We start from the raw sequence: 56,916 nt of genomic DNA on the forward strand, positions 1-56,916 counted from the left end.
GACTCGGGGCCGAAGACCTCGATGACCCGGCCGCGCGGCAGGCCGCCGACGCCGAGCGCCACATCAAGCGCGATGGAGCCGGTCGGGATGACGGCGGTCTGCACGACCGGCCGCTCCCCGAGCCGCATAACCGAGCCCTTGCCGAACTGTTTGTCGATCTGCGCCAGCGCCAGATCGAGGGCCTTATCTCGGTCAGGTCCTGCCACCATGTCCGCCACCCCTGTACTCGATTTGCCAGGCGTCTTCGCCGCTGTGCCTCTGTTCATCACCACGCGCTACAAGGTAGGCGGTGGGTATGACAAAAATCTTCCGCCCTGCTCTGACCTGTGGATGACGATGGCCGCTGTGGACAATAGCCGAACAGGTGTTCTAGATCGAAGCGACACGCCAGAACAAGCGTACGAAAAATTGGTCAGCGCAGGCGGGCGGGCACCCGATCGGGGTACGCGGTAACCACGGCGCGCCAGATAGTAGCGGTATCAATACCGTCCGCAATTGCTTGATTGATTGTCCGATCGCCGAGCTCCCCGAAGGAGTGATCGGCCGCGATGCTCTGCGCATAGGTGGCACCGAATGCCTTGTCGAGCCGTGCCCGAAAGTCCGTCAAACGCACCCCGGAAGCCTACTCAGCGCACGTTGGCCGCGACGACCTTGAGATCGTCGACCAGGCCGCGATAGGCGGTGTCGCGGTCGTCGGCGCGCAGGACCGCGGACGGATGGATGGTGGCCAGGGCCTGGATCTCGGCGACCGGGAAGTCTTCCGGGTGCTGGGCCGAGGCCGGCCAGGGCATCAGGCGGCCGCGCTGCTGGGTGACCCGGAACGACGGACCGATCAGCGCCTTGCCCGCGGTGGCCCCGAGCACGACCACCATCTGCGGCTTGAGCAGAGCGAACTCGGCGACCACCCACGGCCGGCAGGCGGCGATGTGGGCCGGACCGGGCGTCTGGTGGATGCGGCGCTCGCCGCGTAGCTCGAACCGGAAGTGCTTGACCGCGTTGGTGATGTAAAGCTCGGTAGGGTCGAGGCCGGCGTCGTCGACCGCCTCGCGCAGGAGCCGGCCGGCCGGGCCGATGAACGGCAGGCCGTGCTGGTCCTCGACGTCGCCGGGCTGCTCGCCGACGAAGACGATCTTCGCGTGCGGGGCACCCCGGCCGAAGACGGTCTGGGTCGCGTCCGCGTGCAGCTCGCAGCCCTCGCAGCCGGCGGCGGCCGACTTGAGGTCATCGATGCTCGTGGCCTGTGGCGGCACCCACTCCTGAGCGCCAACCGGCGCGTCGGTCCTTGGCATGCCACGGTTCTACCCGAACCCCTGCGGTCAACGCACGGCGGCACTCATCGGGAGGGTGACGGGAGGCCCACCGTCGAGGCCGCGGTCGCCACCGCCGCGGCCAACGGCGGGATGTCCGCGTCGTCGAGCGGGCTGATGGTGATGCGGATGCCCGGTGGACTGGCGATCCGGAACAGCGAGCCGGGCGCTACCGCGTACCCCGCGTCGCGCAGCAGGCCGATCGTGCGGGTCTCGTCCGGCACCCGTACCCACGTGTTGATGCCGGTCGCGCCCTCGGCCTCGAGCCCGCGCGCCGAGAGCTCGTCGCAGAGAGCGCGGCGCCGCCGGGCGTAGCCGGCGGCCGCGCCGGAGACCGTGGCCGTCACGTCGTCGTCGAGCCAGAGCCGCAGCAGCAGTCGCTGCAGGATGGTGGAGACCCAGCCGGCGCCGAGCCGCATGCGGCCCACCACCCGGGCGATCGTGGTCTCGTCGCCCGCCACCACGGCGATGCGCAGGTCGGGACCGAACGGTTTGGACGCCGACCGGACGAACGCCCACGCCTCGGTCACCGGGCCCAGGCACTGCAGCGGCGCACCGGCCAGTTCGGCGGCGTGATCGTCCTCGATGAGCAGGACACCCCGGTGCCGGGTGAGCACCTCGCGCAGCTCGGCCGCGCGGGCCGCGGAGACGGCGGCACCGGTCGGATTCTGCGCGCGCACCGTGATGACCGCCGCCCGCGCGCCGGCTCGCAGCGCGGCGGCGAGCGACTCCGGGTCGGGGCCGTCCTGGTCGATCGTGACCGGAATCGGACGCAGGTCGAGCGCCGCCAGCAGGTCGATGAGGTTGGCCCAGCCCGGGTCCTCCATCGCGACCGCGTCGCCGGGGCGCAGGTGGGCGTTGAGCAGGCGCTCGATCGCGTCGAGGGTGCCCGGGGTCGCGGTGATCGCGGCGCCCTCCATCGGCACGCCGTCGGCGGCCAGGCGGGGGCGGGCGACGTCGATCAGCTCGGGCATGGCGACCGACGAGGCATATCCCTGCGGCGGGCCACTCCGGTCGGCGATCTCGCGCAGGGCCGGGCCAAGGCTGGGCAGCCAGCGTAGGTCGGGCTCGCCGGAGGAGAGGTCGAGCACCCCGTCGGGGATCGGCAGGCGCAGGCCGGCCCGCCCACCGGCGATCGGCGGCCGGGACCGGACCCGGGTGCCGCGCCGGCCGTCGGACTCGACGACCCCACGATGCCGCAGCTCCTGATAGGCCTTCGCGACGGTGGCCGGGCTGACGTGCAGCTCGCCGGCGAGGACCCGGATGGCCGGCAGCGCGGCGCCCCAGATGAAGTCGCCCCGGAGAACGCCCGACTCGATGCTGGCCGAAATCGCAGCGGCGCTGTCGCCGCTCACCTGATACTGTGCTGACACAAGACGCACTATGTACTAGTACAGGTTTGAAGGCAAGCGCCGAGGAGGCCCCGATGTCCGACCGCTACCCCTCGACGGAGCGCACCACCGCCACCCGCTACCGCGACCGGATGAGCTACGAGGCCGCGCAGGCACACGCCATCCTCGACGAGGCGTATGACTGTTCCGTCGCGTTCGTGGTCGACGGCGAGCCTCGCGTGCTGCCCACCCTGCAGGTCCGCGTCGGCGACACGCTCTATCTGCACGGCTCCAGCGGCAGCCGGCTGGGCCTGTCAGGCCGCGCCGACGGGGTCCGGGTCTGCGTGAGCGTCACGCTCCTCGACGCGATTGTGTATGCGAGATCCCAGTTCAATCACAGCGCCAACTACCGCTCGGTGGTCGTGCACGGCACCGCCCGTCCGGTCACCGACCCGGCCGAGAAACTGGCCGCCATGGTCGCGCTGGCCGACAAGGTGGGCGCGGGCCGCGCCGCCGACAGCCGGCCCCCGACCGGGCGGGAGCTGGCGCAGACAAGCGTGCTCGCGCTGCCCCTCGAGGAGGTCTCGGCTCGCGCCCGCAACGGCGGTGTCCACGACGACCCCGACGACGAGCAGTTGCCGCACTGGGCCGGCGTTCTCCCGGTGACCAGGGCCTATGGTCCGCCGCAGACGGATGCCGGGGTGTCGGCCGCGCCGCCCGCCTATCTGCCCGGCGGCGGCTCCCCCTGGGTAAAGCCGGTGCTGCTCGAGGGCAAACACGTGCGGCTCGAGCCGGTGGCCCCGGGGCACGCCGCCGGGCTGCTCGACGCGCTCGCCGACGAGGAGGTCTGGCGGCACCTGCCGACGCCGCAGCCGCGCACGGTGGCCGAGATGGCCCAGCACGTCGCCGACCTGCACCACCGGCAGTGGACCGGTTTCCAGATGCCGTGGGCGCAGGTCGAGCCGGCCACCGGCACGGTGATCGGGGTGACCAGCTATCACGACATCGACCCGGTCAACCGCTCGCTCGGCATCGGCCACACCATGGTCGGCAAGCGATGGTGGCGCACCGGGGTGAACACCGAGGCCAAGCTCCTGCTGCTCGAGCACGCTTTCGACGTGCTCGGGGCGGAGAAGGTCTTCTGGTACACCGACATCCACAACGAACGCTCGCAGAACGCGATCGCCCGGCTCGGCGCCACCCGGGACGGCCTGATCCGCCACCAGCGGCTGCGGGTCGACGGCACCTGGCGCGACACCGTGGTGTTCGCGATGACGGCCGACGAGTGGCCGGCGGCCGCGCGGCGGCTGCGGGACCGGCTTGCCGCGGGTGGTTCCGCCGCCCGCGCGAGCGCTTAGGGTCGACGTCGTGCTGGGCATAACCGACTTCTGGACGTACGTGCTGGGCTCTGCGGCGATCATCCTGCTGCCGGGACCAAACTCGATCTTTGTGCTGTCGGTCGGCGCGCGCCGCGGGGTGCGCGCCGGCTACCGGGCCGCGGCCGGCGTGTTCCTCGGCGACACGGTCCTGATGACGCTGTCGGCGGCCGGGGTGGCCTCGCTGCTGCGCACCTACCCGCCGCTATTCCTGGTCATCAAGTACGCGGGCGCGGCCTACCTGTTGTGGGTGGGCCTCGGCATCATCCGCGGCGCCCTGCGCCGCCTGGTCCGGCGCACCGCCCCGGCGCCGGGAAGTATTGCGGCGAGCACGGCGGAGGCGGGCACCGCTGCGGCGGGCACCGCCGCTGAGCCGAGCGATCTGCGTCATCCGTTCCGGCGGGCGGCGGTGATCAGCCTGCTCAATCCGAAGGCGATTCTGTTCTTCGTGTCGTTCTTCATTCAGTTCGTCGAGCCGGGCTACGCGCACCCGGCGCTGTCGTTCCTGGTGCTCGGCGCGGTGGTCCAGCTCTTCAGCTCGCTGTACCTGACGGCGCTGATCTTCGGCGGGAAGTTCCTGGCCGGCCAGTTCCGGCGCCGCCGCAAACTCGCGGCCGGCGCCGCCACCGGCGTCGGCGCCCTGTTCGTCGGCTTCGGCATAAAGCTGGCCACGGCCAGCATCAGCTAAGCCCGCAGACGGCCGGGCCGGGCCGGGCGCGTGACGTGCGGCCCGGCCCGGTGGGGCTGCGGTGGCTACTCGTCGCCGCCCTCGTCGCCGCCGTCGTCCTCGAAGGCCTCTTCGAAGACCTCGCCCAGGACCATGCCGCCTACGACGCCGCCGGCTACGCCCGCGGCCATCGCGCCCATGCCCGGGCCTCGGCGGTAGTGGCCGTGGTGGCCGCCGTGCGACGGGTAGCCGTGGCCGCCCGAGTGACCGCCGTGCCCGCCGCCGAAGCCGTGGCCGCCGCCGAAGCCGGCTGCGCCGCGTAGGCCCTGGTAGCGGCCGGTGGCCTCGGTCACCCAGCGTTCGACCACGGCGTTCCAGTCGGTGGTGTCGGCCTCGGCGTGCGAGACGCGGAAGCGGCCGTAGGCATCGTGGCCCTGGGCCAGGAAACCGCCCCGCTTGTCGAACTCGAGGATGACCTCCACGCCGTTCGGGTCGGCGATGAAGGTCACCTCCACCTCGTTGATGCCGCCGGCGAACTGCGGCGGCGGATAGAACTCGATCTCCTGGTAGAACGGCAGCTGCTGGTGCACGCCGTAGATGCCGCCGTGCTCCAGGTCCGCCTTGGCGAAGCGGAAGCCCTGGCGGGCGAAGGCGTCCAGGATCCGTTCCTGGGCGGGCAGCGGGTGCACGGCCACCTCGTCGAGGTCGCCCTTGTCGACCGCCTTGGCCACGGCCAGCTCGGTGCGCAGGCCCATGGTCATGCCGTGCAGGCGGTTGCCGTAGACGTGGGTGATCGGGGTCTCCCACGGCACCGGGAACGAGAACGGCAGGTCCCGCTGCTCGCCGGCCCGCAGCTGGAACGTGCCGGACACCGGCAGGCGGTGGAACTCGACGAAACCGTCACCGTGCTCGTGTTCGACCCGGGTCACCAGGCCCAGGACGATCTGCTCGATGGTCACGTCGTGGTCGCCGCCGACTACCCGGACCTGGCCGTCCAGAGCCAGGCCGGGGCGGGTGTTCGGGTTGGCCAGGACGGTGTCGACGGATGGGCCGCCGACGCCGAAGGCGCGCATCATCTTCTTGAAAACCACCGGGTCATTCCTCCTTGAACAGACGGGGTGGCGGAACAGGGGTAGATCAACGAGCGGGGACCGGGTCGGTCTCGTCGTCGAAGGGGCCGAGCACCTGCTCCAGCAGGTCTTCCAGGGCGACGAAGCCGGCCACGACCCCGCCGCTGCGAACCACGGCCAGCTGAGCCCGGCCGGCCTGCATCGCGGCCACCGCGTCGACCACCCGGTCCTCGGCGTCGAGGATGAACGGCTGATCGATCAGGTCGGCGGCGGTCACGTCGAGGCCCGCGGTGGTCGCCCGGACCGCCTCGCGGACGTGCACGAAACCGGCCACCGAGCCGTCGGGGGCGGTCACCGCCAGCCGGGACCGGCCGCTGCCCATCGACGCCAACTCGACGTCAGCGGCCGACGCGGAGCTGGGCACGGTGACCAGGCTGCCGGCCGGGAGGGCGACCTCCCGTACGGTCATCGATCCGAGCCCCAGCACGCTGCTGAGCAGGTCGCTCTGTTCGGCCTCGATGAGGCCTTCGGCCCGCGACCGGTCCAGCAGGATCTGCATCTCGGCCGGCCCGTGCGACACCGGGATCTGGTCCTGCGGTCGCACCCCGAAGGCCCCCAGCACCAGGTTGGCCAGTGCGTTCAGCACCCGCAGGAGCGGGCCGACCAGCCGGGCGAACGCCCGGAACGGCACCGCCAGCAGGATCGCCGAGCGCTCCGGGTCGGTGATCGCCCAGGACTTCGGCATCATCTCGCCGATGACCAGGTGCAGGAAGGTGACCACGCTGAGCGCGATGACGAAGGCGATCGCGTGGCTCGCGATCGAGGGCAGGCCCACCCCGTGCAGCAGCGGGGTCAGCCAGTGCGCCAGTGCCGGTTCGGCGAGCGCACCGAGCCCCAGCGAGCAGAGGGTGATGCCGAGCTGGGCGCCGGCCAGCATGAGCGGCAGCGAACGGCTGCCGGCCAGGGCGGCCGCCGCGGACCGGCCGCCGGTGCGGGCGGCCTGCTCGAGACGGTGTCGTTTGCTGGCGACCAGGGCGAACTCGGCGGCCACGAAGAACGCGTTACCGATCAGCAGCAGTACGGCGAACGCGGCGGTCATCGGGACAACCGCACCGTCTGCGGGACGTGCCGGTTCACGCTTTCCACCCGTACCGAAAGGTCGTCGAGCGTCAGCGAGTCGCCTGCCTTGGCCACCCGGCCGAGACGGGCCATGACCAGGCCGGACACCGTGTCGTAGTCGTCGCCGACCGGTAGGTCGACGCCGGTGGCGTCGCTGATCTCGTCGAGCCGCCAGCGGGCCGGCACGAGCCAGGAACCGTCGTCCTGGCGGACCGGGGCGGGCTCGGGCAGGTCGTCCTCGTCCCGGATCGAGCCGACCAACTCCTCGGCGATGTCCTCCAGGGTGACGATGCCGGCGAAGCCGCCGAACTCGTCGACCACGCAGGCCATCTGGCGGCGGCCGGAGCGCAGGCGTTCCAGCACCGCGGGCAGCCGCAGCGAGGACGGCACCATCAGCGGTTCGCTGAGCAGGTCGGTCACCAGCACCGTGGATCGTTGCGCGGGCGGGACCGAGACGACGTCGGAGATCGAGATGATGCCGAGGATCTCGTCGGAGTTGACGCCCCGGACCGGGAAGCGGGAGTGCCCGGAGTCCAGCAACGCGACCACGTCGGCGGCCGAGGAGTCGGGCGTGACACACCGGACGTCGACCCGCGCGACCATGGCGGAGGCCGCGGTGAGGCCCCGGAAGTCCAGGCCCCGGTCCAGCAGCGCGGACATCTGGGCGGACAGGCCGCCGGCCCGGCGGGACGCCGCGATGATCTCGGAAAGGTCCTCGGAGGTGGCGCCCTCGGGCAACTCCTCGAGGGGTTCGATGCCGATGCGGCGCAGCAGACGCGCGGCGGCGTTGTCGAAGAGCCGGATCACCGGACCGAAAATGGTCAGGTACATCAACGTCGACCGGCTCAGGCTCTTGGCCACCGCCTCGGGCCGGGCGATGGCCAGGTTCTTCGGGGCGAGCTCGCCGAACACCATCTGCACGACCGTCGCCAGGACCAGGGCGAGCGTCACCGAGATCGGCATGCTCACCGTGGTCGGCACGCCGGCCACGCCGAGCAGCGATGCCAACCCTTCGCCGAGGAACGGTTCGGCGACGTAGCCGACGAGGAGTGCGGTGACGGTGATGCCCAGCTGGGCGCCGGACAGCACGAACGAGAGCCGCTCGGTGACTTGAAGGGCGCGCGCCGCGGCGCGGTCACCCTCGGCGGCCTGCGCGCGCAGGCGGCCGCGGTCGGCGGCGACGTATCCGAACTCCTGGGCCACGAAATAGCCGGTCACGGCGGTGACGAGGAGGACCAGCAGAAGACCGACGAGGATCAACATGGCTGGTGGGAAGGAGGGACAGAGAGCCGGGCCGAGCCCGGCCGAGTACTGCCGATCATGGGGAAGACGCTAACAATCCCGGCTGAGTGGTTGCTGTGAGTCAACTGGGTCGGTCGGCGTAGAACAGACTCACCACCATGTTGATCTTGGCAAGATCGGCGGTCCAGTCGATCTCCTGGGTGGCCCAGCTGAGCGCGTATCCCTTGCCGTTGCTGGCAAACCACCGGGTCCGCGCGTGCAGCTTCACGCCGCCGTCGTCGAAGCGGTACTCCCAATCGGCCGCCTTGGCCAGCAGCGGTTTTGCTTCGATGGATATCTCGGAGTAACCGGGCAGCGCGCCCGCCCGGACCAATCGGGACGCCTCGTTCTGGCACGCCGTCACCGGATCGGCCGACGCGTTGCGCCCGGTGTCGATGCTCAGGACCCGCCGCCCGCCCGGTTCCCGAAAGCAGTACAAACTGCCAAATTTCTGAAACGTCCAGTCATCCGGCACCGGCAGGTGGAAGCCGGTTCCGTCCGCGAAGTACGACCAACCGGGCAACAGGTCCCACCCGCTGACCCCCCGAGTCGCGTTCTGCTGCGGCATCACCACCGCCGAGGCGGACGGCCCGGACGAGCAGAGGGCCGGCGAGAACCCGGCGATGACGAACGCGGGTGAGGACGACGGGGAAACCGCGGGAACCGAGGTCTGAATCAGGTAGCTGGCCACGATCCCACCCCCACCGAGCAGCGCGACCAGCGCCAAGCCGGCCGCCATCGCCGTGCGGGGATGCGTCTCGCCGGCCGGTCGGGGCGGCTTGGGCGAGGGTGGCGACTCGGCCGGGGCCTGCTGCGTCGGCACCACCGGCGGCGCCGCACCCCGCGCCCGGCGTGGCGCGGGAACCCCGGCGACCACCATCCGCAGCCGCCGCTCCACCTCGCTGGCGGTGAGCCGGTCGGACGGCTCGTGCCGCAGCAGGCCGAGCAGCACCGGCCCGAGCAGGCCGGCCCGCTCCGGTGGGTCGGGTGGGTCGGTGGCCAGCGCCATCAGCGTCGCCATCGCCGTCTCACGCTGGTAGGGCGACCGCCCCTCGACGGCCGCGTAGAGCGTCGCCCCGAGCGACCACATGTCCGATTCCACCGTGGAGGCGCCGTCCCGGGCCCGTTCGGGTGACACGTATTGCGGGGAGCCGACGACCAGGCCGGGGCCGGTTACCGAGCCGTCGTCGACGAACGTGGCGAGACCGAAATCGGTCAGCACGACCCGCCCGTCGGTGCCGATCAGCACGTTGTGCGGCTTCACGTCCCGGTGCAGCACGCCGGCCCGGTGCGCGGCGCTCAACGCGTCCAGCACGGCCAGCCCGATCCGGGCCGCGGCCATCGGCGAATACGGCCCGTCCTCGTGGATCACCTGGTGCAGCGAGCGCGACGGGACGTACTCCATGATGATCCAGGGCAGGTCCTCGTCGTGCACGACGTCGAAGACCCGGACCACGTGCGGGTGGTTGAGGCGCCCGGCGCTGCGCGCCTCGCGCAGCGTGCGATCGCGGAGCCGGGCCTTCTCCTGTTCGGTCATCCAGTCCGGCGGAACGAATTCCTTGATCGCGACGTCCCGATCCAGCATTTCGTCGCGGGCCAGCCACACGCGCCCCATGCCGCCAGATCCGACCGGTTCGAGCAGGCGATACCGACCGGCGATGACCAAGTGTCCCGCCATTCAGGCCCCCACCCGTCGTCTCGGCTTCAGAATAAGCAGGCTGCCCCGTCCGGCGGAACGACGATCACCCGGCCACCGCGTAGACCACGAGGTTGTCCTGGTAGGACCGGAGCCGGTGGTCGAACACCCCACCGCAGGTGATCAATCGGAGTTGCCGGTCGGGGGTCGGGCCGTACACCTGGTCGGTGGGGAAGCTCTTCTTCGGGTACCACGCGGTGCGGGTTACGACGAACTTCAGCACGACGCCGCCACGCACCACCTCGATCTTGTCACCGGCGGTGAGTTCTCGCAGCCGGTAGAAAATCGCCGGTCCCGCCTTCGAGTCGACGTGCCCGGCGATCACCGCCGGTCCGACATCGCCGGGAGCCGTTCCCTCCGAGTACCACCCCGCGCGGTCGAAGCGCTTCGGCGCCACCAGCACGCCCTTCGCGACGTGCAGCGTTTCCAGCGCCGAATCCAGCCCGATGGCCGACACTCGGACGCGGGTGGGCGCCCCGCTCGCCACGACGGCGGCCTGGCCGAACGGATCGCCCGGTGGCCGGCCCGCGTTGCCCGCGCCCTGGATCGCCGCCGGCAGGGTGGCCTGCGCCGATGGGGCCCATCGGCCGATGTCAGGGTCGGTGGCGACGGTGTGCCCGGCGAGGGCCAGGTAGGTGGTGCCAACCACGAACGCGGCCAGGGCGGCGGTTCCGGCCGGCAACGCGGCCCGGCGTCCGAGACGCCGCAGGCTTTTCTTTTTCCGTACGGTGTTCGGCGCTTTCGCGCCGGGCTGCCCAGTCCCACCAAGCGGTTTACCCGTCGGGTCCCCAGGAACAGGCGGGCGAATGGCCGGCGCCACCAGGGTCGGCGCCGGTGCCGGCCGTTCGAACAGCACCCCCGGCCGGGGAATGGCCGGCCAGACCGCGCGGCGGCGGGGCACCGAGAGGGCGCCCGCGACCGCCGACACCCCGCGAGCCGGGTGCTCGGGGTAGTCGTCGATTCCACGCGGGATCACGGTCGGGTCGTCGTTGCGTTCGTCGGCCGGCACGGCGTACACCTTCAGGCTGCCCGGAGCCGGCGCCGCAGCACCACGACCAACCCACCGCTGAAGATCGCGGCGAGCCCCGCGAGCAGCAGGGCCATCGGCACCCGGGAGCCGGCCTGGCTGCCGCCGTCGCCGGTGGCGACGCCGCCGAGCGGGACCGTGCCCTGCCGTTCCGCGTCGACGTGCAACTCCGGTTTAAGCCCGCCGCCCTGGTCGTCGAGGACGACAAGCGAATAGACGCTGCCGGCCCCGAGCGTGCAGGGCAGCACGCTGGTCTTTCCGCCGCCGGTAGGAATCACCTGCACGCTCCACTTACCGGGTTTGACCTCGCGATAGTCGGTGGTGGAGGCGAACTGGACGCCATCGGCGATCTTGGTGCCGTTCTGGCCGGCGACGTCGAGCACCGGCGCCTTGACCGACGCCTGGATGATCCGGACCTTGGACTTGCCCGGATCGGGCAGCTTCAGGTCGTCCTGGAGCACGCGCAGCCCCAGGTCGGCGAAGCGGCCGACGCCGGCCACCGTGTAGGCGGCGCCGTTCTCGACGTCGACGTCGGTGGTGAGGACCGGCTTGGTGCTGGCCGCCGCGCCCGCCTTGCGCATCGCGACCTGGTAGTTGCCGGTGGGCAGCCGCAGGTAGGCGGACATCGCGCCGTAGGCGACGCCCTTGAAGGTCTGCGGCTTGATCGCGTTGGTGACCGAACGGAGATAGACGTCCACGGCCGGCGTGTCCGGGGACAGGTGGGCCAGGCGGACGTAGCCGTCGCCGGCCGCGCGGGCCGGTGAGGCGAAGAGAGTGACGGTGGCAACCACGGCGAGAGCCGCGGCGGCGCCTCCGAGGCGCCGTACGTGTGGCATGGGGATGAACACGGGCCTCCTGTCGTATTCGTCGCGTGACGCGTTGTGTATATGCCCTCATCGCATCACCGCACCATGGTCTGACAGGTAGTCGTCGTCGGCCACCTGACCGATAGACGCGTGTCATTGCCGCCAAGTTTTGTCATACCCCGGGGGCAAGATGGTTGGCGTGAAGGACGTCATGGCGCAGTTCGGCGTGGCCACCCGGGAGTGGTTCACCGCCGCCTTCGCCGCGCCCACCGCCGCCCAGGCCGGCGCCTGGCAGGCCATCGGCGCGGGGCGAAACGCGCTGGTGGTGGCGCCGACCGGCTCCGGCAAGACGCTCGCCGCGTTCCTCTGGTCGATCGACCGGCTGGCCCACGAGCCGGTCCCGGAAGACCCGAAACGACGCTGCCGGGTGCTCTACGTGAGCCCGCTGAAGGCCCTCGCGGTCGACGTCGAGCGCAACCTGCGGGCCCCGCTCACCGGCATCCGGCAGGCGTCCGGCCGGCTCGGCATCCCGCCGCCCGACATCACCGTCGGCATGCGCACCGGCGACACCCCGGCCGACGAGCGCCGCCTGTTCGCCCGCACCCCGCCCGACATCCTGATCACCACGCCCGAGTCGCTCTATCTCCTGCTCACCTCGGCCGCGCGCGAGTCGCTGCGCGGGGTCGAGACGGTGATCCTCGACGAGGTGCACGCGGTCGCGGCCACCAAGCGCGGCGCCCACCTGGCCCTCTCGCTCGAACGGCTCGACGCGCTGCTGGGCCGGCCCGCCCAGCGGGTCGGCCTGTCCGCGACGGTCCGCCCGATCGACGAGACCGCCCGGTTCCTCGGCGGCGCGCACGACGTGGCGATCGTCCAGCCACCCAGCGCCAAGACCATCGAGGTCTCGGTGGTCGTCCCGGTGGAAGACATGACCCGCCTCGACGAGGTGCCCGACGTGGGCCTCGACGACCCGGACGGTAACCGGCGCGCCCCGTCGATCTGGCCGGCGGTCGAGGAACGGGTGCTCGACCTCATCCAGGAGCACCGCTCGACGATCGTCTTCACCAACTCCCGGCGCGGGGCCGAGCGGCTCTGCGCCCGCATCAACGAGCTGGCTTTGGAAAGAGCGGGAGAGACGCCGCCGGCTCCGGCCAAATTGCCGGCCGAGATCATGGCCCAGTCCGGGCAGGCCGGCGGTGCCCCGCCGATCGTCGCCCGCGCGCACCACGGCAGCGTCTCCCGTGAGGAGCGCAAACAGATCGAGGAAGCGCTCAAGTCGGGCCTGCTCCCGGCCGTGGTCGCCACCTCCAGCCTCGAACTCGGCATCGACATGGGCGCGGTCGACCTGGTGGTGCAGATCGAGGCGCCGCCGTCGGTGGCGGCCGGCCTGCAACGCGTCGGCCGGGCCGGGCACCAGGTCGGCGCCGTCTCCCGTGGGGTGGTCTTCCCGAAGCACCGCGGTGACCTGGTCTCCTGCGCGGTGGTGGCGTCCCGGATGACCGAGGGCGCAATCGAGGAACTGCACTACCCGCGTAACCCGCTCGACGTGCTGGCCCAGCAGATCGTGGCGATGGTGGCGCTCGACGCCTGGCAGGTCGACGAGCTGGCCGCGCTCGTCCGCCGGGCCGCGCCGTTCGCCGAGCTGCCCGACTCGGCCCTGCACGCGGTGCTCGACATGCTCTCCGGCCGTTACCCGTCGACCGCGTTCGCCGAGCTGCGCCCCCGCCTGGTCTGGGACCGCGGCACCGACCAGCTCACCGGCCGGCCCGGCGCCCAGCACCTGGCCGTGACCAGCGGCGGCACCATCCCCGACCGGGGCATGTTCGGCGTCTTCCTGGCCGGCGCCGAGCGCGCGTCCCGGGTCGGCGAGCTCGACGAGGAGATGGTCTACGAGTCCCGGGTCGGCGACGTCTTCCTGCTCGGCTCCACGTCGTGGCGGATCGAGGACATCACCCCCGACCGGGTGCTGGTCTCCCCCGCGCCCGGCGCACCGGCCCGGATGCCGTTCTGGAAGGGCGACTCGCTGGGCCGCCCGGTCGAGCTGGGCCGGGCCATCGGCGCCCAGCTGCGGTCGCTTTCCCGGGCCGGCGACGAGGCGGGCACCGCCACGCTGCGCAAGGCCGGCCTGGACGAGTGGGCCGCCGACAACCTGATCGCCTACCTGCGCGAGCAACGCGAGGCGACCCGGCACCTGCCGGACGACCGCACGGTGGTGGTCGAGCGGTTCCGCGACGAGCTGGGCGACTGGCGGATGACCGTGCACTGTGTCCTGGGTGCCCGGGTCAACGCGCCCTGGGCCCTGGCCATCGCCCGCCGGCTGTCCGAGCGTTACGGCGTGGACGGCCAGGTCATGCCGTCCGACGACGGCATCGTCGTGCGCCTGCCGGACACCGCCGAGGAACCGCCCGGCGCCGACCTGGTGGCCTTCGACGCCGACGAGATCGCCCAGCTGGTCGAGGAATCGGTCGGCACGTCGGCGCTGTTCGCGTCCCGGTTCCGCGAGTGCGCGGCCCGCTCGCTGCTGCTGCCCCGCCGTGACCCGCGCCGCCGCCAGCCGCTCTGGCAGCAACGGCAGCGCTCGGCCCAGCTGCTCGACGTGGCCCGCGAGTTCGCCGACTTCCCGGTCACCCTGGAGGCCGCCCGGGAGTGCCTGCAGGACGTCTTCGACGTGCCCGGCCTGATCGGGCTGATGCGCGAGGTGGCCGGCCGCAAGGTGCGGCTGGTCGAGGTGGAGACCCCGCGGCCGTCGCCGTTCGCCCGGTCGCTGCTGTTCGGTTACGTGGGTGCGTTCCTCTACGAGGGCGACGCCCCGCTGGCCGAGCGCCGGGCGGCCGCGCTCGCCCTCGACTCGACGCTGCTCGGCGAGCTGCTCGGCCGGGTCGACCTGCGCGAGCTGCTCGACCCGGCGGTGGTCGCCGAGACCGAGTCCCAGCTGCAGTGGCTGACCAGCCGGCGGCAGCCGCGCGACGCCGAGGACACCGCCGAACTGTTGCGCCTGCTGGGCGACCTGTCCCCGGCCGAGCTCGCGCTGCGTGGGGTCGAGGAGTCCTGGCCGGCGTCGCTGGAGGCGGCCCGCCGGGCCATCCGCATCCGGGTCGCGGGCGAGGAACGCTGGATCGGCATCGACGACGCCGGCCGCTATCGCGACGCCCTGGGCGTGGCTCTGCCGGTCGGCATCCCGGAGGCCTACCTCGAGCCGGTCTCCGACCCGCTCGGCGATCTGGTGGCCCGTTACGCCCGCACGCACGGCCCGTTCGCGGCGGCGACCTGTGCGGCCCGGTTCGGCCTCGGCGTGTTCGTGGTCGAGCAGACCCTCAAGCGGCTTGGCGCGACCGGGCGGGTCGGCTCGGGCGAGTTCACCCCCGGCGGCGCCGGCACCGAGTGGTGCGACTCCGAGGTGCTGCGCATGCTGCGCCGGCGGTCGCTGGCCGCGTTGCGCCGCGAGATCGAGCCGGTGCCGCCGCGAGTCCTCGCCGCCTTCCTGCCGCGCTGGCACCAGATCGGCGGCAACGCCCGTGGCCTCGACGCGCTCGCCGCCTCGATCGAGCAGTTGCAGGGCATCGCGGTGCCGGCCTCGGCGTGGGAACGCCTGGTCCTGCCGGCCCGGGTCGCCGACTACAGCCCGCCTCAGCTCGACGAGTTGTGCGCGGGCGGCGACGTGCTCTGGGCCGGCTCCGGCTCGATCGGCGCCGGCGACGGCTGGGTCACCCTCGCCTGGGCCGACAGCGCCCCGCTGCTGCTCCCCCCGGCCGACGACGAACTGGCCCTGACCCCGCTGCACCAACGCGTCCTCGAGGCGCTCGGGGACGGCCAGGCCCTGTTCTTCCGCTCGCTCTCCGACCGGCTGGGCGCCACCGACGACACCGAGCTGGCGTCCGCCGTGTGGGACCTGGTGTGGGCCGGTCACCTCACCAACGACACCCTCGCCCCGCTGCGCGCCCTGCTCGGCGGCAGCGGCGCCCACCGGGCCAAGGCCGCCCCGGCCCGCACCCGCTATCGCCGGCCCGGCCGCCCGACCATGCCGGCCCGCGGCGGCCCACCCAACATGGCCGGCCGCTGGTCTCGCCTGCCCGATCGCGACCTCGACCCGACCCGCCGCGCCGCCGCCCTGGCCGACCTTTTGCTCGAGCGGCACGGCGTGGTGACCCGTGGCGCGGTGATGGCCGAGGGCGTGACCGGCGGTTTCGCCGCCGTCTACCCGGTGCTGGGCGCGCTGGAGGAGCGGGGCGCGGCCCGCCGCGGCTACTTCGTCGAGGGCCTGGGCGCGGCCCAGTTCGCCGTCCCCGGCGCGGTCGACCGGCTGCGGGCCCTGGCCGACCCCGACGAGGCACCGCGCCGCGGCACCAGCGCCGTCGTGCTGGCCTCGACCGACCCGGCCAACCCCTACGGCGCCGCGCTGCCCTGGCCGGAGAGGGTGATCGACACCGGCGACGGCGAACCGACCACCAAGGCCGGCCACCGCGCCGGTCGCAAGGCCGGTGCCCTGGTCGTGGTGGTCGGCGGCGACCTGGCGCTCTACGTCGAACGCGGCGGCCGCACCCTGCTCTCCTTCACCGACGACCCGGAAACGCTGATCGCGGCGGGCCGGGCCCTGGCCGACGCGGTCCGCTCCGGCGCCCTCGGCCCGATGTCGGTCGAACGGGCCGACGGCGAGGCCGTGCACGCCACCCCGCTGAGCGAGGCCCTCACCACGGCCGGCTTCCGCGCCACCCCCCGCGGCCTGCGCCTACGCGGCTGAGGCCGCCTCCCGGCCCCCGGGAGGCCAGGGCCGGGGCGGAAAGCTCGGCGCGGCTGAGGCCGGCTCCAGGCCGGGGAGGCCAGGGCCGGGGCGGAAAGCTCGGCGCGGCTGAGGCCGGCTCCAGGCCGGGGAGGCCTCGGGCAGGGCGAGCGCTCAACGCGGCTGAGGGGCCGGTGGTCAGTCCGGGCGGAGGCCGGCGGTCAGCTCTCGGTAGGCGCTTAACACCAGCTGGGTTTGTTCGGCCAGGTCGGCGGCGGGGTCGGCGGGCCGGGCCGCCTCGGGTTGGGTGCCCAGGGAGCGCTCGGCGGCCTGGATGGCCTGGCGCATCTCTCGCTCGCGGATGAACGTGCGGCCGGCCTCCTCGGCTCGCCGCAGGCTCGCCTCGCGGCCGGCCAGATCGATCTCGACGCCGGACAACGCCTGTTTGGTGGCCCGGATCTGGGCCTGGAGCCGCTCGGCGGTGCCGTCGGCCGGCGACAGACCGACGAAGTCGGGCCGGGTCAGGTCGGCCAGCACAGCGCTCAGCTCCTGGCGGCGGACGAGCAGACCGGTGATCTCCCACAGCGCGTCGGCCAGCAGCGCCTCGGCCGCGGGGACGTCGACCAGGTTGCCGAGCGCCGGCCAGGTCTCGCTGATCCGGTCGGCGATGGCGACGGCCCGGTCGAAGGCGGTGCGCTCGGCCGCCGCGGTCAGCCTGCGCGCGTCGGGCCCGGGCTGTTGCCGCGAACGGCGAGCCCGGCGGCCGTGGATCGCGGGGACCACCGAAATCAGCGTGAGCAGCAGGAAGACACCCAGCACGATGGCCAGCTCGATGCCGAGAAAGCGCAGCGCGATCAATGTGACCAGCACCGGCGGCAGGCCGATCGCCACCACCACCGGCACCGAGCGGTCGGGCGGCGTGTGCCGCTCCGGGACGCGGGTCTCGACGAGGGCGCTCCAGGACCGCCGCACCCGGCGGCCGTCGTGGACGTGCAGGACCGCACGAGAGATCACCGTCGTGTTCCGGTCCCGCGCGATGTAGAGCCCCACGATCTCGAAGGATAGGCCACGACAACACTCAACCAAATGGTTGTGCATTGGCTTGCGCGACGCTAAGTTCAACCACATGGTTGAGGATCTGGACGGCGTGTTCCATGCGCTGGCCCACGAGGCGCGGCGGAGCATGCTGCGCCGGCTGTCGGGTGGCGAGCTCACGGTCGGCGAGCTGGCCGAACCGCTGCACATGTCGCTGGCCGGAGCCTCCAAGCACGTCAAGGTCCTCGAAGAGGCGGGGCTGGTCCGCCGTACGGTCATCGGTCGCCGGCATGTCTGCCGGCTGGAACCTCGACCGCTGGCCGATGCCACCGCCTGGCTGCGTTTCTACGAAGAGTTCTGGGACACCCGGCTGGACGCCCTGCGTGACGTCCTCAAGAAGGAGACACCGTGAACGTTCGACGTGAGATAACCCTGCCCGCCCCCGCGTCCGCGGTCTATCGCGCCTGGCTCGAGCCCGAGATCCTGCGCCGCTGGCTGGCGCCGGGCAGCAGCGAGTGCACCCGGGCCGAGGTCGACGAACGGGTCGGCGGGAGCTTCCGGATCTGGCAGGAGCAGGACGGCCGGCCGATCGGCGGCTTCGACGCCGAGATCCTCGAACTGGTGCCGGACCGCCGCATCGTGTGGCGGTGGGGCATGACCGGGCCGGAGTCCGAGCAGATGTTCGATTCGACGCTCACGGTCACCCTGGAGGACACCCCGGACGGCGGCACCCAACTGCGGCTGACGCATGAGCGGCTCGATCAGCTGGCGGCCGCGATGCCCGAGGTGGCCGCGCAGTTCGGCGCCGGCTGGGAGGACGTGCTGCACAAGCTGGCCGTTGTCGTCAAACAGTAGGTGGGCGACGTCTGGTGATCGTTCCCCGTTCGCCATGAGTTCCGGGCCAGGTCGGATCGACTCACGACAGTGAGCCGATGCACGAGAACGACGATCCCTGCCTGGCCCACGCCATGGCCTCCTCGGCGAGCTGCGCCGACCTGCACGATCACGGTGACCTCACTCCCCGCGCCAGCCGCCGCGGCCTGCTGCGGACGGCCGGCCTGCTCGGTGCCGGTGCGCTCGCGAGCACCGCGATGGCCACGCCCGCCCAAGCCACGCCCGGATGGCGGCCCGACCAGGACAATCAGCGCTTCACGCTGGTGGTCATGCCGGACACTCAGTACCTCTTCGACGAGGACCGGGGTGACTCCCGGCCGCTCGACGCCTCGCTGCGCTGGATCCTCGAACGGGCCGGCGACGAGAACATCGCCTTCCTGTCCCACCTGGGCGACCTGACCCAGAACGGGCTCGCCGAGGAGTTCGCGGCGATCGGCAAAGCGTTCACCGTGCTGGACCGGGCCGGTGCCGGGTACAGCGTGCTGGCCGGCAACCACGACATCACGTCGAACACCACCGACCAGCGCGGCAACAGCCCGTACCTGCGGACCTTCGGGCCGGCCCGGTTCAAGCGCGCCAAGACGTACGGCGGGTCCAGCCCGGACGGTTACAACAGCTATCACCTGTTCAGTGCGGGCGGGCGGCAGTGGCTGGTGCTGGCGCTGGACTGGCGGCCGTCGACGGCCGGCCTCGCCTGGGCGCAGTCGGTGCTCGACAAGCACGCGGCGCTGCCGGTGATCGTGACGACGCACGAGCTGGCGTTCGCCGACGACAGCGGCGCGGCGCACCTGTCCGACTTCGGCCGGCAGCTGTGGGACCAGTTCATCGCCCGCAACGACCAGATCTTCCTCACCCTGAACGGGCACTTCTGGCCGCCGGGACGCACCGTGCTGAAGAACGACGCCGGGCACGACGTCCACGTGCACATCGCCAACTACCAGGACCGGTACTACGGCGGCGGGGCGATGATCCGGCTCTACCGCTTCGACCTGGCCCGGGGCTGCGTCGACGTGGAGACCATCTCGCCGTACTTCCAGGGTCTGCCGGCCGCCAGGCGCAACGAGCTCGCCGAGCTGGAGATCGAGCTGACCGGCGACGCCAACCGGTTCAGCCTGGACATCGACTTCCCGGCCCGGTTCGCCGGGTTCGCCCCGGTGAAGCCGCGCGACCCGCGCCCGGCGTCCAAGGTGCTGGTGCCGGGCACGCTCGCCTACTGGCGCTTCGACGGCACCGAGCGGGCGGCCGACCTGTCCGGCAACGGCAACGACCTGATCGCCGCCGCCCTGGCCACCGCGTCCCCGCTCGCCCTCACCGCCGAGCACCACCCCGACCAACCGGCGCACGCCAGCCTCCGATTCAGCGGCGGCCGGAACAAGGGCTCCTACCTGCGCACCGTCGACAGCGCGCCGCTCAACAGGCTGACGCTGGAGCGCGGCTACACGATCGAGGCGTTCCTGAAACTGCCCGCCGACTTCGACGCGCACGCCTGGTGCGGAGTGGTGACCCGGGGTGGCACCGGCGGCGACACCGGCAAGACCGGGGACGACCCGGACGAGCCGTCGGCGACGCTCAACCTGTCGTCCGGGGCCGAGCTGCAGTGGGCCGTGTTCCCGCGCAACCTCAACAAGATCTCCACGAACTGGAGCCACCTGCTGCCGCTGAACACCTGGTGGCACGTCGCGGTGGTCAACGACGGCACGCACACCGTCATGTACGTCGACGGGTGCCCGGTGCTGCGCAACCCGTCCACCCCGGCGGCCGGGCTGGTCACCGCGAACAAGCCGTGGTTGCTCGGCGCCTATCACTACGCCAATGTCGTCGAGCAGACCTTCTACGGCTGGCTCGGTGACGTCCGGATCGTCGGCAAGGCGCTCCGCCCCGACCAGTTCCTGAACAGCTGAGGACGACGATGCTTCCAGAATGGGCGGACCCCGCCGTACCCGCCGAGGAGTTGGACCCGCAGGGCGTCTCCCGCCGCGGCTTGCTGGTGGCCGCCGGCCTGTTCGGCGGCCTGGCCGCCACCGGCGTGGCGACGCCGGCGGCCGCCCACGGCCGCGACCACGACGACCCGGAGCTGGCCTGGCTGGTCGGTGACCACCACGTGCATACGGTCTACAGCCACGACGCCAAGTACACGTTCTCCCAGCAGGCGTTGCGCGCGGCCCAGTTCGGCCTGGACTGGATGGTGTTCACCGAGCACAGCAACTTCGGCCACGCGAACGCGGGCGGCGCGCTCGCCGAGCACGCCGAGGTGCTGACGGCGCGGGCCGAGAACCCGCGGATGCTGATCTTCCAGGGCCTGGAGTGGTACATCCCGGCCGCCGAGCACGCCACCGTGTTCACCGCGCCCGGCCCGAACGAGGCCGAGATCCTGCGGCAGTTCGAGCTCGCCTACGACGGCAAGCTGCTCGGCCGCACCGCCGACACCCCGGAGAACCAGCGGCTGGCGGTGGACGCGATCAAGTGGCTGGCCGCCCGCCGGCGGGCCGGCGACGTGCCGGACGTGCTGGTGCTCGCCAACCATCCGTCCCGGCTCGGTATCGACTCGCCCGGTGAGCTGCGGGCGTGGCGGGACGCCGACCCCAGCGTCATGATCGGCATGGAGGGCGCGCCCGGTTCCCAGGGCGCGGCGCTGCCCGGCTGGCGCGGCGCCAACTCGATTCGCGGTGAGTACGAGAACAAGCCGTCCGCCCAGTCCTGGACCGCGTTCCCGGCCGAGTCGTACGTGACGTACGGCGGCTTCGACTGGATGACCGCCACGGTCGGCGGCATGTGGGACGCGATGCTGTCCGAGGGCCGGCTGTTCTCGGTCACGTCCAACTCGGACAACCACCGGAGCGTCTACGACACCTGGCGCAACGGTGACTGGCCGGCCGGGCAGAACTTCGACAACACCGGCAAGCTGCCCGACCCGGTCAACACCGGCACCCCGCAGCCGGGCAGCGACTTCTGGCCCGGCCAGTTCAGCCGCACCCACGTGGGCGTCACCGGGTACGGCTACCCGCAGCTGATGGCCGGCCTGCGAGCCGGTCGGGTCTGGGTCGACCACGGGCAGCTGCTGGACGGCATCAACGTGCGGCTGGACGGCGTCACGCTGGGCGGCCGGGTGACGGTGCGCCGTGGCCAGCGGCTCACCCTGGAGGTCACGGTCACCACCGCGTCCCGCCCGAACTACCACGGCGAGCTGCCGAAGCTCGCGCACGTCGACGTGATCCGGGGTGCCGTGCGCGGCCCGGCCAAGGACCGCACCGACTGGCGGGCCCCGGCCACCCGGGTCGTGCAGAGCGTCGACGTGAGCCGGCGCTCCGGCACCTACACGCTGCGTATCCCGATCGACGCGATCACCGAGCCGACCTACCTGCGGCTGCGCGGCAGCGACGGCCGCCGCAACGGTCCCGGCCTGCTCGGCGCGAAGATCGACCCGCGTGGGCCGATCGCCCACGAGCCCGGCAACGGCGATCCGTGGCTGGACACCTGGTTCTACACGAACCCGATCTTCATCGACGTCAGGTAGTTTTCCGGGCGGCCGTGGCCGCCCGGAACAACCTCAGCCCAGCTGGGCGGCCAGCTCCACGTGGTCCAGATCGGACAGGTCGAGCACCTGGAGGAAGAGCCTGGTCGCGCCGGCCTCGGCGTACGCCTGGATGGCCTCCGCCGCCTCGGAGAGCGTGCCCACGACGCCGCCGTTCTCGCGCATCTCCTCGACCTCGCGGCCGATGGCCGCGGCCCGCCGCCGGACCTCGGCGTCGTCGCGTCCCACGCAGAGCACCGCGGCCGCGGAGAAGGCCGGCGGTGTCGCCCGGCCGATGGCCGCGCTGGCGGCCCGCACCCGCTCGTAGATCGGCGCGATGTCCTCGATCTTGGAGAACGGCACGTTGAACTCGTCGGCGTAGCGGGCGGCCAGCGCGGGGGTGCGCTTCTTGCCGTGCCCGCCGATGATCACCGGCGGTCGCGGCGACTGCACCGGCTTCGGCAGCGCCGGCGAATCGAGCAGCTGGTAGTGCTTGCCGTCGAAGCTGTACGACTCGCCGGACGGCGTGCCCCACAGGCCGGTGATGATCTCCAGTTGCTCCTCGAGGCGGTCGAAGCGCTCGCCGACCGCCGGGAACGGGATGCCGTAGGCGGTGTGCTCCTTCTCGAACCAGCCGCCGCCCAGACCGAACTCGATCCGCCCGCCGCTCATCTCGTCGACCTGCGCCACCGCGATGGCCAGCGGGCCGGGCAGCCGGAACGTGGCCGACGTCACCAGCGTGCCGAGCCGGATGCGGGAGGTCTGCACGGCCAGCGCACCCAGGGTGACCCAGGCGTCGGTCGGGCCGGGTTCGCCGGAGCCGCCCATCGCCAGGTAGTGGTCGGAGCGGAAGAAGCCGTCGAAACCGGCTGCCTCGGCGGTTTGCGCGACCTGAAGCAGGTCGTTGTGGGTTGCCCCCTGCTGGGGCTCGGTGAAGATCACGAAACGCATGGATCCAACCTGCCAGATCGCATTGCGTGTCGGCACAGTAACGTAGACCACCGTGGCCGGATATGGATGGATCAGCTTCACTACCGATTACGGGACGTTCGACGGTTTCGTCGCGGCGTGCCACGGAACGATCGCGCGCTTGGCGCCGGACGTGCGCGTCATCGACGTGACTCATCACGTGCCGCCGGCCGACGTGTCGCGCGGAGCCGCGGTGCTCGCCCAGACCGCGCCGTTCCTGCCGCCCTCGGTGCACCTGGCGGTGGTCGACCCGGGCGTCGGCACGTCCCGGCGTGGCCTGGTGCTCGGCACCCCCAACGGCCTGCTGGTCGGCCCGGACAACGGGTTGCTGATCTGGGCGGCCGAGGCGCTCGGCGGCATCGAGATCGCCTACGAGCTGGCCAACAAGGACTGGACGCTGGGCGACGTCTCGCGCACCTTCCACGGCCGCGACGTCTTCGCACCGGCCGCGGCCAAGCTCGCGCTCGGCGCCGCACCGAGCGAGGCCGGCCCGCGGGTCGACCCGGACACACTGGTGCGCCTGCCCGACCCGGTGGTGACCGTCGGCGACGGCTGGATCGAGTCCGAGGTCATCACCGTCGACCGGTTCGGCAACGTGCAGCTCGCCGCGGGTGGCGAGGTGCTGGCCGGGCTCGGCCCCGACCTGGAGGTCAACGGCGCGGTCCGGGCCCATCGGGGCAGCACGTTCGCCGAGGTCGGCCCGGGGGACCTGCTGGTCTACGAGGACTCGGCCGGGCACGTGGCGATCGCCGTCAACAACGGCCGGGCCGTGGTCGTGCTCTCCGTCCGGCCCGGCGACCTGATCCGGATCAGCGAGCGCCTCTAGGAGACCCATGCCTGAGGGTGACACCGTCTGGAACACCGCACGGGTGCTCGAGAAGGCCCTGACCGGCGACGTGGTGACCGGCAGCGACTTCCGGGTGCCGCAGCTGGCCACCGCCGACCTGAGTGGCTGGACGGTGGCCGAGTCGGCAAGCCGCGGCAAGCACCTGCTGCTGCGGCTCACCCGGGACGGCGAGGTGCCGCTCACCCTGCACTCGCACCTGCGGATGGACGGGGCCTGGCGGGCGTACGCGCCGGGCGAACGCTGGACCGGCCGGCCCGCCCACCTGATCCGGGTGGTGCTGCGCACCGCCCGCTCGGTGGCGGTCGGCTATCACCTGCACGAGGTGACGCTGGTACCGACCGCCGACGAGGAGACGCTGGTCGGGCATCTCGGCCCGGATCTGCTCGGCGACGACTGGGATCCGGTCGAGGCGGTCCGCCGGATCACCGCGAACCCCACTGCGACCATCGCGGAGGCGCTGCTCGACCAGCGCAACCTGGCCGGCGTCGGCAACCTCTACAAGGCCGAGACGATGTTCCTGCGTGGACTGTGGCCGTGGACGCCGGTCTCGGCGATCCCCGATCTCACCGGCACGGTGACGCTGGCCCAGAAGCTGGTCGCCTCGAACCGGGGTCGCTGGACCCAGACCACCACCGGATCGCTGCGGCGCGGCGAGACGAGCTATGTCTACGGCCGACGGGCACAGCCGTGCCGCCGGTGCGGCACCGCGATCCGCAAAGCCGACCAGGACGAGCGCGTCACCTATTGGTGTCCGCGCTGCCAGCCCCGGCCCTAAACCTGAGCGGCGGGCGGGCGTTTCAGCTCGGCCAGGCCCTCGGCGATCCCGCGCATGCGGTCGGTGGCGTCGATCAGGCTCGCCACCGCCGGGTGCCGGCCCTCGGCGATCGGGTGGCCGTCCTCGGCGACGTAACTGGCGGCCGCCGCGACCAGCATCTCGTAGGCGTCGACACCCTCGGTGAACTGATCGGCCAGGCTCGCGTGCGACTCCTCGATCGAGGACCGTCGGTCGGGCGGGGTGAGCGGAATCGCCCGCTCGACGCTCGCCACCCGCTGGCCCAGGTCGCGCAGCCACTGCTCGGCCACCGCCGCCTCCAGGAGGGCGGCCTCGCCGGGCCCGGTGAGACGGCCGGCCAGGGCGGTCAGGGTGGCCGACGCGCGGTCCAGCCGGTCCCAGGCCCGGGTGATCGCCGAACCGCGCAGGGCGTAGCGGTTCTTCTGCCGGCGCACCTCGTTGATCACAGTGCGGCCGGCCGGAAACCGCTCGATCGCGGCGGTCAGCCGCTGACCGGCCAGCGCCGGGTCGGGCGCGGGTGGTGCGGGCAGCGCCGCCAGCTGGCGGTGATCACTCCACCGCCACCAGGCCAGGGCCACCGAGGAACCGGCCGCCGCCGCCCAGATCGCGTCGACCACGCCGATCCCGGAGTAGGGAACGAGGACGACGGTGGCCGCGGTCAGGCCGCCACCCATGACGCTCCACCGCCGCGCGGAACCGCGCAGCCGCTTGAGCCGGCGGAAATACCTGGTCCGCTCGTCCACCGTCGTCCTCCCCGTCGTCTCGGGCGTCAGCCCGCAGCGCTGGTGTCGCCCCGCTTCTGATTCATGCTGGCGCGGATCTCGTCGAGCCGGGCCACGCTGGCCGGGTCGGCCGACGGAGCCTGCTCGACGGCCGGCTGGGCCGGCGCGGCACCGAGCTTCTCGCCCGCCATGCTGGCCCGGATCTGCTCGAGCCGGGACGAGCCGGCCAGGTCGAGGCTCGATTTCTGCACCTCGAGCATGCGGCCCTCGACCGAGTTCGAAGCGAGCTCGGCGCGGCCCATGGCGTTCGCGTAGCGCTGCTCGATCTTGTCGCGGACCTCGTCGAGCGACGGCGTGTTGCCGGGCGCGGCGAGCGACGACATCGACTCGAGCGACTTGGCCACGGTTTCCTGCATCTTGGCCTGCTCGAGCTGGCTGAGCAGGCGGGAACGCTCGGCGATGCGCTGCTGGAGCACCATCGCGTTGTTCTCCACCGCCTTGCGCGCCTGACCGGCCGCACCGAGCGCCTGGTCGTGGAGGGTCTTGAGGTCCTCCATCGACTGCTCGCCCGACACCAGCTGGGTGGCCAGCGTCTGCGCGGTCGACTCGTATTTCTGCGCCTCGGACTCGTTGCCATCGGTGCGCGCCTTGTCGGCCAGGACGAGCGCCTGCCGGGCCATGCCCTGTAGTTTCTCGACCTCGGACATCTGGCGGGACAGCTTCATCTCCAGCTGTCGCTGGTTGCCGATGACCGCCGCAGCCTGCTGCACGAGAGCCTGGTGCTGCCGCTGCGCATCCTCGATGGCCTGCTGGATCTGGACCTTCGGATCGGCGTATTCATCGATCTTCGCGCCGAAGAGCGCCATCATGTAACGCCAGCCCTTGACGAACGGGTTCGCCATCTCGCGGTATCCCCTCAATGTCGCTCAGTCTTCGGCGCCACCTGGATGGCGCGTGCGTTCCATCGTGTCAGCTCCGCGCCACCGGCGTCACGTGACCTCGGGGGGATCTCAGGGTCTCCCCCACGCTCCGAGGTTACGCTGCGTCCAGCCTCAGGGTCGATCCCGGAAGGGCACGAGAAAAGGGCCGGCTCGCCCCGAAGGCAAACCGGCCCTGAGTTTCAGGTGGCCTATGCGGCGTACACAACCTCGCGTGGCTTCCGAGTGGTGCGCAGCGTCGCCTTCAGCGGCGATTCCTGCCGAACGGAGACCGAGACGTCGGCCGGCTTTCCCTCGACCGGCACCAGCACGCCTTCCATCTCCTCGGCCAGCGACAGAGTGTCGCTCACCTCACCGAGAAGTTCGGACAGGCGGGCGCCGAGCGCCTCACAGATCGCGGCGAGAAGTTCGCTTGACGCTTCCTTCTGGCCGCGCTCGATCTCGGACAGGTACCCCAGGCTGACATTCGCGGCGGTGGACACCTCGCGCAGCGTGCGGTGCTGTCCCTGCCGGCGCGCCCGAAGTGCGTCGCCGATAACCCGGCGTAGCAGGACCATGGCACCTCCTCCTGCGGCGGGCCGCCGGCATGCGCCGGAGGCTTCCCGCAACCGTACCCGTTGCCGGCGACGCCGACATCCCGCCCCGCCGAATTCCGGGATCGCCCGGCGGCGGGACTTCCTTCCAACCACCGTGATCACTGGAAGATTCCCAGCTCAGACGGTGGACGACGCCGCTTGCAGTTTCTCTGAGAGCAGACTCAGGACAGCGGTCACACTTTCCGTTCGGATGACCGCGCGGTTACCTTCCAGTTTCAGTTCCCGCACCTGCGCACCGGTCGGCCCGGCGACGGCCACATAGACCAGTCCCACCGCCTTGCCGTCCTGCGGATCCGGACCGGCCACCCCGGTGGTGGACACGCCCCAGTCGGCGCCGCAGCGCTCCCGTGCGCCGGCCGCCAGCGCGAGTGCGACGTCCGGATCGACCGGGCCGCGTTCGGCCAGCAGCGTCGGCGACACCCCGGCCAGCACGGCCTTGAGCTCGGTCGCGTAGACCACGAGACCGCCCCGGAAAACGGCGCTCACCCCGGGAATCTCGACGATCGTGGCGGCCACCAGACCGCCGGTCAGCGACTCGGCGGTGGCCAGCGTTTCGCCGCGCTCGACCAGCCGGTGCACCGCATCGGCCGCAGCAAGGCTCGGCTCCACGGGCCAATCCTAGTGATCGCGGCGCAGACGCAGTGCCTGGACCACGTAGTCGCCGCCGGTGACCACGGTGACGACCAGGGCCGCGCCCATCAGCCACGGCCCGACCACGTCGGCCGGCGAGGGCACCGGCCACAGGTACCACGCGATCGCGGCGATCTGCAGCACCGTCTTCAGTTTGCCGCCGCGGCTCGCCGCGATCACGCCGTACCGGATGACCCAGAAGCGCAGCGCCGTCACGCCCCACTCGCGGGCCAGGATGAGCACCGTCACCCACCACGGCAACCGGTCGTAGGCGGACAGCAGGATCAACGCCGTGCCGGTCAGCGCCTTGTCCGCGATCGGGTCGGCGATCTTGCCGAACGAGGTGACCATCGACCACTTGCGGGCGATCCAGCCGTCCACGAAGTCGGTCGCCGAGGCCAGGCAGAAGACCAGGCAGGCAGCGATGCGCGAGCCGTTGTCGGCCAGGCCGGACGCGACCACGATGGCCACGAACACCGGGACCAGGATGATCCGCACCACGGTGAGGATGTTCGCCGGGTTGTACAGCGACACCACCCGGGGCGGGACCGCCGGGGCCGGCTCGTCAGCCACGCGATGACACCGGGGCCGCATCGATCATCTCGACCGGCTCCGCGATCAGGTCGACTCCCTCGGTCGCGGTCACCCGGGCCCGGACGAGGTCACCGGGCCGCAGCGCCGCGAGATCGCCGCCGACCAGGGTGGTGGAACCGTCCACCTCCGGCGCCTGGTGCTCGGCCCGGCCCTCGACCTCACCGGCCGCGATCGAGTCGACAAGCACCTCGACGATGCTGCCCAGCCGCTCCTCGGCCCGCTGGGCGCACAGCTCGTCGGCCAGCGAGACCACCCTGTCGTACCGCTTCTTGATGGTGTCTTCCCGGACCTTGCCGGTCAGGCCGGCCGCTTCGGTGCCGTCCTCGTCGCTGTAGTCGAAGACACCGATCGCGTCGAGCCGGGCCTCGCTGAGGAAGCGGACCAGCTCGTCGACGTCCTCCCGGGTCTCGCCGGGGAACCCGACGATGAAGTTGCTGCGGGCGCCGGCCGCGGGCGCCAGCGCGCGGGCGGAGTCGAGCAGGTCGAGGAAGCGTTCGGTGGAGCCGAAGCGCCGCATCCGGCGCAGCACCGGCTCACTGGAGTGCTGGAAGGAGAGGTCGTAGTAGGCGGCCACGCCGGGCGTATTGGCGATCACCTCGACCAGGCCGGGCCGGGTCTCGGCGGGCTGCAGGTAGCTGGCCCGCACCCGGACGATGCCGTCGACCGCGGCCAGCTGCGGCAGCAGTTTTTCCAGCAGGCGCGGGTCGCCCAGGTCCTTGCCGTAGGACGTGCTGTTCTCACTCACCAGCACCAGCTCGCGCACGCCGGTCCGGGCCAGCCACTCGGCCTCGGCCAGCAATTCCTGCGGGTCGCGGGAGACGAACGCGCCGCGGAACGCCGGGATCGCGCAGAACGAGCAGCGCCGGTCGCAGCCGCTGGCGAGCTTGAGCGAGGCCACCGGGCCGGACTCGAGCCGGTGGCGCAGCACCTTACGCAGGTGGGCCGGGGTGTGCTCGTCGACCGTGGCGTGCCCGGGGATGACCACCTTGGCCGCTTGGCGCTGCACCGGCGTGATCGGCAGCAGCTCGCGGCGGTCGCGCGGGGTGTGCGCGTCGAACCGCTCGCCGGCCAGCACCCCGTCGAGCCGCGACGCGATGTCGGCGTAGTCGTCGAAGCCGAGCACGGCCTGCGCCTCGGGCAGGCTCTCGGCGAGCTCCTTGCCGTACCGCTCGGCCATGCACCCGGCCGCCACCACCTTGGCGCCGGTGTCGGCCGCGGCCAACAGGGTCTCGATCGAGTCCTGCTTCGCCTTCTCCACGAAGCCACACGTGTTGACCAGCACCACGTCCGCACCCTCAGCATCGGTGCTGACCTGCCAGCCACCGGCATCGAGGCGGGCGGCCAGCTCCTCGGAGTCGACCTCGTTACGGGCGCAGCCGAGGGTGAGAAGGGCGACCCGACGGCCAGAAGGATTTACGGAAGGGGTTACCGACACTCCGACAAGGTTACCGGGCCTTTTCCGGCCGGGCGTCAGCTGTCCGTCCGCAGCTCGGACAGAGCACTCTCGAGCTCGTCCGGCTTGATCAGCACATCGCGAGCCTTGCTGCCCTCGGTCGGCCCGACGATGCCGCGGGACTCCATCAGGTCCATCAGCCGGCCGGCCTTGGCGAAGCCGACCCGCAGCTTGCGCTGAAGCATCGACGTCGAGCCGAACTGGCTGGTCACGACCAGCTCGATGGCCTGCATCAGCACCTCGAGGTCGTCGCCGATCTCCTCGTCGATCTGCTTCTTCTTGCTCGGCGGGGCGTCGGTGACCCCCTCCCGGAACTCCGGCTCGCGCTGCTCCTTGCAGAACTTGACGACCTCGGCGATCTCTTTCTCGTCCACCCAGGCGCCCTGGATCCGGGTCGGCTTGGAGGCGCCCATCGGCAGGAAGAGACCGTCGCCGCGGCCGAGCAGTTTCTCGGCGCCGGGCTGGTCGAGGATGACCCGCGAGTCGGCCAGCGAAGACGTAGCGAACGCCAGCCGGGACGGCACGTTGGCCTTGATCAGGCCGGTGACCACGTCGACCGAGGGGCGCTGGGTGGCCAGCACCAGGTGGATGCCGGCGGCCCGGGCCAGCTGGGTGATCCGGACGACCGAATCCTCCACGTCGCGCGGCGCCACCATCATCAGGTCGGCCAGCTCGTCGACGATCACCAGCAGGTAGGGGTAGGGCTTCATCTCCCGCTCGCTGCCCGGCGGCGCCACGATCTCGCCGCTGCGGACCTTGCGGTTGAAGTCGTCGACGTGCCGCACCCCGTTGGCGGCCAGGTCGTCGTAGCGCATGTCCATCTCGCTGACCACCCATTCGAGGGCGTCGGCGGCCTTCTTCGGGTTGGTCACGATCGGCGTGACGAGGTGCGGGATGCCCTCGTACGCCGTCATCTCCACCCGCTTCGGGTCGACCAGCAGCAAGCGCACCTCGTCGGGGGTGGCCCGGGTCAGGATGGACACCAGCAGCGAGTTGAGGCAGGAGCTCTTGCCCGCGCCGGTGGCGCCGGCGATCAGGATGTGCGGCATCTTGGCCAGGTTGGCCACCACGAAGCCGCCCTCGATGTCCTTGCCGAGCGCGACCACCATCGGGTGGTGGTTGGTGGTCGCCGCCCGCGACCGGAGCACGTCGCCGAGCGACACGTTTTCCGGGTCGGTGTTGGGGATCTCGACGCCGACCGCGCTCTTGCCCGGGATCGGGCTGAGGATGCGCACGTCCGGCGACTTCACCGAGTACGCGATGTTGCGGGAGAGCTGGGTGATCCGCTCGACCTTGACGCCCGGGCCGACCTCGACCTCGTAGCGGGTGACGGTCGGGCCGCGGGTGAACCCGGTGACCACGGCGTCGACGTTGAACTGCTCGAACACCCCGGTGAGGGCGGCCATGATCTCGTCGTTGGCGCGGCTGCGGGCCTTGGCCGGCGGACCGCTGGCGAGCAGCGTCGGCGGCGGCAGCCGGTAGTCGCCGGCCACCGCGGAGATCTCCAGCTGCTCGGCCCGGGTGGGCGGCGCCGGCGTGTGCTCGGGCGGGGTGGGCGGTTTCTTCCGGCTGGCCGGAACCTTCGGCACCGGGACGACGTCATGCAGGATGTCGTCGTCCTCGGACGGTTCCTCGGCCGCGAGACCGATGTCGGCGAGTGAGCCCTGCCGGCGGCGGGCCGGTCGCCGGGCCGGCGCGGGCTCGTCGTCCAGCTCGAGGTCGTCCTCGTCCAGCGGGGGCAGCGGGGCGCGCTCGGTCGACCGGCCGGTCATGACGTCGACCAGCAGCATCAGCCGCTCCGGGATCCGGTTGATCGGCGTCGCGGTGATCACCAGAAGACCGAAGACAAAGAGCAACACCAGCAGGGGTACGGCTACCCAGCCGGTCACCGCGCTCTCCAGCAGCCCGCCGACGCCGAGGCCGAGCAGGCCGCCCGCCCGGTCCATGTCGAGGTCGTCGCGGGGCTGCTGGGCGATGTGCAGGAGCGCCGCGGTGGCCAGGATGATCGCGCCCCAGCCGACCACGCTGCGGCCGCGGTGCTCCGGATCGGCCGGCTTGCGCATCAGTCGCACCGCGCCGTAGAGCAACAGCAGAGGCAGCAGCACCGCGAGCCCGCCGAAGAACAACCGCACCGCGTCGGCCAGCCACTTGCCGACCGGTCCGGCGCTGCCCACCCACACCGCGACCCCGATCAGGATCGCCAGGCCGAGCATCAGCAGGCCGGCGCCGTCCCGGCGGTGTTCGGGGTCGATCTCCTTGGCGGTGGCGGCCTGCTTGCCGACGCCGCGGGCCACCCAGCCGACGCTGTGCGCCACACCCATCCAGAGCGCGCCGAGACCGCGACCGACGCCGGTGGCGACGGCCGAACCCATCGAGGGCCGCGTGCGCGCAGCCGAGGCCCGGGGGCGCGCGGCGGCCTTCTTCCGAGCCGGCTGACGTGCTGGTTGCCGGGCACGCGTCGTCGCGGCGCCGCGCGACGTGGCGCGGCCCCGGCTCGCCGGAGGAGTTCGGCCCGCCATGAGCTACACCGTAGCGTCGATACACACAGCTAACGTGAAGGCGCGCGGCACCCTCTTTTCGGACCGCGGCGGCCTAGGATCGCTCCCGTGCAGGCTTTGACCCACGAAATGATCAAGTCCGTGCTGGACGACCGCAAGTTCTCGTTCATGGTCGATGCCGACGGCGATGTGGTCGGCAACTTCCAGGGCAACCTGGTCTATTTCTTCCAGATCGGTGACCGGCGCGAGATGTTGCAGGTCCGCGCGATGGTGCAACACGTCTTCGGGATGGAGGACGTGACCCGGCTCTACGAGTTCTGCAACGCGTGGAACCACGACCGCCTCTGGCCGAAGGCGTACGTGCACATCCAGGACGACGGGACGGTCAACGTGATCGGGGAGGTGGTCGCCGACTGGGAGAAAGGCGTCACCGCCGAGCAGCTCGATCAGGTGATGATCTGCGGAATCGCGACGGGCTGCCAGCTCGCCGACGCCGTCGCAGAACTACGGCAAGACCGGCCCACGAACTGACGATCACCAGGGCGACCACGAGCCGGGCGGTCGCCTCGTGCCCGACGGGGTAGAACACGCCCGCCACGTGGTTGTCGAGGAAACCGCCGACATGCGCCGGGCGGCCGGCCCGCTGCCGGGCCTGATCCTCGACCCAGGTGAGCGGGCAGGGCAGGCTGGCCGCCACCACCAGCACGAGCCACGAGGCCGCGGCGATCTGAAGCCAGATCAGCCACGGCCACCGCCACGCGACGAAGCCGCCGAGTATGCCCAGGGCCAGAAACGCGAAATGCGTGACCACTGCGGCGTACGCGACGGCTTCCCACATGACATTCACGGTACGGCGGCTGTCACCCCCGGCAGGTGGGGCGACAGCCGCCGTATCCGTTACGGGGCGCTGAACCCCAGGGTGTACGCGCCGGAGCCGGAGGTAGCCACGACCACGTACCGGTAGGTGCCGGAGCGCACGTTCACGCTCAGCGTCTTGTCGCCGTCGCCGGAGGCCTGCGCGACGTTACGGAAGCCGCGGTTGGTCAACCGCTGCAGGACCAGATCGAAGTCGGTGCCGTCGGGCGCGTCCAGGCAGGCGGTCTGCTGGCCGGCGTTGGCCCGGTAGGCGCCACCGTTCGGCTGAGCCTGCGCGGCCCCGGCCCGGATGTTGCCGGTCCGCTGCACCTGCTGGTCGTCGCACGCGGTGGCCGACTCGGTCGGCTCGGTGGCCGGCGGAGCCGACGCGTCGCCGCCGGTGTCGCCGGTGGTGACCAGGGTCAGGTCGTTGGTCGCGAGGATCTCGTTGACCGGCTGGAAGAAGGTCTCGCCGCCGACCGTGCAGTCGCCGGAGCCACCGGAGGTGACGCCCTGCGCCTGGTCGCCGGAGAGCCACGAGCCGCCCGAGTCACCGCCCTCGGCACAGACGTTGGTCCGGGTGAGGCCGGTGACCTGGCCCTCCGGGTAGACCACGGTCTGGTTCTTGGCGAGGATCGTGCCGCAGAAGGTGCCGGTGGTGGAGCCGGAACGGCACACCGCCGCGCCGACCGGGGCCTCGGTGCTGCCGGCCACCGGCAGCAGGTTGTTGTTGAAGTCGTTGACCACCGGCTGCGGCGTGAAGCCGGCGCCGACCTCGACGAAGCCCATGTCGGCGTCGCCCGGGAAGACCGAGGCAGCCACCGTGCCCTGGGCCGTGCCCTGGGCGTTGGCGAAGGTCTTGTCGCCGACCGCGCCGCAGTGGCCGGCGGTCACGAAGCCGCCCTCCACCGAGAAGCCGATCGAGCACCGGGCCGTACCGCCGTCGACGGCGATGAAGTACGCGTCGGCACCGCGGATGTCGGCGAGCGTCTTCGGCGAGGCCGTGCTGGTGGTGACCTTGACGGCGTCGCTCGCGAGACCGGCCGCCTTGGCGAGCGTCTTCGCCTCGACATCCGCACTCGGCTTCGCCACGACGATCACCTTGTTGGTCGCCACGTCCACGTACCAGCCGGTGAGGCCGGTCGCGTCGGTCAGCGCCGCGTCCAGCTTCTCCTTGGCCGTCACGAGCGTCTGCTCACTGCGCTTGACCAGCACCGGAACAGCTCCGGCCTTACGCACGGCGGCTTCCGCGTCCGAGTCGGTCACGGCGATCTTCAGCGTGGTCCCGTCGGTCGCCAGCCACGCCCCGCCGAAGTCGGCGCCGGTCTCGGCGGCAAGTCGCGCCGAAACTCCGCTCGCCCATTCCGAACGCTTCAGGCGTGCTGTCGCCTGGTCGCCGTCCAGACCGAGGTCCCGGGCCATGGCCGCAAGAATCTGCGGGGCCACATCGGACTTCGTGGAGGCGCCCTTGCCGGCAGTCGGCGTGGTGCCGGCCATGGAGGGCAGTGTGAAAGCCACTGCCGCTCCGGCCGCCGCCACGACCGCCGCCGCCACGACGATCCTGCTGCGCTGCATCTTGAGGTACTCCCCTCGCCACGGGTGCCGTGGGGGCGGCACCGTGCCCAGAGGTACGCAGGAGGATCGCCGATGGTTGAAATTGGTTCCTGTGAATCAGACTTCTACGACAGTTGGCACGATCATCGGCCGGCGCCGGTAGGCGTCGTTCACCCAGCGACCGACCGTGCGCCGCACGACCTGCTGCAGCTGGTGGGTGTCGGTGATGCCGTCCTCGGCCGAGCGGTGCAGGGCCGCGGTGAGCAGCGGAATCACCGGGCTGAACGCGTCCGGGTCCTCGCTGAATCCCTTGGCCGAGATGCTCGGTTCGCCGACCACCTTGCCGGTCACCGAGTCGATCACCACGGTGGCCGAGATGAAACCGCCGTCGCCGAGGATGCGCCGCTCGGTGAGCAGCGACTCGCTGACGTCGCCGACCGCGAGGCCGTCCACGTACACGTACCGGTTCGGGACCCGGCCCACGTGCCGCGCGTGCCCCTCGACCAGGTCGACCACGTCGCCGTCCTCGCAGAGGACCACTCGGTCGGGCGCGACGCCCGACTCGATGCCCAGCTGGGCGTGCGCACGCAGGTGCCGCCACTCGCCGTGCACCGGCATCAGGTTGCTCGGGCGCACCACGTTGAGCAGGAAGAGCAGCTCGCCGGCCGGGGCGTGCCCGGAGACGTGCACCTTGGCCGTCTCCTTGTGCACCACTGTCGCGCCGGCCCGGGACAGCCGGTTGATCACCCGGTAGACCGAGGTCTCGTTGCCCGGCACCAGCGAGCTGGCCAGCACCACGGTGTCACCCGAGGTGATGGTGATGTGCCGGTGGTCGCCGGTCGCCATCCGGCCGAGCGCGCTCATCGGCTCGCCCTGCGACCCGGTCGACATGAAGACGATCTCGTCGCCCGGCAGGTTGGTGGCCTCGTCCAGGCTGACCAGCAGGCCGTCCGGCACGTTCAGCAGGCCGAGGTCGCGGGCGATGCCCATGTTGCGCACCATCGAGCGGCCGATCAGGGCGACCTTACGGTCGTACTCCCAGGCGGCGTCGAACACCTGCTGCACCCGGTGCACGTGCGAGGCGAAGCTGGCCACGATGATGCGGCCCTGGGCCTTGCCGAAGATGCGGCTGAGCACCGGGCCGATGTCCCGCTCGGGCGCCACGAAGCCGGGCACCTCGGCGTTCGTCGAGTCGGACAGCAGCAGGTCGACGCCCTCCGAGCCGAGCCGGGCGAAGCCGGCCAGGTCGGTGATGCGGCCGTCCAGCGGCACCTGGTCCATCTTGAAGTCGCCGGTGTGCAGCACCAGGCCGGCCGGGGTGCGCACGGCGACCGCCAGCGCGTCCGGAATCGAGTGGTTGACCGCGAAGAACTCGCAGTCGAACGGCCCGAGCCGCTCGGTGCCGCCCTCCCGCACGGTCAGCGTGTAGGGGTCCAGCCGGCGCTCGGCCAGCTTGGCCTCGACCAGCGCCAGGGTGAACTCCGAACCGACCAGCGGGATGTCCGCCTTGTGGGCCAGGAGGTAGGGCACGGCACCGATGTGGTCCTCGTGGCCATGGGTGAGCACGATCGCCTGGATGTCATCGAGGCGATCGAGGATCGGGGTGAAGTCGGGCAGGATCAGGTCGACGCCCGGCTGTTCGACATCGGGGAAAAGCACCCCGCAGTCGATGATCAGCAGCTTGCCGTCGAATTCGAGCACCGTCATGTTGCGGCCGATGGCACCGAGCCCACCGAGCGGGGTGACGCGCAGGGCGCCTTCCGGCAGCGGCGGCGGCGGTTCCAGCTCCACGTGAGCTTGACTCATTTGCGTCTTTCTTTTATCAGAGGACAATTCCGGCTTCAGCGGCGTCCTCGCGCAGTTGGTTCAGTTCTTCGTCGGCCGCGTCGACCAGCGGCGACCGGACCGGGCCCGCGGGCAGTCCCTTCGCTCGCAGACCGGCCTTCACCAGCATGGTGCCGGGCGACCGGAAGATGCCGGTGAACAGCGGCAAAGCCTGCCGGTGCAGGTTGAGTGCGGCGGCGACGTCGCCCCGCTCGTACGCCTCGATCATGTCCTTGGCGATCGGGCCGGTGAAATGGGTGGAGGTGCCGACCAGGCCGACCCCGCCGATCGAGAGCAGCGGCAGCGTGGCCGCGTCGTCGCCGGAGTAGTAGGCCAGGTCGGTGCGGGTGGTCACCCACGAGGAGGCGATCAGATCGCCCTTGGCGTCCTTGACCGCGACGATCCGGTCGTGCTCGGCGATCCGGCACATGGTCTCGGTGGCGATCGCCGTGCCGGCCCGGTGCGGGATGTCGTAGACCATGATCGGCAGGCCGACCGAGTCGGCGACGGTCAGGAAGTGCCGAGCCACGCCGGCCTGCGGCGGCTTGTTGTAGTAGGGCGTCACGACCAGCAGGCCGTGCGCACCCGCTTTCTCGGCCGCGTGGGCGAGCTCCACCGTGTGGGCCGTGTTGTTGGTGCCCACACCGGCCACCACCCGGGCCCGGTCGCCGACCGCCTCGACCACCGCGCGGAGCAGCGTGTCCTTCTCCGCGTCAGAAGTTGTGGGCGACTCGCCGGTGGTCCCCGAGATCACGAGCGCGTCGTTGCGCTGCTCGTCAACGAGATAGGTGGCCAATTTCGCCGCGCCCTCGACGTCGAGGGAGCCGTCCGGGGCGAACGGAGTGACCATGGCGGTCAACAGCCGTCCGAAGGGTCGCGGGTCGTGCGTCATACCCCACAACCTATCGGACGCTCCGGTCAGACGTAGAAAGCGGTGAACGGGGCCCAGGGCAGGTTACGCAGGACACTCCACACGCCCCAGATCGCCACGAATGCGATCATCACGCCCGGACCCACGGTGAGCTGCGGCAGCTTCCAGTTGAACAACCGCTTACCGGCCCATGCAACATACATATAAAGCAGGAACGGCACCGCGAACGTGAAGATCAGGTGGTGCCGGGCCGCGGCCGGGATGTCGCCGTGCAACAAATACCAAGCGGCGCGGGTGCCGCCACAACCCGGGCAGACGAAGCCGGTGGTGTATTTCAGCAGGCAGGTGGGTGCGTCACCGGCGGCGGCCTCGGCCGGATGAGTGGCCAGCGTGTAGCCCACGGCGCCGCCCATGCAGGCGAGCAGGGCGACCGGTGCGGCCCAGATCGGCGAGCGGGTCCAGACGCGCTGCACGAAACGGGTCACCGGGTCGGGACGGGGCGGTGCATACCACTCCGGGGGGACCGGGGGGCCTTCCACAACCATGGCCGTCACGGTACACCGGCGAGGGCACTGGCCAGCGGGCCCGCGAAGTCTCCCCGCTCGGGCACCTCCACCGCCGTCAGGCCCAGCCAACCGGCCAGCCGATGCAACTCGACGGCGAGTGCCTCGGCCGTCTCGTCGGGGGCGGCGCCGGGCTCCAGCCAGGCTGCCGGGATGCGCAGCACGCCGGCCTTGCGGTCGGCCTTGAGATCGACCCGGGCCACGAACCGGTCGCCCAGCAGGAACGGCAGGACGTAGTAGCCGTAGAGGCGCTGCGCGGCCGGCACGTAGATCTCGATGCGGTAGTTGAGGTCGAACAGCCGCTCGGTGCGTTCCCGCTCCCAGATCAGCGGGTCGAACGGGCTGACCAGGGTGGCCGCCCGCACCCAGCGGGGCAGCTTGGCCTCGTGGTGCAGGTAAGCCGGCTGCTTCCAGCCGCGCACCGTCACCGGGGTGAGCACCTTGTCTTCCACCAGCTCGGCGACCGCCTGCTTGAAGCCCTCAACCGGCAGCCGGAAGTAATCGCGCAGCTCCCGCTCGGCGGCCACCCCCAACGCCCGCGCCGACAGGCCGACCAGGGCCCGGATCGCATCGGGGTAGGCCGGGGTCGGCGCGTCGAGCACCGCGGCCGGCAGCACCCGCTCGGGCAGGTCGTAGCGGCGGGCGAACGACGTCGTGCGCTCGGCCGCGGTCACCTGGCCGCTGAAGAAGAGCCACTCCAGCGCCTGTTTGACCACCGACCAGTTCCACCCCCAGTGGTCTTTGTTGCGCGGGGTGTCGTGCTCGATCTCGGCGGCCGTGATCGGGCCGCGGCCGCGCACCTCGTCGAGCACCCAGGACACCAGCTCGGGCTGCTCGCGCACGATGCGCACCATGCCGCCCCAGGCGAAGTCGGCGGCCCGGGCCATCCGCCAGCGGAACAGCGGCTGCAGGTCGGTGGTGATCAGCGACGCCTCGTGACCCCAGAACTCGAACAGCTCCCGGGGCTTTCGATAGGCCGCCCGGTCGAGCAGCTCGACCGGGTAGGGGCCGAGCCGGCTGTAGAGCGGCATGAAGTGGGCGCGCTGGAGCACGTTTACCGAATCCATCTGGATCAGGTGCAGCCGGCGCAGCACGCGGCGCAGGTGGCGCATGTCGGTGGCGCCGCCCGGTCGCGGGTCGGCGTAACCCTGGGCGGCCAGCGCGATGCGCCGGGCCTGGGCGACGGAGAGCTCTTCGTGTGCCATCGACGAGCACGCTAGAGCAGGGGTACGACAAAATCGCGTCATGACGATCCGCCCGATCACCGAGGCCGACTACGACGCGGTCGGCGACGTGCACGTACGCACCTGGCAGGCCGGTTACGCGGGCATCGTCCCCGCCGACTACCTGGCCGCCCTCGACCCGGTCGCGAACGCCGAGCGCCGCCGCACCGAACCCCCGCGGGAGGGCGCACACACCCTGGTCGCCGAGGAGGACGGCCGCGTCGTCGGCTTCGCCAGTTTCGGCCCCGACCTGGCGGACCCGAGCGTCGGCGGGCTGTACGCCATCTACGTCGCACCCGAGCAATGGGGACACGGCACCGGCCGCCAATTGCTCACCGCGGCAAAGGAGGCCCTCAAGGCAAGCGGTTACCGGGAAATGCGCCTATGGGTGCTTGCCGAAAACGCGCGCGCCCGCCAATTCTACGAACGGATGGATCTAGCACCGGACGGTGCGACCGACACGTACACCCCGCGTGGGACAGAGGCACAACTGCCCGAGTTGCGCTACACCACGGCTCTGTAGGCTCGCCGTCATGGCACTCGGCTTCGTCCGTCCGGCACGTCCGGAAGACTCCGGCGACATCGCCCGCATCCAGCTCTCGACCTGGCGGACCGCGTACCGGCGGATGTTCCCCGCGCACATCCTGGCCAACCTGGACGAGGCCTACCTGGCCAGAGGCTGGGACGAGGCGATCCAGTCACCCCCGTCCTCCCGGCACCGCGTGCTGATCGCCGTCGAGCAGGGCGAAAGCTCCAACGAGGTGGTCGGTTTCGCCGCCTCCGGCCCGGCCGACGAGCAGGCGCTGGCGCCCGAGGAGCCGGCGCTGCCGATCACCTACGCGGCCATCACCGACCTGCTGGTGGAGCCCCGCTGGGGCCGCCGGGGCCACGGCAGCCGGCTGCTCTCGGCGTCGGTCGATCTCTGGCGCGAGGACGGTTTCAGCCACGCGGTCGCCTGGCTCTACGAGCAGGACCAGGCGATGCACAAATTCCTCAGCACGGCCGGGTGGGAACGTGACGGCGCCGGCCGCGCCCTCGACGTGGACGACATGCTCGTCCCCCAACTGCGTTACCACGTTTCGCTGAGCGCAGAATAGAAACGTGACCCCGACCTTCGTTTACGACGGCGACTGCGCTTTCTGCACCACCTGCGCCGAATTCATCGAACGCCGCATCCCCACCCACGCACGGGTGATCCCATGGCAGTTCGCCGATCTCGACGCGCTGGGGCTGTCCCAGGAGGAGTGCGAGGAAGCCGTTCAATGGGTCGCGGGCGACGGCGCTACGGCGGCCGGTCCGGACGCCATCGCGTTGCTGCTGCGTGACGCGGGGCGGGCCTGGGAGCTGGCCGGCGGGGCGCTCCAGCTTGGGCCGGTCCGGCTGGCGGCCTGGCCGGTCTATCGCTGGGTTGCCGAGCACCGCCATCTTCTTCCCGGTGGGACTGCTGCCTGTTCGCTGCCTCAAGCTCAGCGGGATCTGCTCTTTGGGAGTCAGAACTAGACCGGGGTCTCTCACGCTGGGACGGTTTTGGGCCGGGAATGACCATGCTGGGCGGTGAAGCATTTATGCCCTGCATGGTCATTCCCGGCCCAAAACCTTGCACGGTAAGCCGTGACGGCCAGGGGATGGCTCACCCGCAGCTGTGTGCATAACGGGCTGGGCGGTCCCCTCCCGCAGGCGGTCTGGCTGCCGCGCTGTGGTAACTCCAGGCGCGCAACTCAAGCGGGCCGGGCTGGGTGGTGGGGTCCGCGAGCGAAACCGTGCCGCCCACTCTTAAGTCAAAACCAAACCCCGTTGTGGTTACGGTGGTAGAGGTGGGTAAATCTCTAAAAGATCTTGCACCGCCCGTGATTTCGAGCAGTTGACTGCGAAAACCGCTCCGTCGCCGCCCCCGACCTGGCAACTGCTCCGCAGTCGTAACTCGCAATATCTTAAATTCGAGCAGTTGACTGCGGAACCGCTCCGTCGCCGCCCTCGGCCTGGCAACTGCTCCGCAGTCGTAACTCGTAAGATTTTTAAAGCTTTGCCAACCCTCCCCCACCGCAACCACAACAGGGTTTGGTTTTGACTTGAGGGTGGGCGGCACGGTTTCGCTCGCGGACCCCACCACCCAGGCCGGCCTGCTGGAGTGGCGGTCCTGGCGTGCCCACAGCGCGGCAGCCAGACCACCGTGCTGAAGGGGACCGCCCAGCCCTCTACGCACCTGGCTGCGGGTGACCAGTCTCCTGACCGTCAGGGGTCACCGTGCAAGGTTTTGGGCCGGGAATGACCATGCAGGGCATAAATGCTTCACCGCCCAGCATGGTCATTCCCGGCCCAAAACCGTCCCAGCGCGAGAGCCACCACCCGTCCCAGCGCGAGAGCCACCAACCGCCCCAGCGTAAGCCGACCGACCAAGCAGACGGCGAACCCAGACAATCGGCCGGACCTTCTCCAGCGAAAGGAAGCTGGTCATCGCGACCAGGTGCGGAGCGAATGAAATGGTAATGGTCGCGAACGTCATCAAGTGGAACGAGTAGAAGTACGTCACCACCGCCCACCGCCACCGCTGCGGAACCAGAAAGATCAGCGGACTGCACAACTCGAACGCCATAATCCCGAACTGAGCCACGATCAGCAGCCCCGGAATGACGGCGATCTGATCAGCCAGCCAGGTGCCCCGCCGAACGATCGCCTGAGCCAGCACCGAACTCGTAGGCCAGTCCACCCCACCGAACCGCAGCTTCGCCCAGGCCGCCAGGAAGTAAGTGCAGATGACGGCGATCTGGGTGACCCGCAGCGCCCAGCCACCCTTCTCGGAGAGTGTCTTGTCCCCATGCCGGGCCCGACCGATCGTCGGCAGCACCGCGAGTGCGACGAGCAGTCCGACCCGGTCGTGGTCGACCTTGCCGTAGCTCATCGCGATGATCATCCACTCGAAGTACAGCGCGAAGACGACCCAGCCCAGCAGCCGCGGCGCCCGCCCGGTCGCGGCGGCCAGGGCAAGCACGATCAACGCCCAGAACACCGAGTGCACGATCAGCGCCGTCGGCGTGGGCAGGTGCAGCAGCCGGCCGACCAGCAACGGCCGGTAGAGCTCAGCGGGCGTGTTGGCGTGCGACCGCACCCACGGCGTGAAGATCACCAGGTCGGCCGCGACGAAGAGATAGACCAGGGTGCGGAAGGCGGCGATCCGGCCCAGCGGCACCGGCGCGAAGAGCCACTTCATGGCCGTGTCCATTCGGCGATGACCTCGTCGCGGGAGTCGCCGGTCGGCCGGGCGTGCTTGATGCCGACCCAGCGCACCACGATCCGCACCGACGTCAGCGGGGTCGCGCCCGGCGAGTGTTCCGCGTAGGCCGCGGCGACCTCGGACAGGCGGGACGGCGTAGCGACGTACGCCTTCTCCTGGCCCTCGATCTCGGCCCGGCGGATGCCGGAGTTGCTCTCGTTGATCTGCACCGTGCGGCCCTGGGTGTCGGTGCCCTCGACCCGGGTGTCCTTGGCGTCGCCGTTCGGGTCGGGCGCCGTCGAATACATCCGGAACGGCCCGAACGGAAAGTCGTCGTCGACCCCGAACAGGGTGCCGCCGAGCAACAGCACCCCGCAGATCAGGGTGGCCGCGACCCGGATCCACCGGCCGCGCACGCTCATCTCGTTCATCGCCCGACAACCTACCCGCCCCGATCCAGCCAGCTCAGCCTCGCTCGGCCCCCTCGTTCGCGTCGCGGACGAAGTAGCGCTGGAAGACCACGAAGATGATCGCTACCGGGATGGTGGCCAGCAGGGCGGCGCCCAGTTTCAGGGGGTATTGGGTGCCCGCGCCCAGGGACCCGCTCACCAGGTCGGCCAGCCCGCGCGGCAGGGTGAACAGCGACGGGTCCTGGACCGAGACCAGGGTGTGCGGGAACTCGTTCCACGAGCCCTGGAACGACAGGATGGTCAGGGTGATCAGGGCCGGTTTGGCGGTCGGCAGCACCTGTCAAGGAGATCTTGTGAGGCCGCTTCAGCCACTTCTGCACGACCTCGTCCCGACGATCGCCGCGCCGACCGTGGCACTGTCCGGTGCGGACGGTCAGATCAGACCCACCGGGGTGCAGGGGGTCTTCCACGCCGACGGCCGGGTCCTCTCCACGGCCGTGCTGCGTCTGGACGACCAGGAACCCGAGCCGATCGGTTACGCCCCGGCCGGCCCCGGCGTGACCCGGTTCGTCTCGGTCGCCCGCCGGCTCGGCGACCCGATCGCCGACCCGACGATCCGGGTGATCCGCACCCGCCGGGTCCGCCCCGGCGCGGTCGACGAGGAGATCGAGATCGCCTCGACCGCCACCGTCCCGGTCACCACCACGGTCACCGTCGAGACCGCGAGTGACCTCGCACCGCTCGAGGTGGTGCGCTCCGGCCGGCAGTCCGGCGCCCGGCTCGACGTGACCGTCCACCTTGACCCGGCCCGCACCTGGCAGGTCAGCCTCGCGCCCGGCCAGTCGGTGGTGCTGCGCTGGTCGCTGACCGTCGAGGACCCGAAAGCGGTGATGTTCCCCGGCCCCCGCGGCGAGTGGTCCCGGCCGTCGGTGCGGGCCGACGACCGGCGACTCCCCCGGCTGGTCGATCGATCACTTGACGACCTGGCCGCGCTGCGCCTGACCACCGCGATCGACGACGGCGACACGTTCCTGGGCGCGGGCGTGCCGTGGTATTTGACGTTGTTCGGCCGGGACAGCCTGTGGGCGGCCCGGATGCTGCTGCCGCTCGGCACCGACCTGGCCGTCGGCACGCTGCGGGTGCTGGCCCGCCGGCAGGGCGCAAAGCTCGACCCGGAGACCGGCGAGGCCCCCGGCAAGATCATGCATGAGCTGCGCCGTTCCGACGTGCACGCGTCGCTGCCGGCCACCTATTACGGCACCATCGACGCCACCCTGCTCTGGATCAGCCTGCTCCACGACACCTGGCGCTGGGGCCATGACGCTACCGAGATCGCGGCGCTGATGCCGCAGCTGGCGGCCGCCCTGGCCTGGCTGGGCGAGCACGCCGACCCGGACGGCGACGGCTTCCTCGAATACCTCGACACGACCGGCCACGGCCTGGCCAACCAGGGCTGGAAAGACTCGGGTGACGCGATCCGCTTCCACGACGGCCGCCGCGCCACGGCGCCGATCGCCCTGGCCGAGGTGCAGGGGTACGCCTATCGCGCGGCCCTGGACGGCGCCGCCCTGCTGGACGCCTTCGACCGCCCCGGCGGCGCCCGCTGGCGCCAGTGGGCGGCCTCGCTGGCCGACCGGTTCCGGGCCGCTTTCTGGGTGAACCAGGGCCGGCATCCCGCTCTCGCCCTGGACGGCGACAAGCGCCCGGTCGACTCCCTGACCAGCAACATCGGCCATCTGCTGGGCACCGGTCTGCTGACCGCGGCCGAGGAGGCGACCGTCGCCGCGGCGCTGGCCGGCGATGACATGTCCGGTGCTTACGGCCTGCGCACGATGTCGTCGAACGACCGCGGCTTCGCCCCGCTCTCCTATCACTGCGGCTCGGTCTGGGCCCACGACACCGCGATCGTCGCCGCCGGGTTGGCGCGGGGCGGCTTCACCGCCGAGGCCATGACGCTGTTCGACGGTCTGCTGACCGCGGCCGAGACCTTCGACTTCCGCCTACCGGAACTCCATGCCGGAGACTCCCGGTCCGACCTGTCCCGCCCGGTCGCCTACCCCGCGGCCTGCCACCCGCAGGCCTGGTCAGCCGCCGCCGCGATCCTGATGTTGCAGTCCTGGATCGGCCTGACCCCTGACGTCCCGTCCGGCGTCATCCACCTGAATCCGCTGCCCGGCGCGCCGGCCGTGAGCGGCCTGCGCATAGCGGGCCACGAGGTCAACTTCGACGGCACCGCCCTCACCGGCCTACCGCCCACACTCCGCCTGGCGTGAGGGCCCACAGCGGGCCGGCGCAAGTCGCGGCACGGGGCAGGAGCAGGCAAATGGCGGCGTTTCCGCCGGGCCCGCCCGGCGCGGGCGCGCGGAGGGTGAGTCTCGCGCAGAGAAACTGAGCTTCCCGGGACTGGTCGTGCGGCGTACTTAAAAAAGCGCGAGCTAGTCCAGCAGGGAGTCGATGCCGATGGTCAGGCCTGGGTGTTTTTGGACGTTGCGGACCGCCAGCAGGACGCCGGGCATGAAGGAGACCCGGTCCAGCGAGTCGTGCCGGATGGTCAGCAGCTCGCCGTCGGTGCCGAAGATGACCTCCTGGTGGGCCAGCAGGCCGGCCGCGCGCACCGCGTGCACCCGCACGCCGTTGATGCTTGCGCCGCGGGCGCCGTCCACCTCTTCCTTCGTCGCGTCCGGCATCGGGGCCAGGCCGGCTTCCTCGCGGGCCGCGGCGATCAGCTGGGCCGTGCGGGTCGCGGTGCCGCTGGGGGCGTCGAGCTTGCGGGGGTGGTGCTGTTCGATGATCTCGGCCGACTCGAAGTAGCGGGCGGCCTTGGCGGCGAACTGCATCATCAGCACGGCGGCGATGCCGAAGTTGGGGGCGATCAGCACGCCCACCTCGGGTTTCTCGGCCAGCCAGGCGCGCACCTGGGCCAGGCGATCATCGGTGAAACCGGTGGTGCCCACCACCGCGCTGATGCCTCGCTCGATCGCCCACCGCAGGTTGTCCATCACCACGTCGGGGGTGGTGAAGTCGACGAGCACCTCGGCATGGTTGTCGGACGCGCTGAACAGCACGTCGCCCTGGTCGATCATGGCGACCAGTTCCAGGTCGGGGGCGGCGTCGACCGCCTTGCACACCTCTAGGCCCATCCGGCCCCGGGCACCGAGAACACCAACGCGAAGGGTCACCGGATCAACCTATCGTTTGCGGGCAGCCCACCGGCGCTCGGCCCAGCCCACGGTCAGGAAGATCGCACCCACGTAGAACCAGCCGAGCAGCACGTCGACCACGTAGTGCTCGCCGGTGTAGACGAGGGTGAAGGTCATCGCCAGCGGATAGGCGAGCAGCAGCGGCCACCAGCGCTTGCGGACCATCGGCAGGAAGAAGGCGACGGCCATCATCGCGTACGCGGTGTGCAGGGACGGCATGGCGGCCACCGGGTTGGACTGCTCGACCTGCAGCGCGTTGAGCGTGTTGCCGGCGCTGTGCAGGCCCAGCACGTCGAAGCCGCGCGAGGAGAACCGGGCGACCGGCTCGGCCAGGTAGCCGTTCTCGGCGGCCCACCAGGGCGGGGCCGCGGGGTACAGGAAGTAGGTGACCAGGCCGGCCATGCTCAGCGCGATCCAGCGGCGCATGAACCGGTAGGAGAGGCCCCGGCTGCGGACCCAGAGAACCACGGCGACCGTGGGCACGGTCAGGAAGTGCGAGATGTAGACCATCGTGGTCACGACCTCCCACCACGGGACGTGGCTGGGGTCGTAGAGATGCTGCTGGAGCCAGATGGTCGGGATGCGGCCGCCGGTGAGCCAGCCGAACATGTGCTCGTCCGCGTCGATCATGAATTGGACGTGCGGGGCGAAGAGCTTGTCGGCGGAGCCGCGCGAGACGTTGTAGAAGACCAGCAGCAGAACCACCGGCAGCCAGTCCCGCAGGAAGAGCAGGTGCTCCCGCCACGGCTGGTAGTTGCGCCACGCGATGGTGGCCAGCCACAGCCAGCCGAAGGCGGTGAGCGGGTCGCTGGTCGGCACCCCGACGAACGCCACGAACAGGACGAAGGCCACCGCCCAGACCGTCATCCCGATGATCCGGCGGCGGCGCCGGTCGGGTGGGAGGTCGGTCTCGGGCGGTGTCTCCAGCGTCGTCACGGGGTCCAAGGTTAGCCGTGCGGGAACTGGGCCTCGTCGAACGGACCCACCACCGCCAGCGACATCGGCTGGGCGAGGAGGTCGGCGGCGATCGCGTCGACCTCTTCCTTGGTGACCGCGTCGACCCGGCCGAGCAGTTCGTCCACGCTCATCAGGTCGCCGTAGAGCAGCTCCGACTTGGCGAGCCGGCTCATCCGGGAGCCCGAGTCCTCGAGTCCCAGTACGTACGATCCCTTGACCATGCCCTTGCCCCGGGCGATCTCCTCGGCCGTCAGGCCGTCGGCGGCGACCCGGGCCAGCTCGGTGCGGGCCAGGTCGAGAACTTCCTCGACCTTGCCGGGCGCGCAGCCGGCGTAGACGCCGAACAGGCCGGCGTCGGCATACTGCGAGGCGTACGAGTAGACCGAGTAGGCCAGCCCGCGCTTCTCCCGGATCTCCTGGAAGAGACGGCTGGACATGCCGCCGCCGAGCACGTTGTTGAGCACGCCCAGGGCGAACCGGCGCTCGTCGCGGCGGCCGATGCCGACCCCGCCGAGCACCACGTGCGCCTGCTCGGTGTCCCGGTTGCGGACGACCGTGTGCGGCTTCTGGTGGCGGACCCGCTTGCTGCCCGCGCGCGGGTCGGCCGGCGCGGCCGCGGAGCCGTCCAGCGGCGTGCCGGCGAGGGCCTTGCGGACCAGGCGTACGACCGTGTTGTGGTCGAGGTTGCCCGCCGCCGCGACCACGATCTGCGACGGCGTGTAACGCCGCCGGTAGAAGCCGTTGATCTGGTTGCGGGTCATCGGGGTGATCGATTCCTCGGTCCCCGAGATGAGCCGGCCCAGCGGGTGATCACCGAAGATCGCCTCGGTGAAGATGTCGTGCACCTCGTCGCCGGGCTCGTCCTCGTGCATGGCGATCTCTTCGAGGATCACCGCCCGCTCGGTCTCCACGTCGGACGGCTCGAGGATCGAGTCGGCCACCGCGTCGACCAGCACGTCTACCGCGAGCGGCAGATCGGCGTCCAGCACCCGCGCGTAGTAGCAGGTGTATTCCTTGGTGGTGAAGGCGTTGGTCTCGCCGCCGACCGCTTCGATCTCGGCCGAGATCTGCAGTGCCGTGCGCTTGTGGGTGCCCTTGAACAGCAGGTGCTCGAGGAAGTGCGAGGCGCCCGACATGTTCGGCGTCTCGTCCCGGGAGCCGATCCCCACCCAGACGCCGAGTGAGGCGCTCCGGGTGCCGGGGATCGCCTCGGTGACGATGCGCAGGCCGCTGGGCAGGGTGGTGCGCTTGGCACCTTCCTGCAAGGTCTTGGTTACGACGCGGGCCGGCTTTTCAGCCGGCCCGCGCGAACTAGCTGTCACTGGTGATTACTCCCGAGGAGCGCTGCCGCGCTCGCCGGCGGGCCGCTGACGACGACGGCGGGGCTCGCCGCCACCCTCACCGCGAGGACCACCCTCACCGCGAGGACCGCGGTCCTCGCGCGGCGGGCGGGACTCACGCGGAGCCTGACCGTCGGCCGCGGCCGGAGCAGCCGGGGCTTCCTCGCCCTCGGGGCGGACCTTGTCGAGGTAGATCTTGCCGCGGGCATCGATGTCCGCGATCGAGACCTCGACCTTGTCGCCGACGTTGAGGAAGTCCTCCACCTTGTCGACCCGCTTGCCGTCGCCCACCTTGGAGATGTGCAGCAGGCCGTCGCGGCCGGGCAGCAGCGAGACGAACGCGCCGAACGCGGCCGTCTTCACCACGGTGCCGAGGAACTTGTCGCCGACCTTCGGCAGGGTCGGGTTGGCGATCGCGTTGATCCGCTCGACCGCGGCGTCGGCCGACGGGCCGTTCGTCGCGCCGACGTAGATCGTGCCGTCGTCCTCGATCGAGATGTCGGCGCCGGTCTCGTCCTGGATCGCGTTGATCGTCTGACCCTTCGGGCCGATGACCATGCCGATCTTGTCGACCGGGATCTTCACCGAGGTGACCCGCGGTGCGTACTCCGACATCTCGGCGGGCGAGTTGATCGCCGCTTCCATCACGGCGAGGATCGTCGCGCGGGCGTCGTGCGCCTGCTGCAGCGCGCCGGCCAGCACGTCCGACGGGATGCCGTCGAGCTTGGTGTCCAGCTGCAGGGCGGTGACGAACTCGCTGGTGCCGGCGACCTTGAAGTCCATGTCGCCGAACGCGTCCTCAGCACCGAGGATGTCGGTGAGCGCGACGTACTGCGTCTTGCCGTCGACCTCGTCGGAGATGAGGCCCATCGCGATGCCGGCGACCGGCGCCTTCAGCGGCACACCGGCGCTGAGCAGCGACAGCGTCGAGGCGCAGACCGAGCCCATCGAGGTCGAGCCGTTCGAGCTCAGGGCCTCGGAGACCTGGCGGATCGCGTACGGGAACTCCTCGCGGGCCGGCAGCACGGGCACCAGGGCCCGCTCGGCCAGCGCGCCGTGACCGATCTCGCGGCGCTTCGGCGAACCCACCCGGCCGGTCTCACCGGTCGAGTAGGGCGGGAAGTTGTAGTTGTGCATGTAGCGCTTGGACTTCTCGGGAGCGAGCGTGTCCAGCGTCTGCTCGAGACGCAGCATGTTCAGCGTGGTGACACCCAGGATCTGGGTCTCGCCCCGCTCGAACAGGGCCGAGCCGTGCACCCGCGGCAGGACACCGACCTGAGCGCTCAGCGGCCGGATGTCGCGCGGCCCACGGCCGTCGATCCGGATCTGGTCGCGCAGCACGCGGGCCCGGACCTCGGACTTGGTCAGCGACCGGAACGCGGCGCTGATCTCCTTCTCGCGACCCTCGAACCGCTCGTCGAGCAGGTCGTGGGCCTTCGCCTTGATCAGGTCGAGGGACTCCTCGCGCTCCTGCTTGCCGGCGATCTTCAGCGCCTCGGCGGTCTCCTCGCGGACGGCCTCCGCGACGGCGCTGAACACGTCGTCCTGGTAGTCCAGGAAGACCGGGTAGTCGGCGACCGGCTTGGCGGCGACCTCGGCCAGCTCGCTCTGCGCGCGGCACAGCTCGCGGATGGCCGGCTTTGCGGCCTCCAGACCGCTGGCCACGACCTCCTCGGTCGGGGCAGCGGCACCGGCCGAGATCAGCTTGATCGCGTGCGGGGTGGCCTCAGCCTCGACCATCATGATCGCGACGTCGCCGTCGGCGAGGACACGACCGGCGACCACCATGTCGAAGGTGGCCCGCTCGAGCTCCTCCAGGGTCGGGAAGGCGACCCACTGGCCCTCGACGTGCGCGACCCGCGTCGAGCCGACCGGGCCGCTGAACGGCAGGCCGGAGAGCTTGGTCGACATCGAGGCGCCGTTCATGGCGACCACGTCGTACGGGTGGGCCGGGTCGAGCGCCAGGATCGTCTCGACGACCTGGACCTCGTTACGCAGGCCCTTGGTGAACGACGGGCGCAGCGGCCGGTCGATCAGGCGGCAGGTGAGGATGGCGTCCTCGCTGGGACGACCCTCCCGGCGGAAGAACGAGCCGGGGATGCGGCCGGCCGCGTACATCCGCTCCTCGACGTCGACCGTGAGCGGGAAGAAGTCGAAGTGCTCCTTGGGCGACTTGCTCGCGGTGGTCGCGGAGAGGACCACGGTGTCGCCCAGCTGGACGATGACCGAGCCGGCAGCCTGCTTGGCCAGGCGACCGGTGGAGAAGGTCACCTCGCGGGTGCCGAACGCACCGTTGTCGATGACGGCGGTGCGGGACTCAGTTCCGAGAGCGTTCTGCTCTGTCATGTTGTTGCGGTACTCCTTCGTCGAGGACCCGGCGGTCATCTCAGCGCGATGTTCAGGCTGGCCGGTCTTCGATCGAAGTGCCCAGGATGGTTGGCCTGGGAACCACTACCGAGGACCGGTGTCTGTCTTGGCCTGGCGAACCGCGCGGGTCCGTGGGTTAAAGCTAGGGGGAGCGGCCCGGTCGGCCACTCCCCCTGAAGACTTATCGGCGGAGGCCGAGACGCTCGATCAGCGTCCGGTAGCGCGCGATGTCCTTCTTCTGAACGTAGTTGAGAAGGCGGCGACGGCGGCCGACCAGCAGCAGCAGGCCACGCCGGCTGTGGTGGTCGTGCTTGTGCACCTTCAGGTGCTCGGTGAGGTCAGCGATCCGCTTGGTCAGCATCGCGACCTGCACCTCGGGCGACCCGGTGTCGCCGTCCTGCGCCTTGTACTCGTCGATGATCTTGTTCTTGGTGTCTTGATCGAGCGCCATACTCTCCGAAATTCTGTGTTGCCGGTGGGTAAGCACGGTATTCCGCACCCGCGGCGTCGGGCAGGCACGCGGAACCGGTCGTTGGACAGCCAACGTCCTGTCAACCCTACCAGGGGGTTACCGAAGCATCTCGCGGGTCTGTTCCACGTCCTCGCGGATCTGCGCGACAAGCGGTTCGATGCCCTCGTAGACCCGCTGTTCGCGCAGGTGAGCGACGAAGTCGAGGCTCACCCGCTCGCCGTAGAGGTCACCCGCGAAGTCGAGAACGTAGGCCTCGACCCGGCGTTCCCGCCCGGAGAAGGTGGGATTGGTGCCGATCGACACGCTCGCCGGGTGCCGGCCCGCGTGCTCGCCGCCACGGATCAGCCAGGCCGCATAGACGCCGTCGGCCGGGACCGCCGCGTAGCGATGGGTCATCAGGTTGGCCGTCGGGAAGCCGATCTCGCGCCCGCGCTGGTCACCGCGGACAACCACGCCGGCCAGGCGGTGCGGCCGGCCGAGCGCGGCGGCCGCGGCCCGCACATCCCCGGCATCAACACAACTCCGGATGTACGTCGAGGAGAAGACCAGTCCGTCCGCCGAGACCAGTGGCGCGTCCTCGACGGTGAAGCCGAACGAACGCCCGAGCCGCTCCAGCACCTGCACGTCACCGGCGGCCTTGTGCCCGAACCGGAAGTTGTCGCCGACCACCACGACCGCCGCGTGCAACGCCTCGACCAGCACGTCGTGCACGAACTGCTCGGCGGTCAGGTGCGAGAAGGACGGCGTGAACGGCACCACACAGAGCGCGTCGACGCCGAGCTGCTCGATCAGCTCGGCCTTGCGCACCGGCTCGGTGAGCACCGCCGGGTGTGAACCCGGGCGCACCACCTCGGCCGGGTGCGGGTCGAAGGTCATCACCACCGACTGCAGTCCCAGGTCGCGGGCCCGCTTCACGGCGTGCCCGATGATCGCCTGGTGGCCGCGGTGCACGCCGTCGAAGACGCCGATCGTGACCACCGACCGGCCCCAACCCCCGGGCACCGACTCGTAGCCCCGCCACCGCTGCATGTGTCGCCCTCCCGCTCAATCGTCGGGCACAGCGTATCGGTCTTACGAACCGACCGAAACGCTACGATTAGCCCCGATATGCGCATCGACTGGAGCGTGCTCGTCCTGCTCGCGGCGGAGTTGACCTTCGCGGTGCTGTTCCTCCGTGCGCTCGGGGGCTATCTACTGCGCCGCGACTCCCTGCAGGGCAACGTGACGCTGGTCTTCCTGCCGTGCACGGTGTTCTTCGGGGTGGACATCACCCGCCGGCTGGCCGGCGGCACGCTGCCGATGTGGGTGGGCATCGCCACCACCACGGTGCTGCTGGCGCAGCCCTACCTCACGGTCCGGCTGGCGGCGCGGCTGCGGGCGGTGCCGCAGATTCTCGACCGGCTGGTGCTGATGGCGTACATCGGCCTGGCCTTTCCGCTCCTGATGACGGCCCGCCCGCTCACCTCGGGCGGACTGACCGCGATGACCCTCGGCTTCAGCCTCAGCGAGGTGGTCGCGGCCGCCCTGCTCTGGGGCAAGGCCCGCACCCGGGCCGGCGCCAACCAGGCCCGGCTGACCATCGCGGCCGCCGCCACCCTCACCTTCGGCGTCATGATCGTCTTCGTCGCCCTCGGCGCGTTGCACGGCCCGCAGCTGACCGCCGTGAGCCGGGTTCTGGCCCTGCTCAGCGGGCTCGGCTACCTGGTCGCCTTCATGCCGTCGCGGTGGCTGCGGCGGATGTTCTCGACAAGTGCCGCCTGGCACGTCACCGAACGGCTGCTGCGCGCCGACGCCCAGTCCCCGGCCGAGGTCTGGCAGACGTACGCCGAGATCATGCGCGAGCAGACCGGCGCCGAGGCGGTCGCCGTGCTGATGCCGCGCCCGGACGGCCAGCTCGCCCAGACCGCGTACGCCGGCCCGCCGCTGCCCGAGCTCACCCAGGTCGACGCGGCCGACATCACCGCGCTGGTCCGGGCCGGCCGCCCGGCCCGGCTGCGCGAGGGCACCCCCGCCCTGGTCGCGCACTACGGCGACCACCTCGGCGACGACTACGTCACGGTGCTCGCCATGCCGGTGCCGCCCGACGTCGACGGCGCGGTGCTGCTGTTCAACCGGCACCGCACCCTGTTCCACGACGACGACCTGCGGCTGCTCGCCGCGCTCGGCGGCCAGGCCGGCATCCTCGCCGAACGGCAGGCCGTCGCCGACGCCCAGCGCCGCCTGACCACCGAGCTGAGCGCGTCGGTCGACGCGCTCACCGCCGCCAACCAGGCGAAGAGCGCGTTCCTGGCCAACATGAGCCACGAACTGCGCACCCCGCTCAACGCGATCATCGGGTTCAGCGACCTGATGCGCGTCGAGGAACCGGAGGGTGACCGGCGCCGCGTCCCGGCCGAGTGGGTCGACCACATCCACACCAGCGGCCGGCACCTGCTCGGCCTGATCAACGACATCCTCGACCTCGCCAAGATCGAGGCCGGCCGGCTGGACCTGAGCCCGGCCCCGCTGCGGGTCGACACCGCGATCACCGAGCTGCTCACCGGCCTGGCCCCGCTGTTCACCACCAAGAACCTCACCGTGCACACCGATCTGCCGGAGGTCACCGCGCTGGCCGACCGGGTGCGTTTCCGGCAGATCGTGGAAAACCTGCTGTCCAACGCCATCAAATTCACCGAGCCCGGCGGCTCGGTCACGGTCGCCGCGAAAAAGCGAGGCGAGCAGGTGTACGTCGCGGTGGCCGACACCGGGGTGGGCATCTCGGAGAGCGACCAGCCTCGCGTCTTCGAGGAGTTCCAGCAGGTGGGTGACCCGGAGCGGCAGCGGGCCGGCACCGGTCTCGGCCTGGCCCTCACCAAACGTCTCGTCGAGGCACACGACGGCGAGATCACCCTGGAGTCGGAGATCGGCGTGGGCAGCGTCTTCACCATCAGCCTGCCCGCCGACACCGTCCTGCCCGCGTCGCACCCGGCGACCCGCGCACCCGCGACCGGAAGGAGCTGACCATGAGCACGATCCTGCTGGTCGAGGACGAGGAGCTGAACCGCACGCTGGTCAAGGCGGTGCTTTCCCGAGCCGGCGTCGAGGCGGTGCGCACCGCCTCGGTGGTCGACGCGACAAGCCTCTCGGCGGCCCGTGACCGGCTTCGCGCCGCCGACATCGACCTGGTCCTGCTCGACATGAACCTGCCCGACGGCAACGGCCTCAACCTGGCCCGGGAACTGGCCGCCGGCCTGCTGCCGGCGGACAAGCGCCCGACGGTGGTGGCGGTGACCGCGAGCGTGCTCCCCCAGGACCGGGCCGCCGCGATCGAGGCCGGTTGCGACGACTTCCTGGACAAGCCCTACGCCGCCGCCGACCTGGTCGCGACGGTCGCCCGGCACCTGACCTAGGCCGGGGCCAGCACGATCTCGGCGCGGGCCCGGCCTTCGCGCTCGGAGACGATCGCGAGGACGTCGCCCTCGGGACCGAACACCGCGTACGGGCCGTCGATGCCGACCGGGTCGAGCGGGCCGCCGTGGCTGAGCACGCGGGCCTCCTCCGGAGTGGCCGTGCGCTGCGGGAAGGTCTGCCGGGCGGCGTCGGCCATCGGCAGGCCGACCACGTCGGGGGCGGTCTTCTCCAGCTCCTCCAGGGTGACCGCCTCGGCCAGCGTCATCTGGCCCACCGCGGTGCGCCGCAGCGCGGTCAGGTGCCCGCCCACGCCCAGCGCGGTGCCCAGGTCGCGGGCGATCGCCCGGATGTAGGTGCCGGACGAGCAGTCCACCTCGACGTCGACGTCGACCAGGTCGCCCTCCCGCCGGATGGCCAGCACGTCGAGGCGCGCGACGGTGACCCGGCGGGCCGGGATGTCGACGGTCTCCCCGTCGCGTACGCGCTTGTAGGCTCTCTCGCCGTTGATCTTGATGGCACTCACCGCGCTCGGCACCTGGTCGATCTCGCCGCGCTGGGCCGCCAGGCCGGAGTGGATGTCGGCGTCGGCGACGCCGGCCGCCGAAACGGTGGCGGTGACCTCGCCCTCCGCGTCGTCGGTGATCGTCGTCTGCCCCAGCCGGATCGTCGCGGCGTAGCTCTTGCCCGACCCGATCACGTAGGTGAGCAGCCGGGTGGCCCGGTTGACCCCGATGATCAGCACGCCGGTCGCCATCGGATCGAGCGTGCCGCCATGCCCGACCCGGCGGGTCTTGGCCAGCCGCCGAATCCGCGCCACCACGTCGTGCGAGGTCATCCCCGCCGGCTTGTCCACCACGATCAGCCCGTCCGCATTCACCCGCCCACCTTAGGGCTCTGACCTCAGCGGGTGGCGCCCAGCACCGCCCAGCCGCCCGAGCGCCAGCGCCACACCGTGGTCACGAAACGGATCAGGATGAACAGGCCGAGGCCGGCCCACACGCCACCCAGCCCGAGGTCGAGCCAGTAGGCCAGCCAGATCGCCGGCAGGAAGCCCAGCAGCGCCGACGCGAGGGTGAGATTGCGCAGGTAGCGGATGTCGCCGGCGCCGATCAGCACGCCATCGAGCGCGTAGACCACCCCGGCGAACGGCATCAGCCCGACGAACCAGGGCCACACGATCGCGGCCTGCTCGTGCACCGACTGATCCGGCGTGAACCAGCCCGGCACCACACCCGCGCCGGCCGCCGCCAGCACCGCGAACCCGATTCCGGCAATCCCCCCGGCGATGGTCACCCGGCGGGCGACGTCCCGGGCACCGGCCGCGTCGCCGCCGCCCAGCGCCGCGCCGACCAGGGACTGCGCCGCGATCGCCACCGCGTCGAGCGCCAGCGCGCTGAAGAACCAGAGCTGCAGGGCGATCTGGTGGGCACCGACCGCGGCGACCCCGAAGCGTGACGCGACCGCGGTAGCGGAGAGGAAGCAGGCCTGGAAGGCGGCGCCGCGGATCAGCAGGTCCCGGCCGAGCGTGAGCTGCTGCCCGATGACCCGTGGTCGCGGCCGCAGCGCGCGGGTCTCCCGGACCAGCGCGGCCAGGAAGCAGCCGCCGGAGACGGTCTGGGCGACCACGTTGGCCACCGCGGAACCGGTCAGGCCCCAGCCCGCCGGATAGACGAGCACCGGGCAGAGGATCGCGGAGAGCACGTTGGCGCCCAGCACGAACAGCAACGGCCGCCGGGTGTCCTGCACGCCGCGCATCCATCCGTTGCCGGCCGCGGCGAGCAGCAGCCCCGGTGCGCCGAGCGAGGCGACACGCAGCCAGCCGGCCGCGGCGTGCGCGGTGGTGGCGTCACCGGCGAGGACGGACGTGAGCGGTCCGGCGCCGATCTGCGCGAGCACGACGAGGACGGCGCCCATCGCGAGCGCCAGCCAGGAGGCCTGCACGCCCTCGGCGACGGCGGCCTTCCGGTCCCCCGCGCCGAACCGCCGGGCGGCCCGCCCGGTGGTGCCGTAGGCCATCAGGTTGCCGAACCAGACCGCCAGCGACATGACGGTGCCGCCGACCGCGACGGCCGCGAGCGGCACTCGCCCGAGGTGCCCGACGACGGCCGTGTCGACCAGGACGTAGAGCGGCTCGGCGGCCAGCACCACGAGTGCCGGGACCGCGAGGCGGGCGATTCCCCTAGCGCCGGTCTCTGCCGGATCGAGCGCGGCAGAGGACTGGCGGGCAGGCGGGCTCATGGACAACCATGATGCCCGCCCGACAGTAAGGGATGCAATGCGGTTGAGTGCTTACCAGTTACTGACGGGTGTCCAGCGAGGTCTGCAGGGCGCGGCGCGCCTGCTCGCGGGCTTCGTCGGTGGGCTGGGGCTTCGGCTTGGCAGCCATGGTGGTCCTCCACGGTGGGTGGGGCGCGGGCATCGCAGCTCGCGCCCAGAATCGGTCGAGCGGTGCGTCACGTGGCCGGTCCGGGATCGCCGGACGCTTGGCGCGTCAGTGACGCGGCCCGAGTCGGTGGACCCGGGTGGCTCGAGGTTTCACGGCGGGCGGTGGTGTCACGGCCGCGCAAAACCAAATCACCGTTAAGGACCAAACTATCGTTCAGGTCGGCTGATGACGCACCGTTCCCGTTGTTTGAGACTGTTACGACACAGAGTAATCACCCGCCTACCAAAGGTAAGCGGGTGATGGGAGATGCGTACTAGATCAGGTGAGCTTCGAGATGGCTCTTGACCGTCGCGGCCACCTCTTCGGGCGTGCCGTGACCGGTGAAGCCCGCGGCCAGGCGATGACCACCGCCGCCG

General features: G+C 71.2%; 53 protein-coding genes (2 of these 53 running past the window's edge). 16 read left to right on the forward strand and 37 right to left on the reverse strand.

Annotated features, from left to right (window positions below; all coding sequences use genetic code 11):
* From recA to Ate02nite_RS05905, 4 genes are all read right to left on the reverse strand, one after another.
* A protein-coding gene (gene recA, locus Ate02nite_RS05890) for a recombinase RecA (protein ID WP_203800150.1) crosses the window boundary here: on the reverse strand, positions 1-209 show its beginning. It extends 838 nt beyond the left edge of the window; the window shows 209 of its 1,047 coding nt (coding positions 1-209); it begins with the start codon at positions 207-209; its stop codon lies beyond the left edge, outside the window.
* Positions 210-412: 203 nt separating this feature from the next.
* A complete protein-coding gene (locus Ate02nite_RS05895; protein ID WP_203800153.1) occupies positions 413-613 on the reverse strand; it encodes a DUF3046 domain-containing protein in 201 nt (66 codons plus the stop codon).
* A 13-nt stretch (positions 614-626) separates the two neighbouring features.
* Entirely contained in the window at positions 627-1,289 is a 663-nt protein-coding gene (locus Ate02nite_RS05900) for a UdgX family uracil-DNA binding protein (RefSeq protein WP_203800156.1), read from the reverse strand.
* 44 nt (positions 1,290-1,333) lie between these two features.
* Positions 1,334-2,680 carry an aminotransferase class I/II-fold pyridoxal phosphate-dependent enzyme gene (locus Ate02nite_RS05905; RefSeq protein WP_203800165.1) on the reverse strand — a complete coding sequence of 449 codons (1,347 nt, stop codon included), beginning with the start codon at positions 2,678-2,680 and terminating at the stop codon, positions 1,334-1,336.
* A 53-nt stretch (positions 2,681-2,733) separates the two neighbouring features.
* Here Ate02nite_RS05905 and Ate02nite_RS05910 point away from each other — a divergent pair, with 53 nt between their 5' ends.
* Both Ate02nite_RS05910 and leuE read left to right on the forward strand, forming a co-directional pair.
* Entirely contained in the window at positions 2,734-3,996 is a 1,263-nt protein-coding gene (locus Ate02nite_RS05910) for a bifunctional pyridoxamine 5'-phosphate oxidase family protein/GNAT family N-acetyltransferase (protein WP_203800168.1), read from the forward strand.
* Positions 3,997-4,006: 10 nt separating this feature from the next.
* Positions 4,007-4,702, forward strand: a complete 696-nt coding sequence (leuE, locus tag Ate02nite_RS05915) for a leucine efflux protein LeuE (protein WP_203800170.1) — start codon at positions 4,007-4,009, stop codon at positions 4,700-4,702.
* Positions 4,703-4,767: 65 nt separating this feature from the next.
* On the opposite strand, the gene Ate02nite_RS05920 is transcribed toward leuE, so the two are convergent.
* The 6 genes from Ate02nite_RS05920 to Ate02nite_RS05945 all read right to left on the reverse strand — a co-directional run bounded on the left by Ate02nite_RS05920 (position 4,768) and on the right by Ate02nite_RS05945 (position 11,722).
* Positions 4,768-5,772, reverse strand: a complete 1,005-nt coding sequence (locus Ate02nite_RS05920; protein ID WP_203800172.1) for a sporulation protein — start codon at positions 5,770-5,772, stop codon at positions 4,768-4,770.
* A 46-nt stretch (positions 5,773-5,818) separates the two neighbouring features.
* Positions 5,819-6,850, reverse strand: coding sequence for a hemolysin family protein (locus tag Ate02nite_RS05925; protein ID WP_203800174.1), 1,032 nt, complete (start codon positions 6,848-6,850; stop codon positions 5,819-5,821).
* The gene (locus Ate02nite_RS05930) at positions 6,847-8,133 is read right to left on the reverse strand and encodes a hemolysin family protein (RefSeq protein WP_203800176.1); all 1,287 of its coding nucleotides are present in this window, start codon (positions 8,131-8,133) and stop codon (positions 6,847-6,849) included. Before Ate02nite_RS05930 ends, Ate02nite_RS05925 begins: the two co-directional genes overlap by 4 nt.
* Positions 8,134-8,233: 100 nt before the next feature.
* On the reverse strand, positions 8,234-9,829 hold the full coding sequence (locus Ate02nite_RS05935) for a protein kinase domain-containing protein (protein ID WP_203800178.1): 1,596 nt from the start codon (positions 9,827-9,829) through the stop codon (positions 8,234-8,236).
* A 64-nt stretch (positions 9,830-9,893) separates the two neighbouring features.
* Positions 9,894-10,856 (reverse strand): class F sortase, encoded by a 963-nt coding sequence (locus Ate02nite_RS48625; protein WP_239147155.1) that lies wholly within the window; start codon positions 10,854-10,856, stop codon positions 9,894-9,896.
* A gap of 11 nt (positions 10,857-10,867) precedes the next feature.
* Positions 10,868-11,722, reverse strand: coding sequence for a DUF4397 domain-containing protein (locus Ate02nite_RS05945; protein ID WP_203800180.1), 855 nt, complete (start codon positions 11,720-11,722; stop codon positions 10,868-10,870).
* 169 nt (positions 11,723-11,891) lie between these two features.
* Between Ate02nite_RS05945 and Ate02nite_RS05950 the strand changes: the two genes are divergently transcribed.
* The gene (locus Ate02nite_RS05950) at positions 11,892-16,418 is read left to right on the forward strand and encodes an ATP-dependent helicase (RefSeq protein ID WP_438871157.1); all 4,527 of its coding nucleotides are present in this window, start codon (positions 11,892-11,894) and stop codon (positions 16,416-16,418) included.
* A 177-nt stretch (positions 16,419-16,595) separates the two neighbouring features.
* Here the strand turns inward: Ate02nite_RS05950 and Ate02nite_RS05955 are convergent, their stop codons facing one another.
* A complete protein-coding gene (locus tag Ate02nite_RS05955; RefSeq protein WP_203800185.1) occupies positions 16,596-17,447 on the reverse strand; it encodes a hypothetical protein in 852 nt (283 codons plus the stop codon).
* A 76-nt stretch (positions 17,448-17,523) separates the two neighbouring features.
* Here Ate02nite_RS05955 and Ate02nite_RS05960 point away from each other — a divergent pair, with 76 nt between their 5' ends.
* The 4 genes from Ate02nite_RS05960 to Ate02nite_RS05975 all read left to right on the forward strand — a co-directional run bounded on the left by Ate02nite_RS05960 (position 17,524) and on the right by Ate02nite_RS05975 (position 21,840).
* Positions 17,524-17,844 (forward strand): ArsR/SmtB family transcription factor, encoded by a 321-nt coding sequence (locus Ate02nite_RS05960; RefSeq protein WP_203800187.1) that lies wholly within the window; start codon positions 17,524-17,526, stop codon positions 17,842-17,844.
* Positions 17,841-18,287 (forward strand): SRPBCC family protein, encoded by a 447-nt coding sequence (locus Ate02nite_RS05965; protein WP_203800189.1) that lies wholly within the window; start codon positions 17,841-17,843, stop codon positions 18,285-18,287. The genes Ate02nite_RS05960 and Ate02nite_RS05965 overlap by 4 nt, the downstream gene beginning before the upstream one ends.
* A gap of 77 nt (positions 18,288-18,364) precedes the next feature.
* Positions 18,365-20,227, forward strand: coding sequence for a LamG-like jellyroll fold domain-containing protein (locus Ate02nite_RS05970; RefSeq protein ID WP_203800191.1), 1,863 nt, complete (start codon positions 18,365-18,367; stop codon positions 20,225-20,227).
* 8 nt (positions 20,228-20,235) lie between these two features.
* Positions 20,236-21,840 carry a PHP domain-containing protein gene (locus tag Ate02nite_RS05975; protein ID WP_203800193.1) on the forward strand — a complete coding sequence of 535 codons (1,605 nt, stop codon included), beginning with the start codon at positions 20,236-20,238 and terminating at the stop codon, positions 21,838-21,840.
* Between the two features lie 33 nt (positions 21,841-21,873).
* Here Ate02nite_RS05975 and Ate02nite_RS05980 read toward each other — a convergent pair whose 3' ends face one another.
* The gene (locus Ate02nite_RS05980) at positions 21,874-22,788 is read right to left on the reverse strand and encodes an LLM class F420-dependent oxidoreductase (protein WP_203800194.1); all 915 of its coding nucleotides are present in this window, start codon (positions 22,786-22,788) and stop codon (positions 21,874-21,876) included.
* A 52-nt stretch (positions 22,789-22,840) separates the two neighbouring features.
* On the opposite strand from Ate02nite_RS05980, the gene Ate02nite_RS05985 reads away from it, so the two are divergent.
* Both Ate02nite_RS05985 and Ate02nite_RS05990 read left to right on the forward strand, forming a co-directional pair.
* Positions 22,841-23,632 carry an SAM hydrolase/SAM-dependent halogenase family protein gene (locus Ate02nite_RS05985; protein ID WP_203800197.1) on the forward strand — a complete coding sequence of 264 codons (792 nt, stop codon included), beginning with the start codon at positions 22,841-22,843 and terminating at the stop codon, positions 23,630-23,632.
* A gap of 7 nt (positions 23,633-23,639) precedes the next feature.
* The gene (locus tag Ate02nite_RS05990; RefSeq protein WP_203800199.1) at positions 23,640-24,428 is read left to right on the forward strand and encodes a DNA-formamidopyrimidine glycosylase family protein; all 789 of its coding nucleotides are present in this window, start codon (positions 23,640-23,642) and stop codon (positions 24,426-24,428) included.
* Here Ate02nite_RS05990 and pspM read toward each other — a convergent pair.
* From pspM to Ate02nite_RS06025, 7 genes are all read right to left on the reverse strand, one after another.
* On the reverse strand, positions 24,425-25,189 hold the full coding sequence (pspM, locus tag Ate02nite_RS05995; RefSeq protein WP_203800202.1) for a phage shock envelope stress response protein PspM: 765 nt from the start codon (positions 25,187-25,189) through the stop codon (positions 24,425-24,427). The genes Ate02nite_RS05990 and pspM overlap by 4 nt on opposite strands.
* 26 nt (positions 25,190-25,215) lie before the next feature.
* Positions 25,216-26,070: a PspA/IM30 family protein gene (locus Ate02nite_RS06000; protein ID WP_203800204.1), complete on the reverse strand. Its 855-nt coding sequence runs from the start codon at positions 26,068-26,070 to the stop codon at positions 25,216-25,218.
* Positions 26,071-26,297: 227 nt separating this feature from the next.
* Positions 26,298-26,663, reverse strand: a complete 366-nt coding sequence (locus Ate02nite_RS06005; protein WP_203800207.1) for a helix-turn-helix domain-containing protein — start codon at positions 26,661-26,663, stop codon at positions 26,298-26,300.
* A gap of 156 nt (positions 26,664-26,819) precedes the next feature.
* Positions 26,820-27,311 carry a CinA family protein gene (locus Ate02nite_RS06010; RefSeq protein WP_203800209.1) on the reverse strand — a complete coding sequence of 164 codons (492 nt, stop codon included), beginning with the start codon at positions 27,309-27,311 and terminating at the stop codon, positions 26,820-26,822.
* Between the two features lie 9 nt (positions 27,312-27,320).
* Positions 27,321-27,905, reverse strand: coding sequence for a CDP-diacylglycerol--glycerol-3-phosphate 3-phosphatidyltransferase (gene pgsA, locus Ate02nite_RS06015; protein WP_239147156.1), 585 nt, complete (start codon positions 27,903-27,905; stop codon positions 27,321-27,323).
* On the reverse strand, positions 27,898-29,361 hold the full coding sequence (gene rimO / locus Ate02nite_RS06020; protein ID WP_203800221.1) for a 30S ribosomal protein S12 methylthiotransferase RimO: 1,464 nt from the start codon (positions 29,359-29,361) through the stop codon (positions 27,898-27,900). The genes pgsA and rimO overlap by 8 nt, the downstream gene beginning before the upstream one ends.
* A gap of 35 nt (positions 29,362-29,396) precedes the next feature.
* The gene (locus Ate02nite_RS06025; protein ID WP_203800223.1) at positions 29,397-31,898 is read right to left on the reverse strand and encodes a DNA translocase FtsK; all 2,502 of its coding nucleotides are present in this window, start codon (positions 31,896-31,898) and stop codon (positions 29,397-29,399) included.
* A gap of 87 nt (positions 31,899-31,985) precedes the next feature.
* On the opposite strand from Ate02nite_RS06025, the gene Ate02nite_RS06030 reads away from it, so the two are divergent.
* A complete protein-coding gene (locus Ate02nite_RS06030; RefSeq protein WP_307873273.1) occupies positions 31,986-32,408 on the forward strand; it encodes a YbjN domain-containing protein in 423 nt (140 codons plus the stop codon).
* On the opposite strand, the gene Ate02nite_RS06035 is transcribed toward Ate02nite_RS06030, so the two are convergent.
* The 6 genes from Ate02nite_RS06035 to Ate02nite_RS06060 form a co-directional block, all read right to left on the reverse strand.
* On the reverse strand, positions 32,305-32,715 hold the full coding sequence (locus Ate02nite_RS06035) for a DUF2784 domain-containing protein (RefSeq protein WP_203800224.1): 411 nt from the start codon (positions 32,713-32,715) through the stop codon (positions 32,305-32,307). The two genes, Ate02nite_RS06030 and Ate02nite_RS06035, sit on opposite strands and share 104 nt — an antisense overlap.
* 59 nt (positions 32,716-32,774) lie before the next feature.
* Positions 32,775-34,307, reverse strand: a complete 1,533-nt coding sequence (locus Ate02nite_RS06040; RefSeq protein ID WP_203800227.1) for a S1 family peptidase — start codon at positions 34,305-34,307, stop codon at positions 32,775-32,777.
* A gap of 96 nt (positions 34,308-34,403) precedes the next feature.
* On the reverse strand, positions 34,404-36,092 hold the full coding sequence (locus Ate02nite_RS06045) for a ribonuclease J (protein ID WP_203800230.1): 1,689 nt from the start codon (positions 36,090-36,092) through the stop codon (positions 34,404-34,406).
* A gap of 16 nt (positions 36,093-36,108) precedes the next feature.
* On the reverse strand, positions 36,109-37,002 hold the full coding sequence (gene dapA, locus Ate02nite_RS06050; protein ID WP_203800233.1) for a 4-hydroxy-tetrahydrodipicolinate synthase: 894 nt from the start codon (positions 37,000-37,002) through the stop codon (positions 36,109-36,111).
* 26 nt (positions 37,003-37,028) lie between these two features.
* Entirely contained in the window at positions 37,029-37,526 is a 498-nt protein-coding gene (locus tag Ate02nite_RS06055) for a DUF2752 domain-containing protein (RefSeq protein WP_203800236.1), read from the reverse strand.
* A gap of 5 nt (positions 37,527-37,531) precedes the next feature.
* Positions 37,532-38,749 carry a winged helix-turn-helix domain-containing protein gene (locus tag Ate02nite_RS06060; protein ID WP_203800239.1) on the reverse strand — a complete coding sequence of 406 codons (1,218 nt, stop codon included), beginning with the start codon at positions 38,747-38,749 and terminating at the stop codon, positions 37,532-37,534.
* 40 nt (positions 38,750-38,789) lie between these two features.
* Between Ate02nite_RS06060 and Ate02nite_RS06065 the strand changes: the two genes are divergently transcribed.
* The 3 genes from Ate02nite_RS06065 to Ate02nite_RS06075 are packed head-to-tail and all read left to right on the forward strand — an operon-like array spanning position 38,790 to position 40,267.
* Positions 38,790-39,290, forward strand: a complete 501-nt coding sequence (locus Ate02nite_RS06065; RefSeq protein WP_203800241.1) for a GNAT family N-acetyltransferase — start codon at positions 38,790-38,792, stop codon at positions 39,288-39,290.
* A gap of 10 nt (positions 39,291-39,300) precedes the next feature.
* The gene (locus tag Ate02nite_RS06070; protein WP_203800243.1) at positions 39,301-39,864 is read left to right on the forward strand and encodes a GNAT family N-acetyltransferase; all 564 of its coding nucleotides are present in this window, start codon (positions 39,301-39,303) and stop codon (positions 39,862-39,864) included.
* A gap of 4 nt (positions 39,865-39,868) precedes the next feature.
* On the forward strand, positions 39,869-40,267 hold the full coding sequence (locus tag Ate02nite_RS06075; RefSeq protein WP_203800245.1) for a thiol-disulfide oxidoreductase DCC family protein: 399 nt from the start codon (positions 39,869-39,871) through the stop codon (positions 40,265-40,267).
* An 805-nt stretch (positions 40,268-41,072) separates the two neighbouring features.
* Here Ate02nite_RS06075 and Ate02nite_RS06080 read toward each other — a convergent pair.
* The 3 genes from Ate02nite_RS06080 to Ate02nite_RS06090 are packed head-to-tail and all read right to left on the reverse strand — an operon-like array spanning position 41,073 to position 42,725.
* Positions 41,073-41,975 carry an MFS transporter permease gene (locus Ate02nite_RS06080; RefSeq protein ID WP_239147157.1) on the reverse strand — a complete coding sequence of 301 codons (903 nt, stop codon included), beginning with the start codon at positions 41,973-41,975 and terminating at the stop codon, positions 41,073-41,075.
* Positions 41,972-42,409 (reverse strand): hypothetical protein, encoded by a 438-nt coding sequence (locus Ate02nite_RS06085; RefSeq protein ID WP_203800247.1) that lies wholly within the window; start codon positions 42,407-42,409, stop codon positions 41,972-41,974. Before Ate02nite_RS06085 ends, Ate02nite_RS06080 begins: the two co-directional genes overlap by 4 nt.
* Before the next feature lie 34 nt (positions 42,410-42,443).
* Entirely contained in the window at positions 42,444-42,725 is a 282-nt protein-coding gene (locus Ate02nite_RS06090) for an ABC transporter permease family protein (RefSeq protein ID WP_239147158.1), read from the reverse strand.
* A gap of 16 nt (positions 42,726-42,741) precedes the next feature.
* Here Ate02nite_RS06090 and Ate02nite_RS06095 point away from each other — a divergent pair, with 16 nt between their 5' ends.
* A complete protein-coding gene (locus Ate02nite_RS06095; protein ID WP_203800248.1) occupies positions 42,742-44,661 on the forward strand; it encodes a glycogen debranching N-terminal domain-containing protein in 1,920 nt (639 codons plus the stop codon).
* A gap of 162 nt (positions 44,662-44,823) precedes the next feature.
* On the opposite strand, the gene dapB is transcribed toward Ate02nite_RS06095, so the two are convergent.
* The 6 genes from dapB to Ate02nite_RS06125 all read right to left on the reverse strand — a co-directional run bounded on the left by dapB (position 44,824) and on the right by Ate02nite_RS06125 (position 51,753).
* Positions 44,824-45,567, reverse strand: coding sequence for a 4-hydroxy-tetrahydrodipicolinate reductase (gene dapB / locus Ate02nite_RS06100; protein WP_275422797.1), 744 nt, complete (start codon positions 45,565-45,567; stop codon positions 44,824-44,826).
* A 9-nt stretch (positions 45,568-45,576) separates the two neighbouring features.
* Positions 45,577-46,455: a phosphatase PAP2 family protein gene (locus tag Ate02nite_RS06105; RefSeq protein WP_203800617.1), complete on the reverse strand. Its 879-nt coding sequence runs from the start codon at positions 46,453-46,455 to the stop codon at positions 45,577-45,579.
* Between the two features lie 80 nt (positions 46,456-46,535).
* Entirely contained in the window at positions 46,536-47,867 is a 1,332-nt protein-coding gene (locus tag Ate02nite_RS06110; RefSeq protein ID WP_203800251.1) for a M16 family metallopeptidase, read from the reverse strand.
* 6 nt (positions 47,868-47,873) lie between these two features.
* Entirely contained in the window at positions 47,874-50,231 is a 2,358-nt protein-coding gene (locus Ate02nite_RS06115; RefSeq protein ID WP_203800254.1) for a polyribonucleotide nucleotidyltransferase, read from the reverse strand.
* 202 nt (positions 50,232-50,433) lie between these two features.
* The gene (rpsO, locus tag Ate02nite_RS06120) at positions 50,434-50,703 is read right to left on the reverse strand and encodes a 30S ribosomal protein S15 (protein WP_203800271.1); all 270 of its coding nucleotides are present in this window, start codon (positions 50,701-50,703) and stop codon (positions 50,434-50,436) included.
* 117 nt (positions 50,704-50,820) lie between these two features.
* The gene (locus tag Ate02nite_RS06125; RefSeq protein WP_203800274.1) at positions 50,821-51,753 is read right to left on the reverse strand and encodes a bifunctional riboflavin kinase/FAD synthetase; all 933 of its coding nucleotides are present in this window, start codon (positions 51,751-51,753) and stop codon (positions 50,821-50,823) included.
* Positions 51,754-51,831: 78 nt separating this feature from the next.
* Between Ate02nite_RS06125 and Ate02nite_RS06130 the strand changes: the two genes are divergently transcribed.
* Both Ate02nite_RS06130 and Ate02nite_RS06135 read left to right on the forward strand, forming a co-directional pair.
* Positions 51,832-53,724, forward strand: coding sequence for a sensor histidine kinase (locus Ate02nite_RS06130; RefSeq protein WP_203800284.1), 1,893 nt, complete (start codon positions 51,832-51,834; stop codon positions 53,722-53,724).
* Between the two features lie 2 nt (positions 53,725-53,726).
* Complete coding sequence (locus Ate02nite_RS06135) at positions 53,727-54,113, forward strand: response regulator (RefSeq protein ID WP_203800287.1); 387 nt, start codon at positions 53,727-53,729, stop codon at positions 54,111-54,113.
* On the opposite strand, the gene truB is transcribed toward Ate02nite_RS06135, so the two are convergent.
* The 3 genes from truB to Ate02nite_RS06150 form a co-directional block, all read right to left on the reverse strand.
* Positions 54,110-54,991: a tRNA pseudouridine(55) synthase TruB gene (gene truB / locus Ate02nite_RS06140; protein ID WP_203800290.1), complete on the reverse strand. Its 882-nt coding sequence runs from the start codon at positions 54,989-54,991 to the stop codon at positions 54,110-54,112. The genes Ate02nite_RS06135 and truB overlap by 4 nt on opposite strands.
* A gap of 23 nt (positions 54,992-55,014) precedes the next feature.
* The gene (locus Ate02nite_RS06145; RefSeq protein WP_203800305.1) at positions 55,015-56,352 is read right to left on the reverse strand and encodes an MATE family efflux transporter; all 1,338 of its coding nucleotides are present in this window, start codon (positions 56,350-56,352) and stop codon (positions 55,015-55,017) included.
* 461 nt (positions 56,353-56,813) lie between these two features.
* Positions 56,814-56,916, reverse strand: partial view of a DHH family phosphoesterase gene (locus Ate02nite_RS06150; RefSeq protein WP_203800307.1) — the 3' end only. The gene runs 902 nt beyond the window's last position; only the last 103 of its 1,005 coding nucleotides appear in the window; its start codon lies off the right edge, out of view — the gene reads right to left on this strand; its stop codon occupies positions 56,814-56,816.

The organism is Paractinoplanes tereljensis, assembly GCF_016862435.1.
Taxonomy (GTDB): Bacteria; Actinomycetota; Actinomycetes; order Mycobacteriales; family Micromonosporaceae; genus Actinoplanes; species Actinoplanes tereljensis.

Coding starts and splice junctions, on each gene's coding strand:
- Ate02nite_RS05900 (WP_203800156.1), bottom strand. CDS start 1,289: ATGCCAAGGACCGACGCGCCGGTTGGCGCTCAGGAGTGGGTGCCGCCA.
- Ate02nite_RS05910 (WP_203800168.1), top strand. CDS start 2,734: ATGTCCGACCGCTACCCCTCGACGGAGCGCACCACCGCCACCCGCTAC.
- Ate02nite_RS05925 (WP_203800174.1), bottom strand. CDS start 6,850: ATGACCGCCGCGTTCGCCGTACTGCTGCTGATCGGTAACGCGTTCTTC.
- Ate02nite_RS05930 (WP_203800176.1), bottom strand. CDS start 8,133: ATGTTGATCCTCGTCGGTCTTCTGCTGGTCCTCCTCGTCACCGCCGTG.
- Ate02nite_RS05935 (WP_203800178.1), bottom strand. CDS start 9,829: ATGGCGGGACACTTGGTCATCGCCGGTCGGTATCGCCTGCTCGAACCG.
- Ate02nite_RS05950 (WP_438871157.1), top strand. CDS start 11,892: ATGGCGCAGTTCGGCGTGGCCACCCGGGAGTGGTTCACCGCCGCCTTC.
- Ate02nite_RS05960 (WP_203800187.1), top strand. CDS start 17,524: ATGGTTGAGGATCTGGACGGCGTGTTCCATGCGCTGGCCCACGAGGCG.
- Ate02nite_RS05970 (WP_203800191.1), top strand. CDS start 18,365: ATGCACGAGAACGACGATCCCTGCCTGGCCCACGCCATGGCCTCCTCG.
- Ate02nite_RS05975 (WP_203800193.1), top strand. CDS start 20,236: ATGCTTCCAGAATGGGCGGACCCCGCCGTACCCGCCGAGGAGTTGGAC.
- Ate02nite_RS05980 (WP_203800194.1), bottom strand. CDS start 22,788: ATGCGTTTCGTGATCTTCACCGAGCCCCAGCAGGGGGCAACCCACAAC.
- Ate02nite_RS05990 (WP_203800199.1), top strand. CDS start 23,640: ATGCCTGAGGGTGACACCGTCTGGAACACCGCACGGGTGCTCGAGAAG.
- Ate02nite_RS06000 (WP_203800204.1), bottom strand. CDS start 26,070: ATGGCGAACCCGTTCGTCAAGGGCTGGCGTTACATGATGGCGCTCTTC.
- Ate02nite_RS06005 (WP_203800207.1), bottom strand. CDS start 26,663: ATGGTCCTGCTACGCCGGGTTATCGGCGACGCACTTCGGGCGCGCCGG.
- Ate02nite_RS06025 (WP_203800223.1), bottom strand. CDS start 31,898: ATGGCGGGCCGAACTCCTCCGGCGAGCCGGGGCCGCGCCACGTCGCGC.
- Ate02nite_RS06035 (WP_203800224.1), bottom strand. CDS start 32,715: ATGTGGGAAGCCGTCGCGTACGCCGCAGTGGTCACGCATTTCGCGTTT.
- Ate02nite_RS06040 (WP_203800227.1), bottom strand. CDS start 34,307: ATGCAGCGCAGCAGGATCGTCGTGGCGGCGGCGGTCGTGGCGGCGGCC.
- Ate02nite_RS06045 (WP_203800230.1), bottom strand. CDS start 36,092: ATGAGTCAAGCTCACGTGGAGCTGGAACCGCCGCCGCCGCTGCCGGAA.
- dapA (WP_203800233.1), bottom strand. CDS start 37,002: ATGACGCACGACCCGCGACCCTTCGGACGGCTGTTGACCGCCATGGTC.
- Ate02nite_RS06055 (WP_203800236.1), bottom strand. CDS start 37,526: ATGGTTGTGGAAGGCCCCCCGGTCCCCCCGGAGTGGTATGCACCGCCC.
- Ate02nite_RS06060 (WP_203800239.1), bottom strand. CDS start 38,749: ATGGCACACGAAGAGCTCTCCGTCGCCCAGGCCCGGCGCATCGCGCTG.
- Ate02nite_RS06065 (WP_203800241.1), top strand. CDS start 38,790: ATGACGATCCGCCCGATCACCGAGGCCGACTACGACGCGGTCGGCGAC.
- Ate02nite_RS06070 (WP_203800243.1), top strand. CDS start 39,301: ATGGCACTCGGCTTCGTCCGTCCGGCACGTCCGGAAGACTCCGGCGAC.
- Ate02nite_RS06080 (WP_239147157.1), bottom strand. CDS start 41,975: ATGAAGTGGCTCTTCGCGCCGGTGCCGCTGGGCCGGATCGCCGCCTTC.
- Ate02nite_RS06085 (WP_203800247.1), bottom strand. CDS start 42,409: ATGAACGAGATGAGCGTGCGCGGCCGGTGGATCCGGGTCGCGGCCACC.
- Ate02nite_RS06105 (WP_203800617.1), bottom strand. CDS start 46,455: ATGACGGTCTGGGCGGTGGCCTTCGTCCTGTTCGTGGCGTTCGTCGGG.
- Ate02nite_RS06115 (WP_203800254.1), bottom strand. CDS start 50,231: ATGACAGAGCAGAACGCTCTCGGAACTGAGTCCCGCACCGCCGTCATC.
- rpsO (WP_203800271.1), bottom strand. CDS start 50,703: ATGGCGCTCGATCAAGACACCAAGAACAAGATCATCGACGAGTACAAG.
- Ate02nite_RS06125 (WP_203800274.1), bottom strand. CDS start 51,753: ATGCAGCGGTGGCGGGGCTACGAGTCGGTGCCCGGGGGTTGGGGCCGG.
- Ate02nite_RS06130 (WP_203800284.1), top strand. CDS start 51,832: ATGCGCATCGACTGGAGCGTGCTCGTCCTGCTCGCGGCGGAGTTGACC.
- Ate02nite_RS06135 (WP_203800287.1), top strand. CDS start 53,727: ATGAGCACGATCCTGCTGGTCGAGGACGAGGAGCTGAACCGCACGCTG.
- Ate02nite_RS06145 (WP_203800305.1), bottom strand. CDS start 56,352: ATGAGCCCGCCTGCCCGCCAGTCCTCTGCCGCGCTCGATCCGGCAGAG.